This window comes from Stenotrophomonas sp. YJH_SMC_16, assembly GCF_059367875.1.
Genome location: NZ_JCAFRH010000009.1, coordinates 1 through 55427, shown reverse-complemented (window position 1 = coordinate 55427; position 55427 = coordinate 1). Strand labels below are relative to the sequence as shown.

55 protein-coding genes, 1 tRNA gene and 1 pseudogene (1 of these 57 running past the window's edge) are annotated in these 55427 nt (G+C 66.1%); 26 read left to right on the top strand and 31 right to left on the bottom strand.

Features of this window, described 5'->3' with window-relative positions; translation table 11 throughout:
* The 3 genes from thrA to AC5P6E_RS17735 form a co-directional block, all read right to left on the bottom strand.
* Nucleotides 1-1155, bottom strand: the start of a protein-coding gene (gene thrA, locus AC5P6E_RS17745) for a bifunctional aspartate kinase/homoserine dehydrogenase I (RefSeq protein ID WP_495231145.1). 1350 nt of this gene lie to the left of the window's left edge; 1155 of the gene's 2505 nt are visible here — the first part of the coding sequence; the start codon lies at nt 1153-1155; the stop codon falls past the left edge of the window.
* Between the two features lie 357 nt (nt 1156-1512).
* Nucleotides 1513-2463 carry a DMT family transporter gene (locus AC5P6E_RS17740; protein ID WP_312717389.1) on the bottom strand — a complete coding sequence of 317 codons (951 nt, stop codon included), beginning with the start codon at nt 2461-2463 and terminating at the stop codon, nt 1513-1515.
* Nucleotides 2464-2582: 119 nt separating this feature from the next.
* A complete protein-coding gene (locus AC5P6E_RS17735) occupies nt 2583-3281 on the bottom strand; it encodes a helix-turn-helix transcriptional regulator (RefSeq protein WP_312717388.1) in 699 nt (232 codons plus the stop codon).
* Nucleotides 3282-3362: 81 nt separating this feature from the next.
* On the opposite strand from AC5P6E_RS17735, the gene AC5P6E_RS17730 reads away from it, so the two are divergent.
* A complete protein-coding gene (locus AC5P6E_RS17730; RefSeq protein WP_312717387.1) occupies nt 3363-4142 on the top strand; it encodes a DUF6491 family protein in 780 nt (259 codons plus the stop codon).
* Here the strand turns inward: AC5P6E_RS17730 and AC5P6E_RS17725 are convergent.
* The 3 genes from AC5P6E_RS17725 to AC5P6E_RS17715 form a co-directional block, all read right to left on the bottom strand.
* Complete coding sequence (locus tag AC5P6E_RS17725) at nt 4139-5191, bottom strand: linear amide C-N hydrolase (RefSeq protein ID WP_019338492.1); 1053 nt, start codon at nt 5189-5191, stop codon at nt 4139-4141. The two genes, AC5P6E_RS17730 and AC5P6E_RS17725, sit on opposite strands and share 4 nt — an antisense overlap.
* A 67-nt stretch (nt 5192-5258) precedes the next feature.
* Complete coding sequence (locus AC5P6E_RS17720) at nt 5259-5672, bottom strand: DUF6691 family protein (RefSeq protein WP_019338491.1); 414 nt, start codon at nt 5670-5672, stop codon at nt 5259-5261.
* Nucleotides 5669-6106, bottom strand: a complete 438-nt coding sequence (locus tag AC5P6E_RS17715; protein WP_019338490.1) for a YeeE/YedE family protein — start codon at nt 6104-6106, stop codon at nt 5669-5671. Before AC5P6E_RS17715 ends, AC5P6E_RS17720 begins: the two co-directional genes overlap by 4 nt.
* 86 nt (nt 6107-6192) lie before the next feature.
* On the opposite strand from AC5P6E_RS17715, the gene AC5P6E_RS17710 reads away from it, so the two are divergent.
* Nucleotides 6193-6513: an ArsR/SmtB family transcription factor gene (locus AC5P6E_RS17710; RefSeq protein WP_100448478.1), complete on the top strand. Its 321-nt coding sequence runs from the start codon at nt 6193-6195 to the stop codon at nt 6511-6513.
* 3 nt (nt 6514-6516) lie between these two features.
* On the opposite strand, the gene AC5P6E_RS17705 is transcribed toward AC5P6E_RS17710, so the two are convergent.
* The 5 genes from AC5P6E_RS17705 to AC5P6E_RS17685 all read right to left on the bottom strand — a co-directional run bounded on the left by AC5P6E_RS17705 (nt 6517) and on the right by AC5P6E_RS17685 (nt 12656).
* A complete protein-coding gene (locus AC5P6E_RS17705) occupies nt 6517-6945 on the bottom strand; it encodes a BLUF domain-containing protein (RefSeq protein WP_010482608.1) in 429 nt (142 codons plus the stop codon).
* Nucleotides 6946-7028: 83 nt separating this feature from the next.
* The gene (locus AC5P6E_RS17700; RefSeq protein WP_495231142.1) at nt 7029-8162 is read right to left on the bottom strand and encodes a hybrid sensor histidine kinase/response regulator; all 1134 of its coding nucleotides are present in this window, start codon (nt 8160-8162) and stop codon (nt 7029-7031) included.
* Nucleotides 8159-8734: a chemotaxis protein CheB gene (locus tag AC5P6E_RS17695; protein ID WP_010482610.1), complete on the bottom strand. Its 576-nt coding sequence runs from the start codon at nt 8732-8734 to the stop codon at nt 8159-8161. Before AC5P6E_RS17695 ends, AC5P6E_RS17700 begins: the two co-directional genes overlap by 4 nt.
* Nucleotides 8734-9558 carry a CheR family methyltransferase gene (locus AC5P6E_RS17690; protein WP_010482611.1) on the bottom strand — a complete coding sequence of 275 codons (825 nt, stop codon included), beginning with the start codon at nt 9556-9558 and terminating at the stop codon, nt 8734-8736. Before AC5P6E_RS17690 ends, AC5P6E_RS17695 begins: the two co-directional genes overlap by 1 nt.
* Complete coding sequence (locus tag AC5P6E_RS17685) at nt 9555-12656, bottom strand: response regulator (RefSeq protein ID WP_019338488.1); 3102 nt, start codon at nt 12654-12656, stop codon at nt 9555-9557. The genes AC5P6E_RS17690 and AC5P6E_RS17685 overlap by 4 nt, the downstream gene beginning before the upstream one ends.
* Nucleotides 12657-12806: 150 nt before the next feature.
* Here AC5P6E_RS17685 and AC5P6E_RS17680 point away from each other — a divergent pair, with 150 nt between their 5' ends.
* Both AC5P6E_RS17680 and AC5P6E_RS17675 read left to right on the top strand, forming a co-directional pair.
* Complete coding sequence (locus tag AC5P6E_RS17680) at nt 12807-13970, top strand: two-component system sensor histidine kinase NtrB (RefSeq protein WP_414615410.1); 1164 nt, start codon at nt 12807-12809, stop codon at nt 13968-13970.
* On the top strand, nt 13960-14319 hold the full coding sequence (locus tag AC5P6E_RS17675; protein WP_010482617.1) for a response regulator: 360 nt from the start codon (nt 13960-13962) through the stop codon (nt 14317-14319). The genes AC5P6E_RS17680 and AC5P6E_RS17675 overlap by 11 nt, the downstream gene beginning before the upstream one ends.
* Before the next feature lie 31 nt (nt 14320-14350).
* On the opposite strand, the gene AC5P6E_RS17670 is transcribed toward AC5P6E_RS17675, so the two are convergent.
* A complete protein-coding gene (locus AC5P6E_RS17670) occupies nt 14351-14917 on the bottom strand; it encodes a TetR/AcrR family transcriptional regulator (protein ID WP_010482618.1) in 567 nt (188 codons plus the stop codon).
* Nucleotides 14918-15088: 171 nt separating this feature from the next.
* Between AC5P6E_RS17670 and AC5P6E_RS17665 the strand changes: the two genes are divergently transcribed.
* Nucleotides 15089-15919, top strand: coding sequence for a universal stress protein (locus AC5P6E_RS17665; protein ID WP_019338486.1), 831 nt, complete (start codon nt 15089-15091; stop codon nt 15917-15919).
* On the opposite strand, the gene AC5P6E_RS17660 is transcribed toward AC5P6E_RS17665, so the two are convergent.
* Nucleotides 15867-16760, bottom strand: a complete 894-nt coding sequence (locus tag AC5P6E_RS17660) for a helix-turn-helix domain-containing protein (protein WP_019338485.1) — start codon at nt 16758-16760, stop codon at nt 15867-15869. The two genes, AC5P6E_RS17665 and AC5P6E_RS17660, sit on opposite strands and share 53 nt — an antisense overlap.
* A gap of 146 nt (nt 16761-16906) precedes the next feature.
* On the opposite strand from AC5P6E_RS17660, the gene AC5P6E_RS17655 reads away from it, so the two are divergent.
* Entirely contained in the window at nt 16907-17464 is a 558-nt protein-coding gene (locus AC5P6E_RS17655) for a GNAT family N-acetyltransferase (RefSeq protein ID WP_019338484.1), read from the top strand.
* 7 nt (nt 17465-17471) lie between these two features.
* Here AC5P6E_RS17655 and AC5P6E_RS17650 read toward each other — a convergent pair whose 3' ends face one another.
* Nucleotides 17472-17936 carry a GNAT family N-acetyltransferase gene (locus AC5P6E_RS17650; protein ID WP_019338483.1) on the bottom strand — a complete coding sequence of 155 codons (465 nt, stop codon included), beginning with the start codon at nt 17934-17936 and terminating at the stop codon, nt 17472-17474.
* Between the two features lie 257 nt (nt 17937-18193).
* Here AC5P6E_RS17650 and AC5P6E_RS17645 point away from each other — a divergent pair, with 257 nt between their 5' ends.
* Nucleotides 18194-18973 (top strand): dihydrodipicolinate synthase family protein, encoded by a 780-nt coding sequence (locus AC5P6E_RS17645; protein WP_019338482.1) that lies wholly within the window; start codon nt 18194-18196, stop codon nt 18971-18973.
* Nucleotides 18974-19596: 623 nt separating this feature from the next.
* Here AC5P6E_RS17645 and AC5P6E_RS17640 read toward each other — a convergent pair.
* Nucleotides 19597-19673, bottom strand: a tRNA-Arg gene (locus tag AC5P6E_RS17640).
* 34 nt (nt 19674-19707) lie between these two features.
* Here AC5P6E_RS17640 and AC5P6E_RS17635 point away from each other — a divergent pair.
* The 6 genes from AC5P6E_RS17635 (at nt 19708) to AC5P6E_RS17610 (ending at nt 25685) form a co-directional block, all read left to right on the top strand.
* Nucleotides 19708-20430, top strand: a complete 723-nt coding sequence (locus tag AC5P6E_RS17635; RefSeq protein ID WP_019338480.1) for a phosphatase PAP2 family protein — start codon at nt 19708-19710, stop codon at nt 20428-20430.
* An 84-nt stretch (nt 20431-20514) separates the two neighbouring features.
* Nucleotides 20515-20865 carry a hypothetical protein gene (locus tag AC5P6E_RS17630; RefSeq protein WP_019338479.1) on the top strand — a complete coding sequence of 117 codons (351 nt, stop codon included), beginning with the start codon at nt 20515-20517 and terminating at the stop codon, nt 20863-20865.
* Between the two features lie 80 nt (nt 20866-20945).
* The gene (locus tag AC5P6E_RS17625) at nt 20946-22055 is read left to right on the top strand and encodes a polysaccharide biosynthesis/export family protein (protein WP_049436285.1); all 1110 of its coding nucleotides are present in this window, start codon (nt 20946-20948) and stop codon (nt 22053-22055) included.
* A gap of 61 nt (nt 22056-22116) precedes the next feature.
* Nucleotides 22117-22740, top strand: coding sequence for a YjbF family lipoprotein (locus AC5P6E_RS17620; protein ID WP_019338477.1), 624 nt, complete (start codon nt 22117-22119; stop codon nt 22738-22740).
* 3 nt (nt 22741-22743) lie between these two features.
* Nucleotides 22744-23496 (top strand): capsule biosynthesis GfcC family protein, encoded by a 753-nt coding sequence (locus AC5P6E_RS17615; protein ID WP_019338476.1) that lies wholly within the window; start codon nt 22744-22746, stop codon nt 23494-23496.
* The gene (locus AC5P6E_RS17610; RefSeq protein WP_019338475.1) at nt 23496-25685 is read left to right on the top strand and encodes a YjbH domain-containing protein; all 2190 of its coding nucleotides are present in this window, start codon (nt 23496-23498) and stop codon (nt 25683-25685) included. The genes AC5P6E_RS17615 and AC5P6E_RS17610 overlap by 1 nt, the downstream gene beginning before the upstream one ends.
* A 66-nt stretch (nt 25686-25751) precedes the next feature.
* On the opposite strand, the gene AC5P6E_RS17605 is transcribed toward AC5P6E_RS17610, so the two are convergent.
* Both AC5P6E_RS17605 and AC5P6E_RS17600 read right to left on the bottom strand, forming a co-directional pair.
* Nucleotides 25752-26186: a low molecular weight protein-tyrosine-phosphatase gene (locus tag AC5P6E_RS17605; protein WP_029550852.1), complete on the bottom strand. Its 435-nt coding sequence runs from the start codon at nt 26184-26186 to the stop codon at nt 25752-25754.
* Between the two features lie 110 nt (nt 26187-26296).
* Complete coding sequence (locus AC5P6E_RS17600) at nt 26297-27649, bottom strand: undecaprenyl-phosphate glucose phosphotransferase (RefSeq protein ID WP_192810360.1); 1353 nt, start codon at nt 27647-27649, stop codon at nt 26297-26299.
* A 526-nt stretch (nt 27650-28175) separates the two neighbouring features.
* On the opposite strand from AC5P6E_RS17600, the gene amaB reads away from it, so the two are divergent.
* From amaB to AC5P6E_RS17565, 7 genes are all read left to right on the top strand, one after another.
* Nucleotides 28176-29708 carry an L-piperidine-6-carboxylate dehydrogenase gene (amaB, locus tag AC5P6E_RS17595; protein ID WP_005413146.1) on the top strand — a complete coding sequence of 511 codons (1533 nt, stop codon included), beginning with the start codon at nt 28176-28178 and terminating at the stop codon, nt 29706-29708.
* Between the two features lie 40 nt (nt 29709-29748).
* Nucleotides 29749-30558, top strand: coding sequence for an SDR family oxidoreductase (locus tag AC5P6E_RS17590; protein WP_197576614.1), 810 nt, complete (start codon nt 29749-29751; stop codon nt 30556-30558).
* A gap of 166 nt (nt 30559-30724) precedes the next feature.
* Nucleotides 30725-31009, top strand: coding sequence for a DUF4190 domain-containing protein (locus tag AC5P6E_RS17585; protein WP_010484694.1), 285 nt, complete (start codon nt 30725-30727; stop codon nt 31007-31009).
* Nucleotides 31010-31014: 5 nt separating this feature from the next.
* The gene (locus tag AC5P6E_RS17580) at nt 31015-31785 is read left to right on the top strand and encodes a class I SAM-dependent methyltransferase (protein ID WP_159360065.1); all 771 of its coding nucleotides are present in this window, start codon (nt 31015-31017) and stop codon (nt 31783-31785) included.
* A gap of 8 nt (nt 31786-31793) precedes the next feature.
* Entirely contained in the window at nt 31794-32849 is a 1056-nt protein-coding gene (locus AC5P6E_RS17575; protein WP_019338469.1) for a quinone-dependent dihydroorotate dehydrogenase, read from the top strand.
* Nucleotides 32850-32857: 8 nt separating this feature from the next.
* Nucleotides 32858-33919: a UDP-N-acetylmuramate dehydrogenase gene (gene murB / locus AC5P6E_RS17570; RefSeq protein WP_053442898.1), complete on the top strand. Its 1062-nt coding sequence runs from the start codon at nt 32858-32860 to the stop codon at nt 33917-33919.
* A gap of 32 nt (nt 33920-33951) precedes the next feature.
* Complete coding sequence (locus AC5P6E_RS17565) at nt 33952-34839, top strand: DMT family transporter (protein ID WP_019338467.1); 888 nt, start codon at nt 33952-33954, stop codon at nt 34837-34839.
* A 142-nt stretch (nt 34840-34981) separates the two neighbouring features.
* On the opposite strand, the gene AC5P6E_RS17560 is transcribed toward AC5P6E_RS17565, so the two are convergent.
* The 3 genes from AC5P6E_RS17560 to AC5P6E_RS17550 form a co-directional block, all read right to left on the bottom strand.
* Entirely contained in the window at nt 34982-35989 is a 1008-nt protein-coding gene (locus tag AC5P6E_RS17560; RefSeq protein ID WP_019338466.1) for a phosphotransferase, read from the bottom strand.
* A gap of 99 nt (nt 35990-36088) precedes the next feature.
* Nucleotides 36089-37123, bottom strand: a complete 1035-nt coding sequence (locus AC5P6E_RS17555; protein WP_019338465.1) for a DUF418 domain-containing protein — start codon at nt 37121-37123, stop codon at nt 36089-36091.
* Entirely contained in the window at nt 37120-37710 is a 591-nt protein-coding gene (locus AC5P6E_RS17550) for a TetR/AcrR family transcriptional regulator (protein ID WP_019338464.1), read from the bottom strand. Before AC5P6E_RS17550 ends, AC5P6E_RS17555 begins: the two co-directional genes overlap by 4 nt.
* Nucleotides 37711-37853: 143 nt before the next feature.
* Between AC5P6E_RS17550 and AC5P6E_RS17545 the strand changes: the two genes are divergently transcribed.
* Complete coding sequence (locus AC5P6E_RS17545; RefSeq protein WP_029550851.1) at nt 37854-38279, top strand: DoxX family protein; 426 nt, start codon at nt 37854-37856, stop codon at nt 38277-38279.
* Here AC5P6E_RS17545 and AC5P6E_RS17540 read toward each other — a convergent pair.
* Nucleotides 38252-39055 (bottom strand): APH(3')-II family aminoglycoside O-phosphotransferase, encoded by an 804-nt coding sequence (locus AC5P6E_RS17540; RefSeq protein ID WP_019338462.1) that lies wholly within the window; start codon nt 39053-39055, stop codon nt 38252-38254. The genes AC5P6E_RS17545 and AC5P6E_RS17540 overlap by 28 nt on opposite strands.
* A gap of 75 nt (nt 39056-39130) precedes the next feature.
* On the opposite strand from AC5P6E_RS17540, the gene AC5P6E_RS17535 reads away from it, so the two are divergent.
* The 3 genes from AC5P6E_RS17535 (at nt 39131) to AC5P6E_RS17525 (ending at nt 42101) form a co-directional block, all read left to right on the top strand.
* Entirely contained in the window at nt 39131-39313 is a 183-nt protein-coding gene (locus AC5P6E_RS17535) for a hypothetical protein (RefSeq protein ID WP_019338461.1), read from the top strand.
* A gap of 28 nt (nt 39314-39341) precedes the next feature.
* Nucleotides 39342-40058: an SDR family NAD(P)-dependent oxidoreductase gene (locus AC5P6E_RS17530; RefSeq protein WP_483698977.1), complete on the top strand. Its 717-nt coding sequence runs from the start codon at nt 39342-39344 to the stop codon at nt 40056-40058.
* A gap of 96 nt (nt 40059-40154) precedes the next feature.
* Nucleotides 40155-42101: an EAL domain-containing protein gene (locus AC5P6E_RS17525; RefSeq protein WP_019338459.1), complete on the top strand. Its 1947-nt coding sequence runs from the start codon at nt 40155-40157 to the stop codon at nt 42099-42101.
* Here AC5P6E_RS17525 and AC5P6E_RS17520 read toward each other — a convergent pair.
* Nucleotides 42098-42709 (bottom strand): TetR/AcrR family transcriptional regulator, encoded by a 612-nt coding sequence (locus AC5P6E_RS17520; protein WP_010484672.1) that lies wholly within the window; start codon nt 42707-42709, stop codon nt 42098-42100. The two genes, AC5P6E_RS17525 and AC5P6E_RS17520, sit on opposite strands and share 4 nt — an antisense overlap.
* Nucleotides 42710-42813: 104 nt before the next feature.
* Here AC5P6E_RS17520 and AC5P6E_RS17515 point away from each other — a divergent pair, with 104 nt between their 5' ends.
* Both AC5P6E_RS17515 and AC5P6E_RS17510 read left to right on the top strand, forming a co-directional pair.
* Nucleotides 42814-43890 carry an MBL fold metallo-hydrolase gene (locus AC5P6E_RS17515; RefSeq protein WP_019338458.1) on the top strand — a complete coding sequence of 359 codons (1077 nt, stop codon included), beginning with the start codon at nt 42814-42816 and terminating at the stop codon, nt 43888-43890.
* Between the two features lie 165 nt (nt 43891-44055).
* A complete protein-coding gene (locus AC5P6E_RS17510; protein WP_019338457.1) occupies nt 44056-47175 on the top strand; it encodes a discoidin domain-containing protein in 3120 nt (1039 codons plus the stop codon).
* 102 nt (nt 47176-47277) lie between these two features.
* Here the strand turns inward: AC5P6E_RS17510 and AC5P6E_RS17505 are convergent, their stop codons facing one another.
* The 9 genes and pseudogenes from AC5P6E_RS17505 to AC5P6E_RS17465 all read right to left on the bottom strand — a co-directional run.
* The gene (locus tag AC5P6E_RS17505; protein ID WP_019338456.1) at nt 47278-48255 is read right to left on the bottom strand and encodes an ABC transporter substrate-binding protein; all 978 of its coding nucleotides are present in this window, start codon (nt 48253-48255) and stop codon (nt 47278-47280) included.
* A 16-nt stretch (nt 48256-48271) separates the two neighbouring features.
* Nucleotides 48272-50017, bottom strand: a complete 1746-nt coding sequence (locus tag AC5P6E_RS17500) for an amino acid ABC transporter permease/ATP-binding protein (protein WP_019338455.1) — start codon at nt 50015-50017, stop codon at nt 48272-48274.
* A complete protein-coding gene (locus AC5P6E_RS17495) occupies nt 50014-50565 on the bottom strand; it encodes a GNAT family N-acetyltransferase (RefSeq protein ID WP_019338454.1) in 552 nt (183 codons plus the stop codon). Before AC5P6E_RS17495 ends, AC5P6E_RS17500 begins: the two co-directional genes overlap by 4 nt.
* Nucleotides 50562-51782 carry a M20 aminoacylase family protein gene (locus tag AC5P6E_RS17490; protein WP_019338453.1) on the bottom strand — a complete coding sequence of 407 codons (1221 nt, stop codon included), beginning with the start codon at nt 51780-51782 and terminating at the stop codon, nt 50562-50564. Before AC5P6E_RS17490 ends, AC5P6E_RS17495 begins: the two co-directional genes overlap by 4 nt.
* A 4-nt stretch (nt 51783-51786) precedes the next feature.
* On the bottom strand, nt 51787-53130 hold the full coding sequence (locus AC5P6E_RS17485) for an LLM class flavin-dependent oxidoreductase (protein ID WP_019338452.1): 1344 nt from the start codon (nt 53128-53130) through the stop codon (nt 51787-51789).
* Between the two features lie 18 nt (nt 53131-53148).
* Nucleotides 53149-54126 (bottom strand): MsnO8 family LLM class oxidoreductase, encoded by a 978-nt coding sequence (locus tag AC5P6E_RS17480; RefSeq protein WP_019338451.1) that lies wholly within the window; start codon nt 54124-54126, stop codon nt 53149-53151.
* Nucleotides 54127-54140: 14 nt separating this feature from the next.
* Nucleotides 54141-54503 (bottom strand): DUF3088 family protein, encoded by a 363-nt coding sequence (locus AC5P6E_RS17475; protein WP_019338450.1) that lies wholly within the window; start codon nt 54501-54503, stop codon nt 54141-54143.
* A gap of 157 nt (nt 54504-54660) precedes the next feature.
* A complete protein-coding gene (gene msuE, locus AC5P6E_RS17470) occupies nt 54661-55242 on the bottom strand; it encodes an FMN reductase (RefSeq protein ID WP_019338449.1) in 582 nt (193 codons plus the stop codon).
* 74 nt (nt 55243-55316) lie between these two features.
* Nucleotides 55317-55427 (bottom strand): annotated as a pseudogene (locus AC5P6E_RS17465) (IS110 family transposase); the annotation flags it as partial.

Below are 55427 nucleotides of genomic sequence, written 5' to 3'. Positions count from 1 at the left end.
GCCGCGCGCTGCTTCGGCGGCGCGCACCACGCAGCAGATCGAATGTTCCGACGAACCCTGCGAGATCATCACCACCGACACCTGCGCCTGGCGCAGGGCCGCGAACACGCGCTCGGCGGTACCGGGCACGCCGATCAGACCCGTGCCTTCCAGGTTCAGCAGGGACAGCCCGGGGCTCAGGGTCAGGCCCTTCACCGGTCCACGCGGCGAGCGTTCGGCACTGATACGCGTACCCGGATGCGCGGGCTGGAACGTATTGCGGATGAAGATCGGCAGCCCGAGACGGATCGCCGGCGACATGGTCTGCGGGTGCACCACCTTGGCACCGAAGTAGGCCAGTTCGCAGGCTTCGTCGTAGCTCAGCGATTCCAGCTGCACGGCTTCAGGCACCAGCCGCGGGTCGGCCGACAGCACGCCATCGACGTCGGTCCAGATGTGCAGTTCATCGGCATTGAACAGCGCAGCAAAGATCGCACCGGAGTAGTCGCTGCCGTTGCGGCCGAGCGTGGTGATGCGGTCATCGCGATCACGTGCGACGAATCCGGTGGCAACCAGGCGCGACTGTGGATGCTGCAGGCGCCACTTGGCAAGGCGATCAGCACTGGCCTCCCAGTCGACATCCACGCCCAGTTCGCCATGCCCGACGACCAGTACCTCGCGCGCATCGAGCACCGCACAGTCTTCTCCCACTGCACGCAGGTGGGTACCAAGCAGCTGCGCGGAGAACACTTCGCCCAGCCCCTGCACGCGGTCCAGAACCTCGCGCGGCAGCTCGCCGATCACCGCCAGCGCGGCCAGCACTTCGGCCAGCTGCTCGAAGCGGGCGTCGATCCATTCGACCGTCTCGCCCACCTGCTCGCCCAACAGCGCCACGGCGGCGCCGCGATGGCGCGCGCGCAGCGCATGCCAGGCTTCACGCCAGCCTTCATCACCTTTGGCCGCCAGCTCCGCCAGCTCGATCAGCGCGTCGGTAACGCCCTTCATCGCCGAGACGACAGTGACCTGCAGCGATTCGGGACGGGCCAGCAGCAGGCCGGCAACATGGCGGTAACGTTCGGCATCGGCCACCGAGGTGCCACCGAACTTGTGCACGACAATGGACGGTGCAGCCAGGTCGGCCGGGGCAACGGGATGAGCGGGGGCGTGGGAAGACATGCAGACCTCGGTAGGAGGCCCCGTCGCATGCAGGTGTCGAGTTTCCCCGCCACCTGTATGGTGCGGGGCCGTGGTTTTCGGGAGTTACACGAAGACGACGGGCCGCACCAGGGCAGTGGTGACGGTGGTGGTGGTAATGGTGGTGGTGGCGACCGGCGCAGTCGAACGGCCCGCAGTAGCGGGGGCGATCAGACTGGCGTGGGCGGCATCAAGAACCATGACGCACAGAAAACACTGTGCGCCGGCCCGCTGTCAAGTGCTGCGATGCAAAAAACCATTGCCGCGATCATCGTTCAACATGCCGCCATTTGGTTGCATCTGAGACCAAGGCGGCATCAGTAGGCTTGACGAGCGCATTCAGCCGACATGTTCGGCGATCGCCCGCGGCGCGCGGTGGGCATGCGCACACAGCATCACGCCGGCCACCAGGAACACGATTGCCAGCGCCTCCAGCAGCGTCGGCCAACGCTGCTGCCAGGCGAAGGCATACAGCAGCGCGAACAAAGTCTCGAACACGATCATCTGGCCAGTCAGGGTCAGCGGCAGCAGGCGGCTGGCGCGGTTCCAGAATGCGTTGCCGAGGATCGAGGCCACCACTGCCACACCGGCGCTGATCGCCCAGAAACCACTCCACTGCGCCGCCGAATGGCTGCCGGTGTGGCCGACGAAGGCCATCGGCACCAGCAGCAGGGCCAGGCCGCCGGTCGTCACCCCGGTCAGCAGCGACCAGTCGTGGCTGGACAGATCAGGTCGGCGCGCCAGCCAGCGGCTGTTGCCGATCGAGTACAACGCCCACGAGAACAGCGCGCCGAACGCGCACAGCAGGCCGATCAGGCGCTGCCTCCAAGGTGTTGCCAGGTGCTCGGACATCAGTGCTTCCCAGCCAACCAGTCCCACGCCCAGGACGCACAGCCCCAGTGCCGGCAACAGCTGCTTCAGTGGTACAGCGCCCTGCTCGCGCACGCCAACCAGGGTGACCACCACCGGAATCAGGCCGACAATCAAGGACGCTGCCGCGCCACCGGCCCACTGCACCGCCGTCGCCAGCAGCAGGAAGTACACCAGGTTCCCGGCCAGGCTCAGCCACAGCAGGCCGATCCATTCGGCGCGGCCCAGCCGCGGTGCCAGCCGCTTCCATCGCGGCAGCAGCAGGGCTACGGCGATCAGGCCGTAGACCAGATAGCGACCGGCCGACAGTTGCAGGGCGTTGAACGACTGCAGCACGGCGGGCGCGAGGAAAACCACGCCCCACAGCGCGCCAGCGGCAACGCCATTGGCGATGCCCAAGGCCATCGGGTTGTTGCGCATTCGGGTTCTTCGGGGGAGAGAACGGGCCGCGCAGTGTAAGCGCTGGCCGGTGGGCACTCTTGACCCAGGCTACTGCCATGACCGGCTGCACGTGAGGGAAGCCGAGCGTGGGCTCGGCTCTACAGTCCGGCGCTCCTGCGCCACGCGGCCGGGGTCTGGCCACACTCGCGGCGCAGCGCGCGGGTCAGTGCGCTCTGCTCGGAATAGCCTGCGGCCAGCGCGATATCGCTGATCGGCGCCGTGCTGGTGCGCAACCGATGCTTGGCCCAGCGTAACCGGCACGCACTGAGCCAGGCTTGCGGGCTGAGCCCGAACTCCTGCTGGAACAGCGCGTGCAACCGGCTCTCGCTGACCCCGACGAACGCAGCCATGCGCGCCACCGGCCACGCCTGCCCGGGATCGGCCTGCACCGCCGCACACAGGCCCTGCATGCGCGCGCCACTGCCAGCAGGTGCAAATACCTGCAGCAACTGCGGCAGCAGCGGCGGCATCGGCTGCCCTGCCTGCACCTCGGCCAGGCGCCGACGCAATGCCAGCGGCAGATGCAGCCAGCGCTGCCGGCACAGATGCTCCTGCGTGCCGTCATCGAGCACGCCCGGAGGACAGTCAACGATCACGAACCCATTGGGACCGTCAGCCATCTGGTCATGCGCTTCGCCAGCAGCAACGAAAGCTCCCTGCAGTAGGTCCAGCCGACCGCCGCGCCCCTCCATCTCGAAGTGCAGCTCACCCTGCAGCGGCAGCACCCACTGCGCGTAGTCATGGCGGTCCAGGCCAGTGGCCTGCCCGTAGTGCCGCAGATGGAAGATGGCGCCCATCCGCGCAGTGTGCGCGTGTAACAACGGCCGTGCAAACCGCTGCTATAGTCGATCCGTCATCCAACGCAGGGAGTGCAGGACATGACCCATCAGCAGGTGTCCCTGGTGCTCGCCACCAGCCTCGGCCTGATGCTCGTAGCTTCGGCCTCCGCACAGGAGCGCACGCCACCGGCCCCGCACTGCATGGACGCTGTCGGCGTACAGGAAGTGGAGCAGGCTTCACCGCGCTCGATCGCACTGCGCGCCGCCTCCGGCCAGGCCTATCGGATCGACTTCAACGAAGATTGCCCCGGTGTCCGCGGTGCCACCTCGTTGAAGCTGGAAGCCCCCGCCGGCTGGGCCTGCGGCCGCCCCAGCGAACGCGTCGTGGTCGACGGCCGCCGATGCGCCATCATCGCGGTCACCCAGCTGCAGGATCGTGACTACGCCAGCGTCGCCCGCGACAGCGACCGCCTGCGCACGGCCACCCTGCCCGCCGTGACCATCCGCGAACGCAAGGAGGTACGCCGCAGCTTCGGCGGCTCACCGTCCTACTGCTTTGCCACGCGCAACGTGCGCGCCTGGTCCTCCGACCCGCAGGGCATGCTGGTGGAGACCAATCCGCACCGAAATGGTGGCCATCGCTACTACCGGGTCGAACTCGGCAGCCACTGCCGCCAGCTCGACCGCGCGCCGCAGCTGAGCTTCCACTCGGGCCTGCAGAATGGCTTGATCTGCGGCAATCCTGGCGATCGGATCATGGCTGCCGAGTTCGAGACAGACGATCTGCGCAGTGAGAGCATCGCCCCGCTGCCGCAGTACACCCGCGGCAGCTGCGCGATCCAGGCGGTCTACCCGGCCTCCAGCCAGGCGTCGAACTAACCGTCGACGCCGAGGAAGGTGAACGGTGCGCTGGGCACGAAGTGACCCAGTGCATCGCCAGCGAAGGTATTGCGCTGGTCCGGGCCGAGATCGAGCTTGAGCACCTTGCCGCCGAAATCGACCTTGTTCAGATCGACCCAGAAGGTGTTCGGGGTCAGCGCCGATTCGAAGAAGTACAGCCGCCGCTTGTGGTCAGCCACGGTGCGCCAGCGTGTGGATGAGATGTTCGGCTCGCCCGGCGTGGTGATGCCGTACGGCACCGAGGTGTTGCGGATCACGCTGAACACACTGGCCAGCGCCACCACCGGATCCTCGGCCTTGGGAATGGCGTTGATGTAGAACGAGGCGCGCGCGAAACGGTCCGCGGAGCGATTGGTGCCGGGCAGCATCACCGTGCCGCCGATCTGCTGCCAGTAACTGTTGAGGGCCAGCTGCTGCTCGAAGATCGGCGAGTTGGTCATCACCTGATAGCGCCGGTCATGGTGGATCACCTGGCGACCGCCGATGTACTCGACGATGGCGCTGTCGCCGCTGGCATCGGACAGTGAAAGATGCAGTGTTGCCTGCCGATCCTCGCCGGGCACCTTGTCGGTGACGATGGAGTACGGCTCACGCTTCAGCGCTGCCACTGCCTCCTCCACCGTAGCGAAGTTGTCCAGCACGTACTGTGCCCACAACGAAATCGCCAGGCCCGGTTTGTTGCCACGCTGCTGTGGATACTCCGACTCGACCAGCCACAGCAGGTTGGCCACCAGGCCCTTTTCGTTCATGCCATCGGTGGTCGACACGTCGTAGCCGGTGGCCACCACCGAACCGTAGCGCGCGGTCCAGGCCAATGACTTCGGGCCGGCCTGACCGGTGCGGGCAATGCCGCGCGGCAGTATGTAGAGGTTGGTCGCCACATCGACCTTCCAGTCCATCGAGCGCGCGGTGATCACATCGCCGTTGTCGCCCAGGTACACCGCACGCGTGCAGGCCAGCGCTGGTGCTGCTGCGGCGGCCAATGCGACCGCAAGCAGTGCCTTTTCCTTCCACTTCATCCGTGCCATGTCGTTGCGCTCCTTTCCCCGTGATCCATGGATATGACCCCATGCAGGGTGACACAGCGGTGAAGCCTCAGCGGACTGCGCGATCGTGCAGCCAGAAACCTGCAAGCATCGCCGGCACGAACCACAGCGCCTCGCGCGATCCCACCGCCAGCCCGGCGATGGCAGGGCCCGGGCAATAGCCTGCCCAGCCCCAGCCGATGCCGAACAACGCCGCGCCCAGCACCAGGCGCAGATCGACACCGCGCGCAGCGGGCAATTGGAAGCGCGTTGCGCAGGACGGACGCGCGCGCCGCAGCACCCAGCGCTGGCCAACCGCGCTGACCAGCAGTGCAGAGGCCAGCACCCAGGCCAAGGTGGGATCGACATCGCCGGTGATGTCGAGGAAACCGAGGATGCGGCGCGGATCGGTCATGCCGGCCAACGCCAGGCCTGCGCCGAAAAGCGCGCCTGCCGCACCGGCGGCCACCATCGCGCGGCTCATGCCAAGCCTCCGCCGTGACGGATCAGGAACGTGGTCAGCATCGCGCAGGCCATGAACACCAGCACCGCCAGCAGCGACCGTTTTGAGCCGCGGGCCAGGCCGCAGACCCCGTGACCACTGGTGCAGCCATTGCCCAACTGCGTACCGAAGCCGACCAGCAGGCCGGCACCGACCAGCTGCCACGCCGGCAAGGCATCACGCAGCAGGGCGCGGGGCGCTTGCCCTGGCGCGGCCTGCCACCACATCACCAACCCTGCAGCAGCCAGCAGGCCGAGCAGGAACGCCCAGCGCCAACCTCGCTCACCTGGCGCGGCACGCACACTGCCAGCAGCGATGCCACTGATGCCGGCCACCCGGCCCGTGGTTGCCAGCAGCACCACCGCCGCTGCACCGATCAACGCGCCCCCCGCCACCGCGGCCCACGGCAGGGTCATGACCTGCCTCCGCCCATTCCGTACATTCGCTTGCCTTTTGATTTAGATTTTTCTAAATTAGCTTTTTCTAAATCCACAGGTCAACCATGGCCCGCACCCCGCTCGACAGCGCCGTCATGGCTGAGCACGCCTCGCAGGCTGCGGCCCTGCTCAAGAGCCTGGCCCATCCTGCGCGGCTGCGCGTGCTGTGCCGCCTGGTCGAAGGTGAGGCGCCGGTGCCGGAACTGCAGGCACTGACCGGACTCAGCGCATCAGCGCTGTCACAGCATCTGGCGGTGCTGCGCGAACTGGACATCGTCGCGACCCGGCGCGAAGCGCAGGCGATCCACTACCGCGTGATTGAAGGGCCCGCACTGGGCGTGCTGCAGGCGCTGCATGCCGCCTACTGCGGCGGCACCTCGCGTTGACGCTCAGCCGGCGTGCAGGACTGGCTGCACGACGTTGTCGAGCAGATCCACCGGCGTCGGCGCGGACCGATCGCCCTGGAGGGCACGGGTAAAACCCGACCAGTCGCTGGATGACAGCTGGCGCAGCAGCGCCTCTTCCACCGGCAACGCGCGCATCGACCAGTACGGAAACTGGCGCTGGCCGAGGCGGCCGCGCGCCAGCTCGATGATGTCGACATGGCTGCCGGCCTGCAGGATGCGCTCATAGACCGAATCGATACCGTCCGGCGGCCCCTCGATGTACTGCAGGAATCGCCCGCCGTCATGCAGCAGCACACCGGTCACGCCCGCCATCTTGTTGAAGCGGGCTGCATCGTCGACCAGCGCCCGCAACCGTTCAGCGGAAAGATCCGGCAGCGCCTGGCTGACATAGGCGATGGCACGCAGTGGCATGGTGCTTCCTTGACAGGATGTACACCCACGGTAGCAGTTGCGGACGAGTCCGTCTCAACACCCGCGGGCGTTTCCTGAAGAATTCAGTTTGCTGCTGCAGGCAGCCCTTCGACGCGCCTCGGCAGCAGGGCTTCGAAGACCACCTGCCCGGCCTCGTTGCGCGCGGCGATACGCCCCCCATGCGCGCGCACGAACTGATCGACGATGTACAGACCCAGCCCCAGGCCCTTGCTCTGGTGGAAGCTGGCCTTGAACGGCTCGAACAACCGCGGCAGCAGCGCGTCGTCGATCCGGCCGGCGTTGCTCACACGCAACAGCACGCTGCGGGGGTCGCGCCCGTCCACCTCCACCCTCGCCTCGCTGCCGTGGGTCAGCGCATTACCGACCAGATTGGCGGCAACCTGGCCGAGACGGTCCAGATCGCCCTGCAGCCGCGTATCACCGTGCATGTCCAGATGAATCCGGCCTGCCCCATGCGCACTGCCCGCCTCAGCCACCACCGCGCGGGTCACGTCGGCCAGGTCGCAGGCACTGGCCTGCAGGCGCAGGCCACCGCTGCGGATCCGCGAGAAGTCCAGCAACTGCTCGACCATGCGTGCCATGCGCAGGGTGCTGGCCTCCAGGTACTGCAGCGTCTGCTGCGCGCCAGTGTTGTCTTCGGGAAGATCCAGCGCCAGCTTGTCGGCACACAGCAGGATGGCCGACAGCGGCGTGCGCAGGTCGTGGGTCAGTACCGCGGCCATCGTTTCGTTGAGCTTGAGCGCGCGTTCCAGCGCCTCGTTGCGCGCCTTCAGCAGCTGCCGCTGCTGGTACAGCTCGATGAAGACATTGACCTTGCTCAGGATCACCTGCGGCGCCACCGGCTTGTGCAGGAAATCGACCGCGCCGCTCTCGTAGCCCTTGAACACGCGCAGGGGATCATCCGGGGAGGCGGTCAGGAAGATGATCGGCACGTCGCGGCTGCGATGCGAACCGCGCATCAGTTCGGCCAGGGTGAAGCCATCGATCTCCGGCATGTGCACGTCAAGCAGGGCCAATGCCACCTCGTGCTCGAGCAGCAACTCCAGCGCCTGCGCACCCGAGCCGGCCAGCAGCAGGTTGACCCCTTCTCGCTGCAGCAGGGCCTGCATGGCTACCAGGTTCTGCGGCACGTCATCGACGATCAGCAGGTTGACCGGGGTCTGCGGCTGCGCAGGGTCCGGTGGCAACAGGTTCATGCAAACAACTCCTTCAGGCGGCGACACATCAGTTCAAGGGGCAGCACGGCATCGGCGCCGGCATGCTGCAGGGCGGAAGCCGGCATCATCGACGCCTCGGCCTCCTCGGGACATTGCAGCCAGGCACGGCCACCGGCGGCGCGCACCGCAGCCACGCCTTCACTGCCATCGCTGCTGGCACCGGTCAGCAGCAGGGCCAATACCTGCCCGCCGAACACTGCAGCAGCGGAGTCGAACAGTGGATCGATGGCCGGACGGGAAAACAGCACCGGCGCATCCACTGACAACGCCACCGATCCCTCGTCCTCCACCAGCAGGTGGTAATCCGGCGGCGCGAACGTCACCGTGCCCGGCTGCAACGGCTGCTTGTCTTCGGCTTCGCGCACCGGCAACGCGCAGTACGGCGCCAGCACCTCGGCGATGCGGCTGGTACGGTCACGCGGCAGGTGCAGCACGGCCAGTACCGGTACGGGCAGCGTACCCGGCAGTGCACCAAGTACCGCCTGCAAGGCGGCCACGCCACCGGCGGACGCGCCGATCACCAGCACGGCTGGACGCGCCGGCAACGCCATCAGGCCACCTTCCGGTACAGGCGATGCTCGCGCGAACAGACATCGAAGGCGTCATGGTGGCACCCGAACTGCAGCGACTCCTTGCTGCCCAGGCCAAGGAAGCCACGGTGCACCAGCGCTTCGCGGAACAGGCCGACGGCGCGGTCCTGCAGATCGCGGTTGAAATAGATCAGCACATTGCGGCACGACACCAGGTGCACTTCGGAGAACACGGTATCGGTAGCCAGGCTGTGGTCGGCGAACACCACGTTGCGACGCAGCTGGCGGTCGAACACCGCACCATCGTAGGCGGTGGCGTAGTAGTCGGACAGCGACGCCGTGCCGCCGGCGGCCAGGTAGTTGCGGCTGAACTGGGCCATCCGGTCGATGCCATAGGCGCCCGCCTCGGCGGTGGCCAGCGCCGCCGGATTGATGTCGGTGGCATAGACGATGCTGCGATCAAGCAGGCCCTCTTCGTGCAGCAGGATCGCCAGCGACCACACTTCCTCACCGGTGCTGCAACCGGCCACCCACAACTTCACCGAGGGATAGGTGCGCAGTACCGGCACCACCTGCTCACGCAGCTCACGGAAGTACGCGGGGTCACGGAACATCTCCGAGACCTGCACGGTGAAGAACTGCATGGCCTGGGCGAACAGTTCCGGCTCGTGCAGCAGCCGGTACTGCAGGTCGACCAGCCGTTCGCACTCGTAGCGCTGCATCGCCTGGCGCATGCGCCGGCGCAGCGATGACACCGCATAGCTGCGGAAATCGTAGTGGTAACGCTGGTACAGCGCCTCCAGCAGGACCTTCAGTTCCAGGTCGAACAGGGCCTGTTCGTTCATTGCCGCGAGCACCAGACCCGGCACAGCGAGACCAGCTTGTCGACGTCGATGGGCTTGGCGATGTAGTCGTTGGCACCGGCCTGCAGGCAGCGCTCACGATCATCGGGCATCGCCTTGGCAGTCAACGCGATGATCGGCAGGTCCTGCAGGTGACGCTGCGCGCGGATCTCGCGCATCGCGGCCAGGCCATCCTTCTCCGGCATCATGATGTCCATCAGCACCAGGTCGACGTCGCGCTCGGCCAGGCGATCCACCGCTTCCTGGCCGTTGCGCGCGATCTCCAGCGTCACGCCCAGCGGCTCGAGCACGCTGGACAGCGCGAAGATGTTGCGCACGTCATCCTCGGCCAGCAGCACGGTGCGTCCATCGAGCACGGTGTCACGGCGGCGTGCCTCGCGCAGCAGGCGCTGCTGGTCGGTCGGCAGGCTGGCCTCCACGCTGTGCAGGAACAGGGTCACTTCATCCAGCAGGCGCTCGGGCGAGCGCGCGCCCTTGATGATGATGCTCTTGGAGTAGCGGCGCAGGCGCTGCTCTTCCTCGCGGTTGAGCGCACGGCCGGTGTAGACGATCACTGGCGGGAAGCCGACATCATCGTTGCCGGCCATGTGCTCGAGCAGGTCGTAACCACTGCCGTCGGGCAGCGACAGGTCCATCACCATGCAGTCGAACGTGACCGTGCTCAGCTGCTCCAGCGCACCGGCCAGAGTGCCCACCGCGACAATCTGCAGCTGATCACGGCCCAGCAGCAGTTCCAGGTTGTGGCGCAGCTCACTGTCGTCCTCGACGATCAGCAGACGCCGCACGTCGCGCTGGCTGGTCTGCTCCAGCTGCTCGATGGCCGACACCAGACGCTCGCGCGTGGTCGGCTTGATCGCGAAACCAATCGCGCCCAGCTCGCGCGCCACCTGGCTGCGGTCCATCGCCGAGACCACGTGCACCGGGATATGCCGGGTATCGGGGTTGCGCTTCAGGCGCTCCAGTACGCTCAGGCCGGACACGTCCGGCAGGCCGATATCGAGCAGGATGCCGTTCGGGCGCAGTTCGCTGGCCAGGGTCAGCGCCTCTTCGGCGGTTCCGGCCACCACGCAGTCAAAGTCCAGTTCATGGGCCAGGGCCACCAGTGCTTCGGCGAACGTGGCGTCGTCCTCAACGGCCAGGATCAAGCGGCCAGCGCGTTGGCGACGACCGCGGTCATCGGCCACGCTGGGCACCGTCGTGGTCGGCGCCACCGCGGCCGCTGCAGGTACCGGCATCGCCGGCACAGCGGCCGTGGCGGACGCCGCCACGGGCGCCGCAGAGATGTCAGTGGCGTTCGATGCGGGCGCACCCTGCAACGGCAGTTCCAGGATGAAGCAGCTGCCGCGGCCCGGTTCACTGTCGACCTGGATGCTGCCGCCCATGCGCTCGGCCAGGTCGCGCGAGATCGACAGCCCCAGGCCGGTGCCACCGTAGCGGCGGCGGGTGCTGCCATCGGCCTGGCGGAACGCCTCGAAGATGACCTGCAGCTGCTCGCGGGCAATGCCGATACCGCTGTCGCAGACCTCGAACCGGATGCGGCCCTGGCCGCCCGCACGCACGTGCAGGCTGACCTTTCCATGCTCGGTGAACTTCACCGCATTGGCCAGCAGGTTCTTCAGGATCTGCTGCAGGCGCTGGCTGTCGACCACCAGCTGGCTCGGCGCCAGCGCATCGGCCTCGATCTGCAGGGCCAGGCCCTTCTGCCGCGCCATCGGCTCGAAGGTCTCGCGCAGGCGCTGCAGCACGCTGTCCGTCACCACCACTTCATCGGCCAGCTCGACGTGGCCGGCCTCGATGCGCGACAGGTCCAGGATGTCGTTGATCAACGCCAGCAGGTCGTTGTTGGACGAAAGGATCGCGCGCGCATACTTCACCTGTTCTTCGGTGAGCGTGCCGTCCTTGTTGTCGGCCAGCAGCTTGGCCAGGATCAGCGAGCTGTTCAGCGGCGTACGCAGTTCATGCGACATGTTGGCCAGGAACTCGGACTTGTAGCGCGAGGTGGCGGCCAGTTCGTTGCTGTTGCGCACCAGCTGGCTCTGCGCGACCAGCAGCGCCTGCTTCTGCGCCTCCAGCTCGTGGGTGCGCTCTTCCAGCTGGACGTTGCTCTGTTCCAGCTCGGCCTGCTGTTCTTCCAGATGGCTCTGCGACTGCAGCAGGCTGCGGCTCTGCTCTTCCAGTTCCTCATTGGCCACGCGCAGCTCTTCCTGCTGGGCCTGCAGCTCCTCGCCCTGGCGCTGGGATTCCTCCAGCAGCACCACCAACTGTGCACGCAGCAGTGATGCGCGCAGCGCCATGCCGATGGTCTCTGCACAGCGCTCCAGCAGCTCGACATCGAGTCGATCCTGTTCGCCGGCGCGGGTGCGTCCCAGTTCAACGATGCCCACGACCGCACCATCGCTGCTGATCGGCGCCAGGATGCGCTCGCGCACCGGCAAGCGCCCCAGGCTGGTCTGCAGCTCAAGCACCGAATCGTCACCCCCGTGCAGGTGGCGGATGCGTTCGTCCCGCGCCACCTGCCCGGCCACGCCCTCCTGCAATGCCAGCGACGCCGGCATGCCGGACGGCAATGCCAGGCCACCGGTCAGCTGCAGTCGCCCCCCTTCCAGGCGGTAGACGGCGGCGACATCCGCCTGCAGTTGGGCCCCCAGGCTGGTTGCCGCGGCCTCGGCGATCTGCTCCGGACCCAGGTCACCGCGCAGGCTCATCGCCACCGCGTTCTCGGCTTCCTGCAGCCACAGCGCCCGCATCGCTTCGCGCCGCGCCTGGATGGCGCGGGAGACGATCAACGCGATCATCAGGAACGCACAGCCGCCGATGCTTCGGTTGACCAGCGAGAACGCCGAGTTGGAGCTGGCCGGAGCGACGTTGTAGCCAATGATCAACAGGACGCAGGCGACGACGGCCACGATGAACGGCGCGCGCGCGCTGCGCTGGAACAGCATGACGCCAACAGCGAGGAAGTACGCCAGCCAGACGGCATAGCCCAGTGGAACCACCAGTTCCAGGGCGATGGTCGCCCCCAGCAGGACGGCGGAGGTCATCCAGATCCAGCGGTCACGCGTGGTCGCACCAGGACGCATGCAGGTCGGTTCCAGGAAATAAAGGTGGGAGATGGTACCCCGTGTCGTATTCAGCCGCACAGTACGAATGGCACGTGCCATGCCTCCACACACTCTTCACACTGCACTGCCTAGCTTCACGTCCCTCCCAGGGGTAATGCTCATTTCCACGTGGACGCTGCCGCCTCTACGACGTCCGTGCTGACGGACCCTTCACGCCAACTGCGACTGCTGATCGACAGCGTGCGCGACCATGCGCTGTACCTGCTTGATCCTGATGGCATGGTCTGCAGCTGGAACCCGGGCGCGGAGCGCATCAAGGGCTATTCAGCCGATGAAGTGGTAGGCACGCACTTTGGCCGTTTCTATCTGGCTGCCGATCGCGAGGCGGGGGAACCGCAGCGCCTGCTCCGCCATGCAGCTCAACATGGCCACGTTGCCAGTGAAGGGTGGCGGGTACGTCGCGATGGCTCCTCGTTCCGTGCCAGCGTGGTCATCGAGCCGGTCGTCGAGGCAGGCGAGCTGCTCGGCTTCGTCAAGATCACCCGCGACATCACCGAGCAGTGGCAGGCACAACGACTGCTGCGCGACGCCCAGCGTGCGCTGCGCAACACCCAGCAGTTCGAAACCGTCGGCCGCCTCAGCCGCGGCCTTTCGCACGAATTCAACAACCTGCTGACCACCATCGGCAACGCGCTGGACCTGCTCTCACTGCGTGTAAGCGGTGACGATGCGCGTGCCGCCGAGCTGCTGGATGCTGCACAGGCAGCCACCGACCGCGGCGCGCTGTTGACCCGCCAGTTGCTGGCGTTCAGCACCGGCCAGACCCTGATCCGCGAGCCACTGGACATCAATGCCCTGGTACTGCAATGGCTGCCGGACCTGCAGCGCGCCTGTCCGCCTGCGGTGCTGCTGGAGTTACGGCTCACACCCGGCCTGCCCCTGGTGAACACCGATGCGATGCAGTTGCAGGCTGCGCTGGCCAACCTGGTGGCCAATGCCGCCGATGCCACCCTCGAAGGCGGCCGCATCCTGATCGGCACCGCATTGGAGCATCGGCTCGACCCGGATGCGGACTCCACGCTGCAACGGGGCTATGTCACGCTCAGCGTCTGCGATGATGGCCACGGAATGGCGGCCGACATCGCCGAACGGGCCACCGAGCCCTTCTTCACCACCAAGGACATCGGCAAGGGCAGCGGCCTGGGCCTGAGCCAGGTGTTCGGATTCACTACCCAGAGCGGCGGCTTCGTCGACGTGTCCACCACGCCCGGTGTCGGCACCACGGTCAGCCTGCTGCTCCCCGCAATGGAGGACCCTGCCGATGACCGATGACCCGATCCGCGTATTGATGGTGGAAGACCAGACCGATCTGCGTGAGATGATCGGGCTGGCGCTGCGCGACCTTGGCATCGATGTGGCCACGACCGCTGACGCGCATGAGGCTGCCGCCCTGCTGAAGGGCGAAGCACGTTTCGACGTAGTGTTCAGCGACGTCAGCATGCCCAACGGCATGTCCGGCATCGAGCTGAGCGAGCATGTGGCGCGCGAACAACCGCAGGCGCGGATGATCCTGTCGTCCGGCTATGCCCGTTCGCAGCTGCCGCCGCTGCCGGAACAGGTGGAGTTCCTGCCCAAGCCGTATCGGCTGCGCCAGCTGGTGCAGTTGTTGAAGCAAGCGTAAGCCACGGCACCCCGGCAGCAAGCCCCTGCGGTCATCCCTTCATCGCCCCCCGCTGGAACGACGCCAGCAGCGTGGAGGCCGCCGCGGCCGGCGCCAGCCGACCACGTGCGAGTGACCAGGTGATGCCGTAGAAACAGGTCCAATAGAAGTCCGCGAGCCACACTGCGGTGAAACCGACGTTGAACTCTCCGGCCGCCTGACCACGCAGGAAAAAGGCCTCGAAGCGCTCGCCGATCGGCGCCCAGCGCTCCGGCAGCAGATGCAGGTCGCCCTGGCGCTGCTGCTCTTCCATCATCCGTGCGAACAGCAGTGTCACCAGTTCCCAGTCCGCCAGCAGCGTGGCGGTGACCCGCTCCAGCACGTGGCGTGCATCACCGCCCTCGTCGAACCAGACCGCCGCCGCTTCCAGACGCTCGAAGCCTGCGGCGAACAGTGCTTCGTCTATCGCTTCACGTGTCGGTGCAAATCGATATAGCGTGGCCCGGCTGATGCCTGCCCCCTGCGCCAGTTCGCTGAGCGTGCAGCGGGGATGGCTGACCAGGGTGGCTGCCAGGGCGTGGTGCAGGTCGCGGCGGGTGCGTGCTGCGGCAGGTCGCATGAAAACGCCGAGGTATGGGTTCGCCCTCACGCTAGCATGAATCATCAATTAATAAACTGAATCACGGATGATTCATCCGAATCACCAATGCGCTAAAACGGGTGTGCGTCCGGTGCACCCGGGTCGGTGCGCGACAGGGAACGCGTCACAGGCATCGAAGGAGACAACGCCATGCTGCATCCACTACGCGATATCGCTGTACTGTTCGACGCCAGCGACACCGGGAACCGCGTTCTCAACATCGCCGCCCATCTGGCGCAGGCGCAGCAGGCGCATCTGGTCGCAGTCTCCACCGCCCAGCATCCCACCGACATCGCCAACGGCTTCGCGCGCGGCGCCGGCATCGCCGCCGCGCTCGACCATGAGGCGCGCGCGGATGCCGCCTGCACCGCACAGCTGATGCAGAACCTGCGTGCCGTGTCCGAGCCGCTGCAGATCAGCACCGAACTGCGCATCGTCTCGGACTATCTGGGCGGCGCCGACCTGGCCCTGCAGTCGCTGTACTGCGACCTGATCATCGCCGGCTATCCGCGCACGCCCGGCGCCCCTTCTGGCTGGCACCCGCTGGGCACGCTGCGCCAGACCGGCGTGCCGATGCTGTTGGTGCCGCCGCATTGGCAAGGCGATCAGGTAGGCCATCGCATTGTGGTGGCCTGGAATGCCAGCAAGCAGGCACGTCGCGCGGTGGCCGATGCGCTGCCCCTGCTCGCACGTGCACAAGCGGTGCACCTGCTGATGGTCGACACGCCCAAGGCCGAGGCCACACCCGGCACAGAGATGGCCCAGCATCTATCGCGGCATGGCGTTGAAGTGGAGATCCAGACGATCAGCTCGAGCCAGGGCGGCGTTGCCGCAGCCATCCGCCAGCACGTACTCGATGCCGACGCAGACCTGCTGGTGCTGGGCCCTTACAGCCGCAGCCGGGTGGTCGAGCGCGTGCTCGGCGGAGTCACCGAGGATCTGCTCGCCGAAGTACCGGCGCCGCTGTTCGTATCACATTAGTGCCACCCTGCCCCGCCCGGCGGTAGCCAGTCAGCGATTGACCGGTATGCCGCCGGAAGTAGCGACACAGGTAGGACGCATCCTCGAAACACAGGCGCTCGGCGATGCGACCGATCGGCAATTCGCTGTAGGTGAGCAGTGCCTTGATCTCCAGCACCACCTGACGGTCGATCAACGCCTTCGGCGTCTCGTCGAAGCACTCGCGGGTCAGCTGCGAAAGATAGAACGGGGTGATGCACAGCGCCTCGGCGTAGGACTGCACGTCACGTTGGCGCGTGCTGCGCTGCCCGACCAGCTCCCAGAAGCTCCAGGCCAGGCGCTCGCGTCGGCTGACCTGCGCGGGCGCCCGCTTCTGCTTCGGCAGCAACGTGGCCATCTTCAGGAAGAAACTCTGCAGCAGATTGCGCAGCATCACGTGGCGATGCCGTCCACCGTTGTGCTGCGCGTCCATCATCAGCTGCAACCATCCCTGCAGCAACGGCACATCCAACGGTGACGGCCGGCAGTGCGGCTGTTCGTGCAGGAACTGGAACAGCGCATTGGGCAACACATAGGCCACCTCCGATGCCAGCGCTTTGGGCATCAGGCAGACCATCGCCAGGAAGCCGCGCGAGCGATGCCGCAGCAGCGCCAGCGTGTCCTCTGCCAGCACCAGCACATCATGACGCTGCACCGCTACTTCGCGGAAATTCAGTGCAAAGCGCGCGCACCCCGAGACGCATACCAGTACCACCAGATAGGCGTGACCGAACGACAACGGGACGCCCTGTCCTTCGGCCAGCGTACTGACCTCCAGCCGCATGGATTCGTCCTGGTCCAGAAGCTGGGGTACGCGGTCCATGGGCCGATCCGGCTGTATTCCGGGCCCCAGCATACCCGGGCTCGACCATCAGTTGTGAAAAGTACCGAAACCATCAAGGTCCCGTTCTGGGCCGGTCGCGCCTGGCGACCTAGCCTGTGCACTCTCTTTGTCTCCTTGGAATCGACATGCAGCTGCACACCGAACGCTTGATCCTTCGCCCCTGGCGAGACACCGACGCCGCCGATCTGTACGAGTACGCCCGCGACCCGCGCGTGGGTCCGATCGCCGGTTGGCCGGTGCACACCAGTGTCGAGGAAAGTACCGAAATCATCCGCACCGTCTTCAACCAACCGGAGGTCTACGCTCTGCAGAACCGCGAAGACGGCCGCGCCATCGGCTGTGTCGGCATCCTGATCGGCGCTGACAGCAACTTCGAGATCAGCGACCGCGAAGGCGAGATCGCCTACTGGATCGGCGTACCGTACTGGGGCCGCGGGCTGGTCCCCGAAGCGGTGCGCGAAGTGATGCGGCATGCATTCCTGCAGCTGGAGCTGGAAGCGCTGTGGTGCGGTTACTTCGCTGATAACCTGCAATCGCTCACCGCGCAGAGCAAATGCGGTTTCCAGCATCACCATACCGAAGTGAACACGTTCAACAGCTTCCTTGGCGACTACCGTACCGAGCACATCAGCCGCATCACCCGGGAGCAATGGTGTGCCCTGCAGGCCGCCACACCTGCTTGAACAGGATTCAGCCCGACGTGCGCTGCATGAACAGAAGTTCCTGCGTTGAGGACGCTTCAACCTGCTGGAAACCGAGATCGCGGTACAGGGCCACGGCGGCCGTGTTGTCACGATAGACACGCAGAGTGAGGCGTTGGATACCGCTTTCGCGCATCGCCTGTGCACTCAAGGACTGAACGAGCAGCCGGCCAAGGCCGCGCCCGCGTGCCAGTGGGGAAATAATGATGCGACCCAGGTGCGACGTGTCGGTTGCGGTCATCCAGTACTGACCGAATCCAACACAAACACCCTGCTCGTCCAGCAGCGCCCAGCCCGGGCGCACCTCGAGCTCAAGCACCTGCGCGAACCGCTCCGGCGGTAGTGGAAACGGCACACCCGGGCCTGCCCAGCGCTGGGTGGCCCCGGCGGATTCGGGCCAGCTGGCGACGGTGGCGTAGTTCGAAGGCTGGACGGGGCGAAGGTTCGGTTCCATGACATTCATGGTGCGCCATTTGCACCGGATAGACACGCTGCATGGCCGCACTTGAGTTTTGTCATAGGACAATAAACAATTCCAGACGTCCAGTCGTCACGCCCCAGGCGCGGTGGCACCCAACCCATCCCAGTTCTGGGAGATCCCATGTTCAATGGCCTCAGCGCGTTTCCCCTGACCCCGCTCTCTGAAGCGGCATCGACTTTCGGGCATTTGCGCACCTGATCGAGCGCCTGGCTGATTCCGGTGTTGATTCAATGGGCGTCCTGGGCTCTACGGGCAGCTACGCCTATCTTGAAAAGCCCGAGCGCAAGCGGGTGCTGCGCGAAGCACTCGCGCATGCCGGGGGCGTACCGGTGATCGCCGGCATCGGTGCACTGCGTACCCGCGATGTGCTGGCACTGGCGCTGGATGCGGAGGATGCGGGTGCTGCTGGCCTGCTGCTGGCCCCCGTGTCCTACCAGCCCCTGAAGGATCATGAGGTGCAAGCGCTGTTCGAAACCGTATGCGCAGCGGTGCGCACACCGATCTGCGTCTACGACAATCCGGGCACCACGCATTTCCGCTTCACCGATGCGCTGCATGGCCGGATCGCCGCACTGCCCAACATCGCCTCGATCAAGATCCCGCGCCTTGCTGATGATCCGGTTGAGGTGGCCGCGCGCGTTGCTCCACTCCGTCCGTGCGTTCCTGCGCATGTGACGCTGGGCGTCAGTGGTGACGCCTCGGCGGTGCTTGGACTGCTGGCGGGGTGCGATGGCTGGTATTCGGTGACAGCAGGGTTGTTCCCTGAGGTTGCGCTGCAGATCGTGCGGGCCGTGGGAAACAGCGATGCCGAGGGTGCCATTGCCCTCTCGGCACGACTGGCGCCGCTGTGGTCGTTGTATGACCGGTTTGGCGGGATTCGCGTCATGGCCTGCGCGGCGACCCTGCTGGGGCTGTGCGGCGAGAACTGCATGCCGTTGCCGCTGCAGGGGCTGCGTGGTGGCGAGCGCGAGGAGGTGGCGACGGTGCTGGGCGGGCTGGGGTTGCTATAGAACTCCAGCCAGCGACTGCAATGCAGCAGTGCCGAATGGTGACCCCGGCCCGATTCGAACGGGCGACCTTATCCTGGTAGGCGGCCATGATCTGGGCGGTTTAACACATGGCGGCTATCTGACCACGGTGCCGTTCTGGGGACGTGATGGAGGCCTACCGCGTCAGCCGCACGGTGAACGCGCCCCGGAACAACCGCGAAGATCTGTTGCTGCAGATCACCTGGGATTCGCGACACCAAGATGCGAATTGTTCTCTGTAAGGCCCGCGAAAGCCCGGGACCATACCTTTGCCCCTTCGCAGTACAACACAAGCAGCAGAACGCTGTTCGCGCATCAGTCTTTGCATGGGGGCAACGTGGCGAGCTTGAGTTGGTTCGACGGAATGGTCCTCGGCTTTTTGCTTGGCGTCGCTGCAAGCGCAATTGCCGCATTCCTCGCCCTCCGCGACAGAAGCCGGGATGAATGACCACAGTAGTGCAAGCTGCGGGCCGCCTGAAATGAGCGGAGGTCCACACCATCAGCGCAGCGAACTTCCGCGCAGCGCCTGCATTCCGCACCTGTGGGAGCAACTGGCGCTTCAAGACAATCTGCAAGCTGGCCAAATGCCGCAAGCCATTGACTTATGGTGACCCCGGCCCGATTCGAACGGGCGACCTTCCCCTTAGGAGGGGGACGCTCTATCCAGCTGAGCTACGGGGCCACTGGCAGCGGCACAGGATACCGCGTCCAGCTGAATGGACCAAGCGCTGGGCGTTCTGCAGGACGTCCAGCACCAGTATTCTGCGCACATCCACCCCCTGCACTTATACCGTCGCCGCATGATGACCTTCTGGGAGAGCCTGTCTGCGCTCGGCGACAGCCGCGCCTTGTTTCCGCTTGCCACTGTACTCGCCTTGTTCCTGCCAACCTCTCACCGCCGCCTACTATGGCGCTGGGCAACGGCAATCATTGTAGTCGCCGCGACCACTCTGGCCAGCAAGATCGCCTTCATGGGCTGGGGTTTCGGGTTGGAGCATCTGGATTTCACCGGCATCTCCGGGCATGCCGCCATGTCCAGCGTGCTCTATCCCGTGACCTTATGGCTGCTGGCCAGCGGCCGCAGCCGACACTTGCGGGCCTGGGCCGTCGCTGGCGCGGGGCTTGCAGTCGCGATCGGATACTCTCGACTGCCTTTGCGGGCCCATTCCCCCTCCGAGATCATCATAGGACTCAGCCTCGGCCTGGCTGCGTCGGCTTGGGTGCTGCGTCACGGACAGACGCTGGGCAACATCCTGGCGGTGCATGGCCGCGCCGCGTTGCTGACCATTGCCGCCGCCATGACCACGCCGATATTGCTCGCAGATTTACACACTCATGACCTCGTGAAGGCCGCTGCGAAGACACTGTCCGGCCGCACGCAGGCATTCGAGCGCCAGAATCTACGCGGCAATTCGTCGCCAGACAGAAGCCATCATTAGGCACGAAGTTTTCACAAATCTTGACAGCAAGGGTTCATCCGCAGAATATGTGAAAGGAATTTCCCCTGACGGAGCAGGCCTCCCATGTTCAAGAAGACGATCGCAGTTGTGGCACTGGCGGCCCTGTCCGCCTCCCCGATGATGAGTTTCGCGCAGGAAGCGCAGGCTACGGCCGGCACGGAGGCTACTGCGGCTGAAGTTGCCGGCGCAGAAGCTGCTGGCGTCTCGACCGCTGCAGTCGTGGGCACCACCGTAATCGGCGTGGCCGCCGCTGCCGTTGCCTACAGCATCGGCGGCGACAGCACGAGCGGCAGCAATGACGGCGGCAGCGGCACTGATCCGGGCGGCCCGGGTCCGGGCGGCCCTGGTACGGGTGGCACCGGCGGTACGGGCGGCACCGGTGGTACGGGCGGCACCGGCGGCACCGGCGGCTGATCAGCGCACCGCGTACCACTCAGGCCCTCGCCGGGCGCGGCCCGGCGGGGGTTTTTTATGCCTGCCAGACTCTCATTCCCATGAATAACATCACCCCTCGCCTTCTTGCCGCTGCGTTGACCGCACTGGCACTGTCCAGCTGTGCGCTTGCGCCGGGACAGCACCTGCGCCGCAGCGACGTCGCCGTTGACCGCAAGAGCGGCGATGGTCAGCTGGAAATCGTCACCATCACGCCGAAGCTGATCGCGCAGGAAAACGCCGCGCGTACGCAGAATTCACTGCCGGCTGCATTGTTCGATTACCAGCCGGCACCGTACACGGTCGGCGCCGGCGACATTCTCTATGTCACCGTATGGGATCACCCGGAACTGACCGTGCCGGCCGGTCCCCAGCAGCAAGGTGCTCTGGCAGGGCGCCTTGTGCAGAGTGACGGCACGATGTTCTACCCATACATCGGCAAGGTCACAGCTTCAGGCAAGACGCCGATGCAGCTCCGCGAGGAGATCAGCACCCGCCTGGCCAAGTACGTGGAATCGCCCCAAGTGGACGTATCCGTCCTCACCTATGGCAGCCAGCGGGTCTGGGTGACAGGCGCTGCCCAGCGATCCTCACCGATTGCTCTGGGCACCTCGCCGCTGACGCTGGCGGATGCGATCAGCCAGTCCGGACTGGACAACCAGCAGGCCGACTTGTCCGGCATCCAGCTCAGCCGGGAAGGCACCACTTACACGATCAATCTGGAAACCCTGGCCCGCGAGTTTGGCGGCCGCCAATTGCTCCTCAAGGATGGCGACTCCATCTTCGTCCCTTATCTGGATCGCAAAGAGATCTTCGTGGTGGGCGAAGTCAATCAGCCTGGCGCCTACAGCTTCCGTACGGGCGATGTCTCGCTGAACCAGGCACTGGGCCGTGCTCGCGGCCTGCTTCAACAGACCGCAAACGGCAACGCCGTGTATGTCATCCGCGGCAGCACGGACCTGCAGCAGGAGCCGTCGATGGTCTATCAGCTGGAGGCGCGCTCGCCGACCGCATTTGCTGCCGGCAGCCAGTTCCATCTGCAGCCGGGCGACGTGGTATTTGTCGGCGCAGCCGGCGTCAGCCGTTGGAACCGATTCGTAAATCAGCTGCTGCCCTTCACCAATATCCTGTACAACGCGGCGCGTACCGGAACCGAAATCAAGGACAACTGACATGGCTCGCATGGATGCGGCTTGCCACTGCCCAGCACATCGGGCCCATGGCGCGGTGTTGATGGTCATCGTCGCCGCCCTGCTGCTCACCGGGTGCACCACCGGCAGCCGTTCCACAGTGGACACCTTCCGGCTGATCACCCATCGCCCGGCGCAGGCGACCGCAGAAGGCGTGGCCAACAACCGCTTCCCACAGATGCAGGTAGAAACTCCTGACCTCACCGCAGTGGCGGTGTTGGGCTACATCGATGGAGGCCGCCAGCAGTGGTTCGCAGGCTCACATGCGGTGTTCGAAATGGACGCTCACGGCCTGCTGCTGGGTGGCAGCGGCCTGGGGCAGCAATGGCATGCGCGTATCGATGGCCCTTCGCCGTTCGAGGACCTGCGTACAGTGACCGCGCCCGTTACGGTGCAACGCCGCTATGACTGGGTTCCCGCCTACCAGGTCGACGTCGCCGTGACCGGCACACTGAGCAGGGGTGCACTGGAGCAGGTAGACATACTGGGTTCGCGTCGAACCCTGCAGCGGTTCGACGAGCGGCTACAGGGCGGCGGAATGAGTGGCCGCAATGTCTACTGGGCAGATCCGGTCACGGGCTTCATCTGGAAAAGCCGACAACATCTGGCACCCGGCCGCGTCGCAGAACTGACCCAGCTCAAACCCTATCGCACGGCCAAGGATTGAGCCATGACGTTCAGATTTCCCAACCCGGCAATCCTTGCCGCGCTGTTTGCTGCCACTGGCGTCCAGGCCGCGCAGATACATATTGAAGGTGCCGTCGAAGCAGCCGGGGAGTACGAGCTGAGCGCTGGCGCCCGTCTGGCCGACGGGCTACTGCTAGCCCGCCCAAACACCGACGCCTACCTACTGGGGACAAGCCTCGAACGCCCACATGCCCTGCAGGCCCAAGTGCGGCTGCGCGCGGGGCTGCAGTATGGCGTCGGGCAGCTGGCAGAGTCTGCCGACGCACAGGTAGTGACGCTAGCGCAGGCATTGCAGACCTGGCTGGAGACACATCCGGCCACCGGCCGGACGCCCATCGCCGGACCCGCACGACTGATCCAGGTCCAGCCCGCGAACAACCCGATACTAGCCACAGGCGATAGGCTGCGGTTCCCACTGCAGCCACGCACGATCACCGTCATGGGCGCAGTGGAGCAGGAATGCGAGCTGCCGCACGTCCCGCAGCGCGATGCGCGCGACTATATGGGTGACTGTCATCCCAGTCCTCTTGCTGACCGCAACGATATTTACGTGATCCAACCCGACGGGCGAATCCAGCAGCTGGGTATCGGCCTGTGGAACCGCGCAGATCCCCAGGCCGTCGCGCCTGGAGGTACGGTCTTCGTGCCCGTACGTGCGTCCCTCATCAAGCATATCGACCCGCTGTTCAACAGCGATTTCGCCACGTTCATCGCCACCCAGCCCATCAACCCGTGATGACCCAGTCCTGCCTGCGCGCGCACCCGGTGCGCCCCGCCCGTTTCGCACTGAGCGCGCTCGCCTTGTCGCTGTCCTGCGCACTGCATGCACAGGAGGCGCCGCCACCCACTGCCAACGAATGGGGCGGGATCGGCCTGTTGCAGACACCTACCGCGCGCATGGCAAGCGACGGAGACCTGAGCTTTACGGCGTCATACAACGCTCCGTACGCCCGCTATAACCTGACCATGCAGCCATTTCCATGGCTGGAGGCATCATTCCGCTACATTAATGTCAATAACTTACTGTACGGGCCCAGCGTTGCAGGCGATCAGCATTACAAGGACAAGTCGATCGACTTCAAACTGCGCCTGTGGCAGGAATCACGCCTGCTGCCGGAGCTGGCCTTTGGCGTGCGCGATCTGGGTGGCACTGGATTCTTTTCCAGCGAATACCTGGTTGCCAACAAGAATTTCGGTCCGATCGATGCGTCGATCGGACTTGCCACCGGCTACATTGGCAACCGCGGCGACTTCTCCAATCCACTCGGCGCTATCGATGATCGCTTCAAGAACCGCCGCTCCATTGCCAACAGTGACATCACCCAGTCCGGCAAGTTCGGCCTGAGCAACATGTTCAAGGGGCCAGTTGGCGTTTTTGGCGGCATCACCTACCAGACGCCGATGGATGAGCTGCTGCTCAAAGTCGAATACGACGGCAACGACTACCGCCGCGAACCCCGCAACAACAACCTGCGCCAGCGCACGCCCGTCAACGTGGGCCTGGTCTATGTGCCAAACCGCAATGTAGAGCTGACTGCAGCCTGGGAGCGCGGCGACGCGGCGATGTTCTCGCTCACCCTGCGTGGCAACCCGGGCAATGCGCCTGCTGCACCGAAGCCGTTCGACCCGCCACCGCAGCGACTGCTGCCCGAGACGGCCGCCGTCGATCAGCGCGCATCAGCTGCCAACAGCGACGCTTCTGGTGCCGCACCTGGCACCAGCACCGATTGGGCAGCGATCAGCACCGAGCTGCAGCGCAATGCCGGCTTCCGTGTCGAACGCATTTCGCGCCGCGGCGACGAACTGTATGTCGACGGTTACCAGACCCGCTACCTGCATGCCGCCAAGGGCCTGGGACGCGCCACGCGCATTCTTACCAACGCGACCGGCGATAACTACAACTGGTTCACCCTGCGTACCACCCGCGTGGGCATGCCGATTGCCGATCTGTCGATCAACCGCGAAGCGTTCGCGGGATACCTGGATGGCACCGTCAGCGAAGACATACTGCGGCGGAGCACGGAACTGCAGGCGCCTGACGCGCGCGCGCGCGAAACGCTTTACACACCCAAGCGCAACCCGTTCGGCGGCGGCTTCAACATCGGCTACCGGCAGAACCTTGGCGGCCCCGATGGCTTCATTCTGTACCAGGTCGCAGCCAACTATACGGGCAGCCTGTTCCTGCGCGACAACATCTGGCTGACCGGCACCATCAGTGCCGATGTCACCAACAACTACCACAAGTTCAAGTACAACGCCCCAAGCCGCCTGCCGCGTGTACGTACCGACATCCGCCAGTACCTGACCACCTCCGACATCATGCTGCCCAACCTGCAGGCCAACATCGCCGGGCGGCTGGCACCGGACTTGTATGGCATCGCCTACGCAGGCTACCTGGAGTGGATGTATGCTGGCGTAGGCGGCGAACTGCTGTATCGCCCAAGCGGCGAGCGCTGGGCGGTTGGCGCAAATCTCAACCGGGTGCAACAGCGCGACTATGACCAGCACTGGGGCCTTCGTGACTACCGCGTCACCACCGGCCACGCCACGTTCTATTACGCCCTCGACGCCCGTGAACGCATCATCGGCTCGCTATCGGTCGGCCAGTATCTGGCCGGCGACAAGGGCGCCACTCTGGACCTGGCCCGCGTATTCGACAACGGCGTGACAATGGGCGCGTATGCGACCAAGACCAATGTCTCGGCGCGCGACTTCGGTGAAGGCAGCTTCGACAAGGGTATCTACTTCAGCATTCCGCTCGATGGATTCCTGCCACGCTCCACGCGTGGCCGTGCGGCCTTCAATTGGAACCCACTGATCCGCGATGGTGGCGCCATGCTCGGCCGCAAGTACGGCCTGTACGGCATGACCGGTGATCGCGACGAGCGCTTCTTCTACGACAATCTGCGTAACGTCGGGGAATGACAAAAGCCGGGAGCCTGACGGCTCCCGGCCATTCGTCTGCAGCGCAACTTCAAAGAGCTTGTGCAATCAGAGGTAACGCACCCAGCTCTTCACCCCCTCATCCATCAGCGTGTAGACGTGCTCGAATGCAGCACGTTGCTGGCGATAGGGATCGGGAATCTCGCGATCGGACTGCCACTTGCCCAGCAGGAAGGTCTTGCCCGACGCCTCCGGCGCGATTTCGATGATGCGATGGACATGCTTGCGCTCCATCACCAGCACCAGATCCGAAGCTGCCAGGATGCCGCGGTCGATCTGCCGCGCACGATGACTGCTGCCATCCAGGCCATGCTCGGTCAACAGCGCCTGCGCGGTGGCATCCACACCATGATTGACCAGGGCCCCCAGCCCGGCCGAGGACACCGTGATGCCCCTGCCGCTCACAGCCTCACGCAGCATCACTTCCGCCGACGGACTACGGCAGATGTTGCCGACACACACAACCAGAATATTCTTGAACACGGACAACGGTTTCCATCAATTCTTCAATACATGGCACGCAACACCTGGCCGCCCCTACAGACCAGGCACTTCCATCCGAGCGTGCCGCCACATGCCGGCAGCAGCCTCGCCTAGTATGCCGATTTCTGGCCCAGCACTTTGAAGGCCGTCATCAAAATGATCCGTACGTCCAGCGTCGGACTCCAGCGCCGGATGTAATCAATGTCGTACTGGACCCGCTTCTTCATCGAGCGCAACTCCGGTGTCTCACCACGCAATCCGTGGACCTGCGCCCAGCCGGTAATCCCCGGCTTCACATAGTGGCGATGCATGTAGCGCTCGATCACACGCTCGTAGTGATTGTTATGCTGAATCGCGTGCGGTCGCGGCCCAACCACCGACATGTTACCGCCCAGCACATTGAAGAACTGTGGCAGCTCATCCAGGCTGCTGCGACGCAGGAACGCACCGAACCGGGTCACTCGCGGATCACCGCGCGTCGCCTGGGTGATCTGCCCGGCGCCCTCTGCATGTACGCGCATGGAGCGGAACTTGAGCATCCAGAATTCCTTTCCGCCCAGTCCATGGCGCTTCTGGCGGAACAGCACCGGCCCCGGAGAACTCAGCTTCACACCAATGGCCAACACGGCAAACAAGGGCGCCAGCAGGATTACTGCCACGCCTGCAACCATGATGTCCTCGACGCGCTTGAACAAGCGGAATCGATGATCAACCAAGCCTTGGCGTACACCGATCATCGGCACATCACCCACCTGGTGGACACCAGGGTTCAGCGCCCCAAGGCCCGTGGTATCAGGAATCAGACGCACAGGCACCGGAAAACGCTCGATCTGCTTGAGCATGTCCTTGATGGCGCCAGCATGCCCCATCGGCAGAGACACCCATACCTGATCGAATTCGCCGCGGTGCTGATCCATGTACTGCGGGACGTCTTCCAGTCGCCCCAGCCTGCACGGCGCGTCCCCACCACGGCGGGTGGCGATATCGCCCGCACTGGCAAAGTAGCCGATGACGTCCTTGCCAAGCTCTGGCTTCCCGCGCAGCAGGCGATGCAGCCTCAACGCGGGAGCCCTTAGCCCGACCAGCAGGATCCGCTCGTGGTCCATCCCGCGCGAGCGCAGGCGATGCAACTGCACCCTCAGCAGCACTCGCAGCGCCGCCATCGATCCCAGACCAAAGGCGTACCAGCCAATCAGCCATGTCGAGGGCACCACATCGGCAAGCCCGACCAGCACGACATAGAGCGAGAACAGCGCAAAGGTGGCAGACCAGGCCAGCAACAACAGCCAGAGGTCAGCGAGCAACCCCCGCATGCGCCAGTTCCGATACAGCGGCGCCACGGAGAAACACACGATGGCGCTGAGAATCACTGCGCCAAACACGATTCGCTGGGAGGAGTCCGGCGCAGCTGCTCCATACAACACGATATGGGAAAGCACTGCCATGCCTGGCAGTAGCAACATGTCGCCCAGGCGTAGCCCCAACTCCAAGGCAGCCCGGGCTTCGACGCGGCGGCGACCAGCCCGGGCCCGCTCTGCGGAAAGGTCTTCTACTGATCCCTGTAGCAACGCACTTCTCCATTCTCGGCTCGACGGGACGCGGAATTGTCTGCGTCCGCGTGCGCGGACTCCCCAGCCAGCACGGAATCGTCGAGGTTGTGTCAATCAAATGTGGAGGAATTGTGGATGAAGTCTGGGCCAAAAGATAGGAATCCCGACTGGGCACAGGCTCGGACGAATGCCATGAAACCACCCTATCCAATTGAAAATATTGACAATTTCCAGTGTGTCAATTTGCATCAACATGCGTCATTTAGCGTCAAAAAATGAACGTCATTGCGCACTTCATGTCGGTTCACTGGCGCTCCACCCACCCCGCACCGCACCAAAGCCCAACCACCACCCTCTGCTACCATCGGCGGTTCTGTTCATCGCGTCCCCCACCTGCCCGCGATGGCGCCAAACAACGTAACGAAACACAGGAGTCTGCATGTCTTCCGAGCTGCTCAAGTCCCTTGGCCTGGACGCGATCAACGCTGGCACGTACCTGGGCAACGGGGAGTGGTCGAGCGCGACCAGCGGTGAGCTGATCACCCCGGTCAACCCGACCACCGGCGAGCCGATCGCGCAGGTCCGCGCGACCACCGAGGCCGAGTACGAGACCGTCGTCGCCCGCGCGCAGGAAGCCTTCAAGGTCTGGCGCACCACGCCTGCCCCGCGCCGCGGTGAGGCCGTGCGCCTGTGCGGCGAAGCGCTGCGCAAGCACAAGGATGCGCTGGGTTCGCTGGTCGCCCTGGAAATGGGCAAGAGCAAGCCGGAAGGCGATGGCGAAGTGCAGGAGATGATCGACATCGCCGATTTCGCCGTGGGCCAGAGCCGCATGCTGTACGGCTACACCATGCATTCCGAGCGCCCCGGCCACCGCATGTACGAGCAGTACCACCCGCTGGGCCTGGTCGGCATCATCTCGGCCTTCAACTTCCCGGTGGCGGTCTGGAGCTGGAACTCGTTCCTGGCGGCCATCTGTGGCGACGTGTGCATCTGGAAGCCGTCCAACAAAACGCCGCTGACCGCCATCGCCTCGCTGAAGATCTGCAACGACGCCCTGCGCGAAGCCGGTTTCCCGGACATCTTCTTCCTGATCAACGATGCCGGCACCGCGCTGTCGGAGAAGATGGTCGATGACCGTCGCGTGCCGCTGATCAGCTTCACCGGCTCGACCCAGGTCGGCCGCACCGTCAACGAAAAGGTCGCGCGCCGCCTGGGCCGCTGCCTGCTGGAGCTGGGCGGCAACAACGCCATCATCCTGGACGAAACCGCCGACCTGAAGCTGGCCGTGCCGGGCATCGTGTTCGGCGCCGTCGGTACCGCCGGCCAGCGCTGCACCACGACCCGCCGCCTGATCGTGCACCGCTCGATCTACGCCGACGTGCTGGCCACCCTGGTCAAGGCCTACAAGCAGGTGGAAGGCAAGATCGGCGACCCGACCGATGCCGCCAACCTGATGGGCCCGCTGAACAGCGACGGCGCCGTGCAGCAGTTCCTCGATGCCATCGCCCAGGCCAAGGCGGCCGGCGGCACCATCGAGACCGGTGGCACCCGCATCGACCGCGCCGGCAACTTCGTGCTGCCGGCGATCGTCTCCGGCCTGAAGAACAGCGACGCCGTGGTCCAGCACGAGACCTTCGCGCCGATCCTGTACGTGATGCCGTACGACACCCTCGACGAAGCCATCGACATGCAGAACGGCGTGCCGCAGGGCCTGTCGTCCTCGATCTTCACCCAGAACCTGAAGACCGCCGAGAAGTTCCTGTCGGCCGCCGGCAGCGACTGCGGCATCGCCAACATCAACATCGGCACGTCCGGTGCGGAGATCGGCGGCGCCTTCGGTGGCGAGAAGGACACCGGCGGTGGCCGCGAATCCGGTTCGGATGCGTGGAAGGTCTACATGCGCCGCCAGACCAATACCATCAACTATTCGGATTCGCTGCCGCTGGCACAGGGCATCAAGTTCGACCTGTAACGCTTTCTGTAGTGCCGGGCCATGCTCGGCAGGATGTGCAATGAACACCGCAGGAAATGCAGCCGAGCATGGCTCGGCGCTACAGGGTGGCAAGCCGGTGATTGATTTCACCGGCCGCCGCGTGCTCATCGCCGGTGGCAGCAAGGGCATTGGCCGTGAGATGGCGCTGGCATTTGCCGGCGCCGGTGCGCGGGTCTCGGTCTGCGCCCGCGGCCAGGCCGGCCTGGATGCCCTGCGTGCCGATGCAAAGGTACAGAGCGTCGAGTTGCACACGTTTCCTGCCGATCTGGGCGAGGCCAACCAGATCCAGGCCTGGCTGCAGGCTGCCGCCGATACACTCGGCGGCATCGATGTGCTGGTCAACAACGCCACCGGCTATGGCATGGCCGATGACGAGGACGGCTGGGCCGCCAGCCTGCAGATCGACCTGATGGCGGCGGTACGGGCCTCGCGCCTGGCACTGCCGTGGCTGCGCGCATCCAGCGATGCCTGCATCCTCAACCTGTCCTCGATCGCCGCCCAGCAGCCGCGTCCCGGTGGCGCGCCCTACGCTGCCGCCAAGGCCGCGCTGTCGCACTACACCACCTCGCAGGCACTGGCGCTGGCCAAGGACCGGATCCGGGTCAATGCCATCGCCCCGGGCTCGATCGAGTTCGATGACGGCCTGTGGGATCGCCGCCGCACCGAAGATCCCGCGCTGTACCACGGCACCCTGGCGAAGATCCCGTTCGGCCGCTTCGGCCACCCGCGCGAGATTGCCGATGCCGCCCTGTTCCTGTGCTCGCCGCTGGCGCGCTGGATCACCGGCCATGTGCTCAACGTGGATGGCGGCCAGGTGTTGATGGGCTGATACCGGCACACCGGTCGCTGCCAACCTTGGTTGGCATGGCTTTCGTCGACCAAGGTCGACGCCTACCATGGCTGACATTCCGGTCGACGCCTGCCATCGCATCCGCCGGGCATGGGATTGCCCGGGCAGAGGCACTATCATGTGCACACTGCCAAGGAGGACCCCGATGAGCGTGGCACCCCGACAGACAAGCGCCCTGGCCGTGGTCAGCCTGGTCATGGGCATCGCCAGCTGGACCGTCCTGCCCTTCGTGGCCAGCATCGTGGCCATCATCACCGGCCACATGGCCCGCGCCGAGATCCGCCGCCGCCCGCATGAACTGGAAGGCGATGGCCTCGCCGTCACCGGTCTGGTGCTGGGCTGGGTGATGGTCGGCGCCGTGATCGCCGCCATCCTGGTCTTCATCCTGTTCTTCGGCGGCCTGGCCTGGCTCGCCGCGATGTCGAACTGATCATCATGACCACTTCCGACAGCTCTGAACGCTTCAGCAGCCGCGTCGCCGACTACGTCCGCTACCGGCCCGATTACCCGCCCGCCCTGTTGGAGTGGCTGCATGGCCCGATGGGCGTCAGCCACGAGGCCGTGGTCGCCGACATCGGCGCCGGCACCGGTATTTCCAGTCGCCTGTTCCTGGCCAGCGGCCATCCAGTAGTCGCGGTTGAACCCAACGCCGCCATGCGGGGCGCGGCCGAGGAATGGCTGGCACCGCAGTACCCGCAGTTCCGTGCGGTGGACGGCCGCGCCGAGGCCACCACACTGGACGATGCCAGCATCGATCTGGTCAGCGTCGCGCAGGCCTTCCACTGGTTCGACACCGTAGCGGTGCGCGCCGAGTGGCAGCGCATCCTGCGCCCGGGTGGCCTGGCACTGATCTACTGGAACTCGCGCCTGCTCGACGCCAGCCCGTTCCTGATCGGCTACGAGCAGCTGCTGCTGGACTACGGCACCGACTACACCGCCGTTGCCGAGCGCTACCAGGACGACGCCACCATGCAGGCGTGGTTCGGCCCCGGCCTGCGCGGCATGGTGGAGCTGCCGAACGTGCAATATCTGGATTTCGACGCCCTGCGCGGGCGCCTGCTGTCCTCCTCCTACGCACCCCAAGCCGGTCATCCGCGCCATGCGCCGATGATCGCCGCCCTGCAGGACCTGTTCGCCGCCCACGCGGTCGACGGCCAGGTTGCTTTTGAATATCGAACCCGAGCCTTCCTCGGCACGCTGGACTGAACCGACGCATGTATTCGCTTGCCCGCCCCTTCCTGTTCTCGCTCGACGCCGAGCGCGCCCACGGCCTTGGCCTGTCCGCACTGGACCTGGCCTATCGCACCGGCACCACGCCGCTGCTGGCCGCACGCATCGCGCCGATGCCGAGCACCGTGTTCGGGCTGACCTTCCCCAATCCGGTCGGCCTGGCCGCCGGCCTGGACAAGAATGGCGAGCACATCGATGCATTGTTCGCGCTGGGTTTCGGCTTCGTCGAGATCGGCACCATCACCCCGCGTCCGCAGGCCGGCAATCCGCAGCCGCGCCTGTTCCGCCTGCCGGCGCACAACGCAATCATCAACCGCATGGGCTTCAACAATGCGGGCGTGGACGCGCTGGTGCGCAACGTCGAACGCGCGCGCAACCGTCGCGGCCTGCTCGGCATCAACATCGGCAAGAACAAGGACACCCCCAACGAACAGGCGGTGGACGATTACATCGCCTGCCTGGACAAGGTCTATCCGCTGGCCGACTACATCACGGTCAACATCTCCTCGCCCAACACCGCCGGCCTGCGTGAGCTGCAGGAAGAAACCGCGCTGCGCCAACTGGTCAGCCAGCTGCGTGACCGCCAGGAAGCCCTGGCTGCGCAGCATGGTCGCCGCGTGCCGATGCTGGTGAAGGTGGCGCCGGACCTGAGCGAGCGCGACATCGATGCCGCCGCCCGCGTGCTCGGCGAGCTGCAGGTGGACGGCGTGATCGCCACCAACACCACCATCGACCACAGCAAGGTGGCAGGCGACCCGCTGGCCAACGAGGCCGGCGGCCTGTCCGGTGCGCCGGTGCTGGAGCAGTCCACGCTGGTGCTGCGCCGCCTGCGTTCGCGCCTGCCCGAATCGGTACCGCTGATCGGTGTCGGCGGCATCCTGTCCGGTGCCGATGCGGTGGCCAAGATGGCCGCCGGTGCGGCGCTGGTGCAGTGCTACAGCGGCCTGATCTTCCGTGGCCCGGCGCTGGTCTCCGAATGCGTGGAGGCGATCCGTCGCCGTCGCGAAGCACCGAGCCGCGGCGCGGTGGCCCCACTGTGAGCGCGCCCATGGATACCGTCGACGGCAACGCACCGCTGCGCTGGACGCTCACCCGCAATGCGCCGCTGCAGGCGCTGAACACCTTCCATGTGCAGGCCAGCGCAGCGCAGCTGCTGGAGCTGCACGATGCCGCACTGCTGCCGGACGTGCTCGCGCTGCCCGAGGTGGCCAACGGCCCGCTGTTGGTGCTGGGCAGCGGCAGCAACGTACTGATCGCCGAGGACCTGCCTGGCACGGTACTGGTGTTCGGCAACCGTGACATCAGTTTCCTTGAACACCGCGCCGACCATGCGGTGATCCGCGCCGGTGCCGGCGTGCCCTGGCACGGGCTGGTGATGTGGTCCCTGCAGGAGGGCCTGTCCGGCCTGGAGAACCTGGCGCTGATTCCCGGCACCGCCGGTGCCGCGCCGATCCAGAACATCGGTGCCTACGGCGCGCAGGTCGGCGAATTCATCCAGGCCGTCGAGGCCTGGGACTGCCAGGAGCGGGCCTGGGTGCGGCTGGACAACGAACAGTGTGGCTTCGCCTACCGCGACAGCGTATTCAAGCAGCAGCCTGATCGCTACCTGATCACCGCCATCGAGCTCAAGCTGCCGCTGCTGCACGATCTGCGCATGGACTACGCCGGCATCCGCGAGGAACTGCAGGCGCAGGGCGTGGAATTGCCGAGCGCGGTGGACGTGGCCAATGCGGTGATCGCGATCCGCCGCCGCAAGCTGCCCGACCCGGATGTACTGGGCAACGCCGGCAGCTTCTTCAAGAACCCGGTGCTGCCGCTGGAACAGGTCGACGTGCTGCTGCAGCACTTCCCCGAACTGCCGGTGTTCCCGTCCGACCAGGACGGCAAGCGCAAGGTCTCGGCGGCATGGATGATCGAGTCCTGCGGCTGGAAGGGCTTCCGCGAAGGTGATGCCGGCGTGGCGACGAGCCACGCACTGGTGCTGGTCAACCACGGCAACGCCACCGGTGCTGAACTGCTGGCGCTGGCGCGACGTATTTCCGCTTCGGTGCTGGAGAAGTTCGGCGTACCGATCGAACCGGAGCCCCGCCTGCTCGGCGCACAGTGGTGAACAGCCCCGCCCTCTCCCCCAGCGCGACCCCGATGCGGGCGGCGCTGCTGATGCTCGGCAGCACCATGGCATTTGGCCTGATGGCGGTGGCCATCCGCTATGCCACGCGCTACGTGCCGACCCAGGAAGTGGCGTTCTTCCGCAATGCCTTCGGCCTGCTCGCGTTGCTGCCGATGCTGCTGCGCCCCGGCCACGCGCCGCTGAAGACCCAGCAGCTGCCACGCTATTTCGTGCGCAGTGCGATCGGCCTGGGCTCGATGCTGTGCGCGTTCTGGGCACTGGGCCACCTGCCGTTGGCGCAGGCGGTTTCGCTGTCGTACTCCACGCCGTTGTTCGTCACCATCGCTGCCGTGCTGTGGCTGGGCGAGACCGTGCGCGTACGGCGCTGGGCTGCAGTGGTGGTCGGCTTCATCGGCGTGCTGGTGATCGTGCGCCCCGGTACCGCCGGCTTCACTGCGGGCAGCCTGGTGGCAGTGGCTGCCGCCGTGCTCAGCTCGCTGGTGGCGATCCAGATCAAGCAGCTGACCCGTATCGACAGCGCCGATACCGTGGTGCTCTATACCTACGTGTTCTGGGTGCCGCTGTCGCTGCTGCCTGCCCTGTTCGTCTGGGTCTGGCCCACCGGCGTGGCGTGGCTGTGGCTGTTGGCCACCGGCGTGCTCGGCACGGTCGGCCAGCTGCTGTGGACGCGGGCGCTGCGCCTGGGCGAAGTCTCGGCGCTGACCCCGATCAGCTTCCTGCAGCTGCCGCTGGTGACGCTGTGCGGCTGGCTGCTGTTCAACGAAACGGTGGACCGCTGGACGATCATCGGCGCCGGCATCATCCTTGCCGCGAACGCCTATATCGCCCACCGCGAAGCCGTACTGTCGCGGCGTGCCGCAAGTGCAGCGGCCTCGGCAGCGGCCAAGCCCGCCGAATGAAAACCGCCTCGATGGACAAGCCCTTGGTAGAGTCGACTGTTAGTCGACTATCGCGCGCAGCGCGGGCTTTGCCTATTCCAATCGAAGAGCAGTCGACTAACAGTCGACTCTACCCGGGGCGATCCTGGCAACGGCCCAGTACCTATTCCAGCGCGCGATACACCCGCTCCGCCGCATCGAACACATTGCCCGGTGCGAACTGCTCGCCCAGGTAGTGCAGCGACTGCCTGCGCAGTTGCGGCGAACGCTCCTCACCGTCGCTGCCCAGCAGCACCTGCTGGAACTCGATCAGGTCCTGCAGAACGCGCCAATGCCGGTACCAGGCGATCCAGCGCGGGTCGCCGCGGTCGCTGCCGTAGCCGTCCTCGAAGCCCAGCGGATTCTCGCGCCCCCAGCGCCCGCCAACAGCCGCACCGATGAACATCAGGTCGCGCTCGCGCGGTGCCAGCGACAGGCCATCCCAGTCAATCAGGTGCAGGCCCCCGTCATTGCCCATCAGCAGGTTGCCGGCATGCAGATCGGTGTGGCACAGATGCAGCTCTACCGGCACGTCCTGCAATGCCGCGAGCAGCTCCCGTGCCTGCGCATGCAGCGCCGCGATGCGCGCATGCTGCCGGTCCCATACCGAAACGAAGGCGCGGCCCAGCCCGTCCTTCGCGGCCGCCAGGCCCTCGCCAGCCAGCCATTGCCCAACGGTTTCCAGCGCCGCGGTTTCCAACCGTACGATCGGCAGCGCCTGCTGCAGGTCCGCTGGCAGCTGCGCGCCGTGCAGGCGCCGTAGCACCTCCCCCAGCCGTTTCCACTGCGTGCGGCTCAACGCCGCCTCGAACCCGGACTGGCCTTCCACATAAGGGAACAGGGTGAACTGCAATCCCCAACGCTGCACCGACGCACCACCGGTCAATGCCGGCCACGGCGCGACGATCTCATCGATACCCAGCGTGCCGCGCATCCAATGCAGGCTGTCCCACACTGCGGGGTCAACCTGGTAGGTGCGGCATTTCAACCACCACTGCCCGTGCCGCGCATCGACGCGATACACGCTGGCATTGGCGTCGGCACCCACCGGGCGTGGCACCACGGCGGTAGGGGTGATGCCATAGGATTGTTGCAGGACTTCGCCGAGATGCTGCGCCGAAGCGAATGACATGGATGCAAGCGGAAAGTGTTACCTGCCGCCACTATCGCAGATGCACTCGCCACGACACAGACATGTCCGTCACAACATCGCCTCGGCACGAGCAGAGAACTAGCCTGCGATGCGCCGCATCACCGCCTCCAGCGGGCCGCGTGCGAACTGCCACGACCATAGCCAGGCCGCGCCCGTAGCCAGCATCAGGAACAGCAGTGCCCAGAGCAGCACCGACGCGAGCGATGCACGGCCATCGAGCAGGCCCAGGCTTTCCAGCGTACCCATGCCCAGCAGGATGTGGCCGACGTACAGGGTCAGGGTCATGCGCCCGGCCGCGGTGAACGGTTCCAGCCAGTCACCCGGTCGCGCACGCGTCAGCCACAGGCAGGCGGCAATGACACTGCACGCTGCGCCCGCACCGGTGAGTACGTAGGCGGGCCCCGGCGGCATCGGCTGCGTTCCCAGCCACGCCTGCCAGGGCGTTCCCTGTGCAAGCTGCTGCACGCCATGTCCAGCCGCGATCAGCAGCAGGCCCAGCACCAGCAGCGCACGCTGGACCCGCGGTTGCGACAGTTGCAGGCGTGCCAGCAACATCCCCAGCAGGAAGAAGCACAGCCACGGCAGCAGAGGATGGAAGCCATTGAACAGCAGGTTGCGGGCCGCGCCCGGCCATTGCCACAGACCGGCGTACTCCAGCGTCTGCCAGTTCCACCCCTGGCTGTAGTCCCAGTGCAGCAACGCCCAGAACGAACCGGCCGCCAGAGCGATGATGCTGGCCAGCAACACCCGCGGCGAGGCCCGCAGCCACAGCACCGCCAACGCGAAATACACCGCGTAGTAGTGCAGGATATCGGCTGGGAACAGGGTCAGGTTGAGCAGGCCCAGCGCCAGCAGGAACACCGCGCGGCGCCAGGTCTGCACACTGGCCGGCCACCACCCTTGCCGCTGCGTGGCCAGCACCAGGCCAAGGCCGGCCAGCGTGACGAAGGTCGCCGAGGCCTTGCCTTCCAGCAGATGGAAGAACCCTGCCAGCCAACCCTCACCCTCTGCGGGCACGGCCATCGCCAGGCGGAAGTTGACCAGCACCATGCCGGCCAAGGCCAGGTAGCGCGCCAGATCAAGGCCGTGCAATCGCCGGTCAACGGCGCTCATGCGCGTGCCCCGAGCAGCAGCGCGAGCAGGCCAAGATCCAGCGATGCCTCCTCGGTGCCATCGGCTTCGCCCAGCCCCCGACGCAGCGCATCGCTTTCGATGGCATCCAGCAGCACCTGCGCCTGCAGTGCCGCTGCCAGCACGGGGCGCCGCCGCTCGCGTTGCGCCACCTGCTGAAGGGCTTCGGCCAGCGTCGCCTGCAATTGCCTGCGATTGGCCGCAAATGCCTCGGCCACGGCCGGATTGCGTGCGCTCTCGGCCAGCACTTCGACGGCAAGCGTCGCCCATTCCGGCTGGCGGCACAGTGCATGGAAGTCCTGAAGGAAAACCAGTACCTGTGCACGCTCGCCATCGGACGCGGTCAGTCGCTGCAGCAACGGTGCCAGTTCTTCGCTCTCGGCCACCGCCACTGCAAGGATGATCGCTTCCTTGCCCGGGAAGTGGTTGTAGAGATTGCCCAGGCTGACACCGGCCGCCTGCGCGATGTCACGCATGCTGGTCTGGTGGAATCCCCTTGCGACGAAGCACTGCAGTGCCGCCTGCAGGATCAGGATCATGCGCTGCTCATTGCGGTCGATTCTGCTCATGCCACAAATAGTGAACGAACGTTCGTCCATTTTGAAGAGGGTAACCCGGCCACCACCGGGCTTCGTTCAGGCAGCCTTGACCTCAACCGCTGTTGAGGCCCGATGCTGCCCGCCCCGCCCAACGCTCAACCCGGAGTTGCTGCATGCCACGGATGATCTCCACCCTGCTCGACAGCCGCGTGCTGTGGTTCCTCGCCCGACTGCTGCTGGCCGTGGTGTTCCTGTCCTCGGGTCTGGCCAAGCTGCTGGCGTGGGACAACAGCGTGGCCGAAATGCAGGCGGCCGGGCTGCAACCGCCCGCGCTGTTCAACATCGCCAGCGCCGTGGTGCTGCTGGGTGGCTCACTGTGCCTGCTGCTCGATCGCCTGCTATGGCTGGGCAGCGGCGCGCTGGCGGTGTTCATGCTGCTGACCATCGTCATCGTGCATACCTTCTGGACCAAGCACGGCGCGGAACAGCAGCTGGCGATGTTCTTCGCGCTGGAACACCTGAGCGTGGTCGGCGGCCTGATCTGCGCGGGCATCGCCAGCCATGCGCGGGCTCAGAAGAACTCGTCGAGCAACCGGTAGAACGCCAGCCGACGCTCGTCGACCAACGCGCCGTAGCGCTGGAACAACGGCGCCACCCAACGCGTGTCGCCGAAGTTGTGAACCAGGCTGCGCGCGGCCAGCGCCAGGTCCTGGTAGCGGTCGGCCACACCCAGCCGCCCACAGTCGATGAAACCACTGAAACGCCCCTCGACCGCCATCAGGTTCGGCAGGCACGCATCGCCATGGCTGACCACCAGATCTTCATGCTCGGGCCGGGTGCTGCACAGTTCGGCGAACACCTGCTGTGCGCTCTGCCCCAGGCGCTCGTCGTCGAAGTCATCGGCGTCGACCAGGCCCGCCTCCACCCTTGCCTGCGCGGCCTGCAGGCGCGAGGCCAATCGCTGGTCGAACGGACAGGCTGCCACCGGCAACACATGCAGCCTGCGCAGCGCGTCAGCCAGCAGTTCCACCAACTGCTGCGGCGCAAGTTCCGGCGACGAGGCCAGGTCGCGGCCGGGCAGCGCGCTCATCAGCAACCAGCGCCGGCCCGCTTCTTCGGCGGTGGCAATCACCGTTGGCGCCGGCAGTCCCTGTGCCTGCAGCCAGCGCAGGCGCGTGATCTCATCGCCCAGCTCACTGAAGGCGTCGATCACTTCCGACTTCAGGAAGGCGTCGGTCTGCCCGGGACGATGCACCCGCGCGACATCCGCGCGCGACACGCCGATCGACTGCCGCTCGATGCGCGCATCGGCCAACGCTTCCTGCCACGCCCGCGGCAGCGGCAGGCCATCAGTGAAGGGATCGGGTGCTCCCATGTCGGGATGCTCCTGTTGCTGGGGACCCTACGGATTCTCGCCGATCCCGAAGCACACCGCCCAGCAGAGCGCGCAATGGGAGGCCTGACCAAACTGACCCGGCTGTCAGTGGTCAGTACATCCCAGCACCTGCAGCAGCTGCGACGGCTACTACCACAGTACCGTTGCCAGCTCGACAACATCGCCTCGATCATTACCGCTGAACGCAGCAACCTGCGTGCGTTCGCCGACTGGGACACCATTCTGGCTGCCGACTGAGGCCGCCGCAGTACAACAAGGAAGCAACATGAAATTGATGGTCATCGGCGCCAGCAGGGGCCTCGGTCGGGCGTTCGTGGAAGGCCTGAGCAGTGCGGGCGACACCGTCATCGGCGTTTCGCGCAAGCGTCCACGCGATCTTGAATGCCCCGAGGGTGTCACTCTGCAGTGGATCGAGGCCGATCTGTCCCAACCCACCTTGGCTGCCAATCACATCGCAGCGCAGGCACCGGCCGATCTGGATGTGCTGATCCACAACCTGGGCATCTGGGAAGAGACCGCCTTCAGCGACGAGTACGCCTTCCTCGAAGAGAGCGATGCCGCGCTCACCCAACTGGTCGACGTCAACATCACCGCCACCTTGGTGCTGCTGCAGCGCCTGCTGCCGCGAGTGCTCGGCGCACCACGCCCGCAGCTGGTGCTGACCGGATCAACCTCGGCACTGCCGCGCAGTGGCCGCCCGGAAGTGGCGTTCGGCGCATCCAAGTTCGCACTCAACGGCATCGCCGATGCACTGCGCGAGGGCTTCCGCGATCGCCGCCTGGCGGTGACCAGCCTGCAGCTGGGCTACCTCAACACCGACGATGCACTGTCGGTGCCGGTTGCAGAGGCCGCAGCGCGCGGCGACGGCGAATTAGTGCCCGTGCATGACGTCGTTGCGATGGTGCGCGCGTTGCTGCAGTTGTCACCGTCCGGCTTCGTGCGCGAACTGGTGCTGCCGGCCATCGCCGACCCGCGCTACTGACTGCAGAGGCCTCGGCCCGGGGCCCTTGGTGGCCGCTCGGGCGCCTGTGGTTTACCCTGCTCCTCACTGGCCGTCGGTCACAGGCGGGAACCTGCTATGGATGCGCTTTCACGGGTCTCGGCCCAGGTCCTGGACAGCGCCCTGCCCAGCCTGCCGCTGTACCTGCTGCAGGCCACGGCGGTGATCGGCATGATCGGCGTGCTGCTGATCGCCACCCGTCGCGCTGGCCATGCCATTGAAGGCCGCCGCCTGTACGTGGGCGTGGCGCTGGGCCTGATCTACCTGTTCAACACCTGGTTCGTGGCCCGCTATACCCAGGGCGTGGTCAAGCTGCACCTCGGCTTCGACATCCTGCTGGTCAGCGGACTGCTCGGCGGCTGGCGCGGCGGCCTGGCCTGCCTGGGTGCCAGCCTGCTGGCCCGATACCAGTTCGCCGGTACCCAGTATTTTCTGCCAGCCGGCCTCGAGGCCACGCTGCAGACGCTGGCCGGCGTCTGGCTGCGCAGGCGCCTGCACCCGCGCATGCTCAATGAACTCTCGCTGCGCATGATCCTGCAGGCCTGGGGCGTGCGTATCGTCGTCACTGCGTTGGGCCTGGCACTGGGCGTCGCAATCATCGGCGTCCATCAGCTGCCCGTGGAGGAGTTGGCAATCCAGCGCCTGCTGGCACTGCCGCTGTCACTGCTGATGCTGGGCGCCGTGTTCGCACTGGTCTACAACGATGCGCAGATCGATGCACAGCGCCAGCGCGAACACGCCTGGCTGCGCATCGATCCGATCAGTGGCCTGCCCAACATGCGTGCGCTCGGCGAACGCCTGCAGCATTACTGGCGCGACAACGACGGCATCGGCAAGGCCTGCCTGATCGTGGCCGAGATGGGCAACCTGCGCGACCTGCGCCTGCGCTACGGTCCGCTGCAGGACAACGGCCTGTGGCAGCGCGACAGCACCGAAGAGGTGCATCGGCTGCTGCCCTCGCTGCCGGCCGGCCAGCTGGAGATCTACCAGTTCGGCGATGCCGCGCTGGCGATCCTGGTGCGCGACCTGACCTTGTCCGAACTGCGCACGCAGCCGCAGATCACCGAGCTGGCCAGCAACCTGGCCGATCGGGTCGGCCGCGATTGGCCCGGCTTCCGGCCGCTGTTCCGCTGCGCGGTGGTCGAACTGAAGCCACCGGCCGCGGCAGACGATGGCCACCTGCCCTTCCGGGCAATCACCGTGGCGCTGAGTGCGATCGAATCCGGCGTCGTGTTCTTCGACGACCCGATCCAGCGCGACAGCGAGATCGACGCCCTGATTGAAGTCGCCCTTGATCGCTGGCTGCAGCAGGGCGACGCCCCGCTGTGCTACCAGCCCAAGCATCGCCTGCAGGATCGCCAGCTGGTCGGCGCCGAAGCACTGCTGCGCATGCGCGACGGCGAGGGTCGGCTGATCGCGCCCATGCGGGTGATCTCGCTGCTGCGCCGGCAGGGGCGGCTGGCTGAACTGGAATGGGCCACGCTGCAGTCGGCCATCCACTTCCTGCAGCAGTGCCGACGCGATGGCACGCAGCTGAAAATCGCCGTGAATGTTTCGGCCGAGTCACTGCGCCTGCCCGGCTTCGGCCTGCGCCTGCAGGAACTGCTGCAGCTGCACGATGTGCCCGGCGTGATGCTGCGCCTGGAGATCGTCGAATGGACCGAGATCGTCGAGCGCGACGTGGTCGATGCCAACATCGCACAGCTGCTGGCGGCGGAGGTCACGTTGTCACTGGATGATTTCGGCGCTGGCTATTCAACCCTGATCCTGCTCTCGCAGCTGGCCATCGCCGAGGTCAAGATCGAGCAGGCGCTGATCGCCACACTGTCCGACGCCAAGTCGCAGTCGATCGTGCGCTTCATCGTCGAAGTCGCGCACCGCTGCGGTGCAATCGTGGTGGCCGAAGGTACCGAGACCCTGGCGCAGGAACAGCAACTGCGCGCACTGGGTGTGGATGTCGGCCAGGGCTATCTGTACTCGGCGGCGCTGCCGGCCGACGAGTTCCGCCGCTTCGCGACCAGCTAGACCGCGTAGAAACCCAGGAACATCGCCACCGCTGATTCGGCAACGCGTGCACGCTCCTGTGCGCTCAACGGTGCCTGCCCCATCGTCACCTGTGGCCAGAACGCGAAGCTCTTCACCAGCCCGTGCAGCTGGTGGCCGGCGAACTCCGGATCGACCTCGCGCAGTCGGCCATCGGCGATGGCCGCGCGGATCCAGGCACTCTCGCCGCTTTCCTTTTCGCCCATGCGGCAGACGATGGCCTGCGCGCGCTCAGGTGAGTGGATGATCTCGGCCATCGCCACCCGCGCCAGGTCAATGAAGTTGGCATCGCTGAGCAGTTCCAGCTTCTGGCCCAGCAACTGCAGCAGCTGCGCCTGCAGCGGCTGGTCGGCGCGGTACGGTAACGCGTCGCTGGCCACGCTGCGTTCCCAGAGCTCCTCCAGGATCATCGAAAACAACGCTTCCTTGCTGGGAAAGTGGTTGTAGACGGTGCGCTTGGAGACCCCGGCCGCCTCGGCGATGCGGTCCATGCTGGTGGCCTCGTAGCCCGAGGCACGGAACTCCTCCACCGCCGCGCGCACGATGGCATCGCGTTTACGGTCGGTCAGGCGTTGCGGGGCACGGGGCATGGCAGAAACCGGATAACTGAACGGATGCGCACATTTTACACCGGACAGTGTACTTTTGAAAAACACGAAACTACACTGTGCAGTGTACCCAGCGGACGTCACCCATGAAGCGCCTGCTCCTTGTCCTTTTGCTTGGAATCCTCGCCGTGACCGCCTACACCTTCTGCAAATCCTGGTCCCTCCCCGACTTCCCCGATTCGCCGCAGTACCGCGACGGCAAGTTCCACAATGCCCTGCCCCGTCCGGCGATGGGCCTGCGCGACGGTGCGGAGATCTGGTGGACGTTCCTCTTCAACAAACCCAAGGGCACCGTGCCTGCGCACCCGATTCCGGTGCTGCCGCTGGACCGCGCCACCCTCGACGCCGCGCCGGACCGCAGCCTGTTCCGGCTTGGGCACTCCACGATCCTGCTGAAGCTGCGCGGCCAGTACTGGCTGACCGACCCGGTCTTCTCCGAGCGCGCCTCGCCGGTGCAGTGGATGGGCCCGGCCCGCTTCCACGCACCGCCGATCAGCATCGAAGAGCTGCCGCCGATCGCTGGCGTGATCCTCTCGCACAACCACTACGACCACCTGGACCATGCCGCCGTGATGCAGCTGGCAGGCAAGACCGCGCGCTTCATCGCCCCGCTCGGCGTCGGCGACCAGCTGATTGCCTGGGGTGTGGACGCCAGCAAGGTCGAACAGCTGGACTGGTGGCAATCGACCGAGGCCAGCGGCCTGCGCCTGACCGCCACCCCGGGCCAGCACTTCTCCGGCCGCGGCCTGGGCGACAGCGACCGCAGCCTGTGGGCGTCGTGGGTGATCCAGGACGACGACTTCCGCATCTTCTTCAGCGGCGACACCGGCTACTTCGACGGCTTCAAGGCCATCGGCGAGAAGTACGGCCCGTTCGACCTGACCATGATCGAGACCGGCGCCTATGATCCGCGCTGGGCGTTCGTGCACATGCAGCCGGAACAGACGCTGCAGGCGCACCTGGACCTGCGCGGCAAGTGGCTGCTGCCGATCCACAACGGCACCTTCGACCTGGCCCTGCACGAGTGGCAGCAGCCGTTCGAGCGCATCACCGCATTGGCGGCCGCGAAGAACGTGCCGGTGGCTACGCCGATGATGGGCGAAGCGCTGGACATGCAGGCGCCGCAGGCGGGTACGCGCTGGTGGGAGACGGTGGAGCTGTAGCGTGCGGTGCGCTTGACCTGCCGGAAACCATGTAGAGCCGAGCCATGCTCGGCTGCGTCAACCACAGAAGCGGCCTGCGACGCTGCAGTGCGTCATGTAACCGATTACATCCCTTGCTAGCGTAGCGCTCGCCCGACACCGGCCGAACCTGCGAGGCTGTACGTAATGACATTGCGCGCCGAACGCTCCAAGGTCTCCCGCTCAGCCATTCCGTGGCTTACTGCCGCCACCCTGATACTGGCCGCCCTCGCCGCCGCCGCACAGGCACAGCCCCTTCCCCCGCGCAGCCAATGGCAGGCCAGCAGTTCCTCGCAGCAGGTGCCGGCGATGGCGATCAGCCACCTGATCGACGGCGACCCGAAGACCGTCACCGGCGGCGCCTTCAGCCCCGGCCACTGGTTCCAGATCGATCTGGGCACGCCAACCCTGCTGGCTGGCGCACGACTCACCTGGGATGTCTCCAACCCGGAAGGCTATTCACTGCAGACCTCAATGGATGGTACGCAGTGGCAGACCGCGTACACGATGGCCGATTCACTGGGCGATGTGGAAACGCTGTACTTCGCGCCGCGGCAGGCGCGCTATCTACGACTGGCCAGTCCGCAGCGCACCTCCGACTGGGGTGTGTCGATCTTCGAGATGGAGCCGCTGGACAGCACGCTCAGCGCACGCATCGCCGATGTCGATGCAACAAAGGCAGCCGCGCTCTGGCAAGGCGGCGGCACCATTGCGGTTCCGACCGGAAAAGGTGGATCCCATGCGCTCGAGATCACGCTGCCGCAGGCTCAATCCACGGCTGGCCTGGTGGTCGACTGGGCCGATGGCGCGCGCGGCGCTGCACGACTGCAGGCGCAGGATGCACAGGGCCGCTGGCAGGACCTCGCACACGATGCACAGGCGGCCAATCATCGGCAAAGCTGGCTGGCTGCTGACACGGCACAACCCCTGCGTGCGTTCCGGCTGAGCGTGGACGGCCCCGCACCGCAGGTCGCGCGACTGCGCCTGCTCGGGCCAAAGGCGGTAATGACGCCGATGAAGCGATACCAGATCACCGCCAGCGGCGCTCAGCGCGCATTGTTCCCGGCATCGCTGCAGATGCAGCAGACCTTCTGGACCGCCGTCGGTGTGCACGCAGGACGACAGAAATCAATCTTCGACGAGTACGGCAATCTGGAAGCTTTCAAGGGCGCGCCGCTGGTGCAGCCGATCTGGCGTGGCGCTGACGGGCGTGCCGCGGGCGCGGCAGGACAGCCGATACAGCACGCGTTGCGGGATGGCTGGAAGCCGATGCCCTCCGCTTCGTGGTCACCGCAGCCCGGCCTGGAGCTGCGCAGCGAGGTATTCGCCATCGAGCGCGACGGCCAGCCGGTAACGTTCTTGCGGCATCGCCTGCACAACACGGGCAGCGCCAGGATCGAAGGCACGCTCAGCCTGGTCGTGCGCCCGATGCAGATGAATCCGCCGTGGCAGAACGGCGGGCTGTCACCGATCCGCGATGTGACCATCGATGGGCAGGCGGTGCGCATCAATGGACGCACGCTGCTGCAGTCGCTCACGCCAGTGGCTGCGTCCGGCGCGGCGCCGTTCGGCAAGGATGGCGCAACGGAAATCACCGCGACCCTCGCTGCCGGCCAGCTGCCCTCCACGCAACAGGCGCGCGACGACGAGGGTCTTGCCTCGGCTGCGTTGAACTACCGCGTATCACTGGCACCGGGGGCCAGCGATGCCATCGTGGTCGCGTTCCCGCTGGGTACTACCGCCGCCGATACCAAGGGCGCACTGCCCGAAGCGCCTGCGCTCGATCTAGCCACGCTGCCCCGCGATGCCAATGCGGCGTTCGATTCCCTGGCCACGCAGGCCTCCGCGGACTGGCAGGCACGGCTGGGCCAGGTCGGCCTGCGCCTGCCCGATCCCTCACTGGTCGACATGCTGCGTGCGCAGGCCGCCTACATGCTGATCAACCAGACCGGCCCGGCCATGCAGCCCGGCCCGCGCAACTACAACCGCTCCTTCATCCGCGACGGCATGGCCACCTCGGCGGTGCTGCTGCGCATGGGTGAAGCCAAGGTCGCGCGCGACTACCTGGGCTGGTACAGCGAACACGGCGTGCATGCCAACGGCCTGGTCTCGCCGATCCTCAACGACGATGGCAGCGTCAACACCGGTTTCGGTTCGGATATCGAGTACGACAGCCAGGGCCAGTACGTGGCGCTGGTGGCCGATGTCGCGCGCCTCGATGGCGGACCCGAATCGGTACGTGCCTATCTGCCGAAAGTGAAGGCAGCGCTGCGCTTCCTGCAGGAACTACGCGAACGCACGCTGGTGCCCGGCTACAAGGCCGACCAGCCAGCGCCGGAGCGCTTCGCGGGCATTCTTGCGCCGTCGATCAGCCATGAGGGTTATCCGTCTCCCACCCACAGCTACTGGGACGACTATTGGGGCCTGAAGGGCTGGCACGACGGCGCGTGGCTGGCCGAATCGCTGGGCGACCACGAGACCGCAGCGTGGGCACGCGAACAGTACAAACTGCTTTACGACGCGCTGCATGCCTCGATCCGGGCGACGATGGCGTGGAAGGGCATCGACTTCATTCCCTCCTCGGCCGACCTGGGCGATGGCGATCCCACCGGCGTTTCGATCGCACTGGACCCGACCGGCGCACAGAGCGTGTTGCCCGCCGAGGCGCTGCGGACCACCTTCGCGCGCTATCTGGACGATGTGCGCAAGCGCAGCCAGCCTGGTGCGTTGTACGCGTACACACCGTACGAGATCCGCAATGTGCTGAGCTATGTGCACCTGGGCCAGCCGCAGGTGGCCGATGAGCTGCTGCAGGGACTGCTGCATGATCGGCGCCCGCATGAGTGGCAGGTGCTGGCTGAGGTCGTGCACTCACGCCTGCGTTTTCCGCGTTACCTGGGCGACATGCCGCATACCTGGATTGGTGCCGAGTACGGCCGCACGCTGTTCGGCATGCTGATGCGCGAAGACGATGATGCCCTCTCACTGCTGCCGGGTACGCCGCCCTCGTGGGTGGCAGGCGATGGATTGGCGGTGGAGCGGTTGCCGACAGCGTATGGCACGTTGCAGATGCAGGCGCGGCAACGCGACGGGGTGCTGACGGTGGCGCTTGGTGAGGGGCTGCGCAGCGGGACGGCGGTGAAGGTCTGGTGGCCGGAGCGCACCATGCCGAAGACGGTGCGTGTGGATGGACGTAGCGTTTCCGACTTCGATGCCGAGGGTGTGCGGTTGTCGAAACCGTTCCGGACACTGGAGGCGCGTTGGTAGAGCAGCCGAGCATCGCTCGGCTCTACAAAGACGGAGGTAGCGCCGGGCCACGCCCGGCGTCATTGCAGCGTCGGCAACCCCGGCGGATTGGCACGCCCGGCGTCATTGCAGCGTCGGCAACCCCGGCGGATTGGTCTGCGACTGCGGCACCGCCTCCTCGGCCACATTCCATCGCTTCAGCGCCTGCGCATAGGTGCCGCTGCCGATCTGGGTATTCAGCGCCTGCGTCACCGCGTCGGCCAGGCCGCTGCCCTTGCGCGTGGTCACCGAAATCGCCGCAGCGTTCGGCCATCCCCCTGGGAACAGGCCAACACGCCGCACCTTGCCATCGCGTGCCGAATAAGCGCCGGTGGCATTGGGCTCGAACGAGACATCGGCGCGGCCGGTGATCACCGCCAAGCGGCCGACCACCGCGTCGTCGAAGTACTGGTACTCCACCGGCTTCAGGCCGGCAGCGATGTTCTGCTGGTCCCACTGGCGCAGGATCTGGTCCTGGTTCGTGCTGGCACCCACCACCACCTTCAGCCCGGCGACGTCGGCGGGCTTTTCGATCTTCTGTATCGGCCCATCGGCGCGCGTGTAGATGCCCAGCAGGTCGTAGCGATAACTGGAGAAATCGAACTTCTTCTTGCGCTCCTCGGTGACCGTCACATTGGAGAGCACCGCATCGTACTTGCCCGATTCCAGCCCCAGCGGCCAGTCAGGCCAGGCCACCGGTACGATCACCAGCTTCAGGCCCAGCCCATCGGCGATCAGCCGCGCGATGTCCGGCTCGATGCCGACCACGTCCTTGCTGTCGGCACCATAGTCGGCCAGCGGCAGCTGCCCCGGATGAGTGGCAACGGTGAATGTGCCGGGGGTGACGAAGCGATAGTCGGCCGGGATCAACGCCTGAGCCTTCGGGTCAAACGTACCCTTCAGCACGGCCGTGTTCGCACCGGCCAGGCTGGTCGCGGCCACGGCGCCGGCATCCGGTGCCTGGCGTACGCGCGAATAGACGATGCCGGCGATGCCGATGACCAGCACGCCCACGATCAACAGGGTGCTGCGCGAGGGACGACGCGGTGCTGCAGGGCTCATGGTGTTCCTTCCAGGGCTATAGGGTCTTGGCCAGGAAATCGGCCGTGCGTTGCTGGCGCGGGCGCTCGAACAACGCCTCGGGCGTGCCCTGCTCGATCACCCGCCCCTGGTCCATCATCACCACGTGGTCGGCCACGCGGCGGGCGAAACTCAGCTCATGGGTGACGATCACCAGTGTGGTGCCGGAACGGGCCAGTTCCTCGATCACGCTGAGTACCTCCGCCACCAGTTCCGGGTCCAGTGCCGAGGTCGGTTCATCGAACAGCAGCACCTTCGGTTGCAGCGCCAGTGCGCGGGCGATCGCGATGCGCTGCTGCTGGCCACCGGACAGCTGGCGGGGGAAGGCATCGGCCTTGTCGGCCAGGCCGACCCGCTCCAGCAGTGTGCGCGCCTGCTGCTCGGCCTGCGCGCGCGATACACCACGTACCGCGATCGGTGCCTCGATGATGTTCTCCAGCGCGGTCAGATGCGGGAACAGGTTGAAGCCCTGGAACACCATGCCCACCTCGGAACGACGGCGGCGGATCTCGCGCTCGGGAAGTTCGTACAACGTGTCACACTCGCGGCGGTAACCGATCAGCTGGCCGCCGACAGTCACGTAACCACTGTCCGCGCGTTCCAGGTGGTTGATCAACCGCAGCAGCGTGGATTTCCCGGCACCGGACGGGCCGATCAGCACCGTCACGCTGCCGGCGCGCAGGTCTAGGTTCACGTCTTCCAGCACCGGCTGATCGCCGAACACCTTGCCCACGCCATGCAGCGATACCGCCGCACCCTCGCCCGCTTCCACCTGGGTGGCGATGCGCGGGCGGTTGGCCACGCGCGGCGCAGCATCACTGGATGTCCGTACCGGTGACGACACCCGCGACACCGAGCGCTCGCGCTGCAGCTGGCCGCGCGCGAAGCGCTGTTCCACGCGCCGCTGCAGCAGCGACAACACGGTCAGGATCACCAGGTACCAGACCGTGGCCACCATCAGCAGCGGCACCACTTCCAGATTGCGGCGGTAGATCACCTGCACGGTGTAGAACAGCTCCGGCAGCGCCAGCACGTAGACCACCGAAGTGCTCTTGGCCAGGCCAATCACATCGTTGAAGGCGGCCGGCAGGATCGAGCGCATCGCCTGCGGCAGGATGATGCGGCGCACCTGGCGGCTACGCGGCAGGCCAAGCGCAGCGGCCGCTTCGTACTGTCCGTGGTCCACCGACAGAATCCCGCCGCGGATCACCTCGGCCGAGAACGCCGCCTGGTTCAGGGTCAGGCCCAGCACCGCCGCAGTGAACACACCGATCAGCTGTGTGGTCGGGTACGAGAACAGGCTGATGCCGGTGAACGGCACGCCCAGTTCGATGGTGCTGTACAGATAGCCCAGGTTGTTCAACAGCAGCAACAGCACCAGCAACGGGATCGAACGGAACAACCACACATAGCCCCACGACACCGCCGACAGCAGCGGCGAACCGGAGACGCGTGCCAGCGCGAGCAGCGTACCCAGCGCGAAACCGAGGCCGGTGCCAAGCGCGGTCAGCAGCAGCGTGCGACCCAGGCCTTCCAACACCGGGCGTGCGAAGAACCACTCGGCGAAGGTGCCCCAACCCCAGCGCGGATTGCCCAGCACGGACTGCAGCCCGATCAGGATCAGCGCCAGTGCCAGCACCGTGCCGAAGACCTGCAGCGGATGCCGGGCCGGCACGATCTTCAGTGCCTGTCCGGGCGCCGGACGAGCGGCGATGCCCTCCAGCGCGGTCGACGGTGTGCTCATGCGTGGGCTCCGTGCAGCAGTGCCTGTGCAGGGGTAACGACAGGCGTCGTCGCCCGCAGGTGCTTCTCGAACGGCAGATGCGCAACCGTTTCCGGGTCGGCCTCCAGATCGAACAGCGCGGTGTAGCCGTGGCTCAGGTACAGGCCAACAGCTTCAGGCTGGCGGAAGCCGGTCGTCAGGAACACCCTCCGGTACCCTTGCCGCGCCGCCTGCTCTTCCAGCTCCTGCAACACGCGCCGCGCAATGCCCTGGCGACGCAGCCCGGGCAGTGTCCAGATGCGCTTGAACTCGGCGGTATCCGGATCGCGGTGCGGCATGAAGGCACCACCTGAAATCGCCACACCGTCGCGCAGCAGCAGCACGAAGGCGCCCACCGGGGCCGCAAAGGCCTGCGCCGGGTAGCGCTGCAGCTCCTCGCGAGCGCTGCCACCGATGCGTCGGCGCACGTCGGCATAGCGGCTGTCGTACTCCTGTTCCAGGCCGTCGAACAGCGGCCGCGCCAGCGGATCATCCACCGAGGTATAGAGGAAGCGTTCGTTGCTGCTCATGCCACGTCCTTCACCAGATAGTCTTCGGCCAGTCGCGCCCACAGGCTGGCGGCGGGGGCAATGGCGGCGTCGTTGAACACGTAGCGCGGGCTGTGCAGCGGCGCGCTCTCGCCGTTCCCGACGAACACGAAGCTGCCCGGTCGTGCCTGCAGCAGGAAGGCGAAATCCTCGCTGGCCGTGCGCGGCGCGAATTCGGGCACCACCTGTGCGGCGCCGAAGCCCTGCACGGCCACCTCGCGGATGTAGGCGGTCTGCTGCGGATGGTTGATCACACTGGGGAAGCCGCGCGGGAACTCGATCTCGGCGCGCGCACCGAACGCGGCGGCGGTCTGTTCGGCAATCTCGGTGACCCGGCGCCGCAGGGTGTCGCGCACTTCCGGCAGGTAGGCGCGCACGGTCAGCTTCAGCTCGACCACATCCGGAATCACGTTGGCGGCCTGCCCGCCGTGGATCGAGCCCACGGTGACCACGCCCATCTGCCGCGGATCGACATTGCGTGACACCACGCTCTGCAGCGCGGTGATGATGTGCGCCGCCACCAGGATCGGATCGACGCTGCCCTGTGGCTCGGCGCCATGGCCACCCTTGCCGATCACCTTCAGCCGTGCCCAGTCCACCGAGGCCATCGCCGGGCCATCGACGAAACCGAAGTGGCCCACCGGCACGCCCGGCCAGTTGTGTAGCCCATAGATCGCATCCACGGGGAAGCGCTCGAACAGGCCGTCAGCAATCATCTTCGATGCACCCGAACCAGTTTCTTCCGCAGGCTGGAACACCAGCTGCAGGGTGCCGTCGATATCACCGTGATGGGCCAGGTAGTGCGCGGCGGACAGCAGGATGGCGGTATGTCCATCGTGGCCGCAGGCATGCATCAGGCCCTCGGTCTGGCTGGCGTAGGCCAGGCCGGAGTCCTCATGGATCGGCAGTGCATCGATGTCTGCACGCAGGCCGAGATGACGACTGCCCTGCCCACGCTGCAGCGTGCCGACCACGCCGGTGCCACCGAGGCCGGTGGTCACCTCATAGCCCCATTGCTGCAGCAGCTCGGCCACGCGGGCGCTGGTGCGGTGCTCCTCGAAGGCCAGCTCCGGGTGCTGGTGCAGGTCATGGCGGATCGCGATGGCGGCCTCGGCACGTGCTGCAATTTCCGGCAGCACGCCGATGGACGCGGGATTCCGCCGGGCGTGGCCCGGTGCTGCCGCAGTTTCTCCGCTCATCGCCCTACCCCACCTTCCGCGCCGGTTCGGCGTCGGTCGAATAGCGGCTGGCCTTGTACGGCAGACCCAGATGCTCGCGCAGGGTCTGTCCTTCCAGCTCGCGCTGGTGGTAGCCGCGCGCCTGCAGGATCGGCAGCACCTGGGTCACGAAATCGTCCAGGCCCTCGCGCTGCGCGGCGAAGCCGAGAATGAAGCCATCGCTGGCACCGGCATCGAACCAGCGGATCAACTCATCGGTCACGTGCTCCGGTGTGCCGATGAAGTTCGGCCGTGGGCTCACTGCTTCCAGTGCCACCTGGCGCAGGCTCAGGCCCTTCTCACGCGCATCCTGCTTGATGCGGTCGGTGGTGGAACGGAACGAGTTGCTGCCGATGTCACCCAGCTCCGGGAACGGTGCATCCGGATCGTACTGGCTGAAATCGTGGTGATCGAAGAAGCGCCCCAGGTACGCCAGTGCATCCTCCAGCGTGGCCAGTGCGGCAATCGCCTGATACTTGGCTTCGGCCTCCTCGGCGGTGCGGCCGACGATGGGGCCGATGCCCGGGAAGATCTTCACATCGTTGCCGCTGCGGCCGTGCGCGATCGCCGAGTTCTTCACCTTCTGGGTGAACGCGCGGGTTTCTTCCAGCGACGGCGAATGGGTGAACACCGCGTCGGCGTACTTGCCGGCCAGTGCGATGCCATCATCAGACGAACCCGCCTGGAAGATCACCGGTTGGCCCTGCGGCGAACGCTGGATGTTGAGCGGCCCTTCCACCTGGAAGAAGCGCCCCTTGTGGTCGAGTCGGCGGAATTTTTCTGGCGCGAAGAAGGTGCCGCTGTTCCGCTCACGCACGAAGGCGTCGTCATCCCACGAATCCCACAGCCCCTGCACGACGTCCAGATACTCATCGGCGATCTGGTAGCGCAGCGCGTGCTCCGGATGTGGCCGGCCGTAGTTGCGGCCCGAACCCTCCAGTGGCGAGGTCACCACGTTCCAGCCGGCGCGGCCGCCACTGAGCAGGTCCAGCGAGGCAAACTGGCGGGCCACGGTGAACGGGTCACTGTAGGAGGTCGACAGCGTGCCGGCCAGGCCGATCTTGTTCGTTGCCGTGGCCAGCGCCGACAGCAGCGAGATCGGCTCGAAGCGGTTGAGGAAGTGCGGGATCGACTTCTCGTTGATGTACAGGCCATCGGCCACGAAACCGAAGGCAATGCCGTTGTCCTCGGCGGTGCGCGCAATGTCGATGTAGAACTGCAGGTTGACGCTGGCATCGGCCGGATTGGACGGATGCTTCCAGGCATGCATGTGGCTGCCGGGGCCCTGCAGCATGATGCCGAACGGAATGTGGCGCGGGGTGGTGCTCATGGGAATCGCTCCTGCAGGTCAGGCCACCGCCGCGCGCGGCGCGGGCGACAGCAGTTCAAGGGATGTCAGGCGTGCGTCGAGGTCGGCCACCGGCGCATCGAGAATGAACTCACCCACGCCGAAGCGCCGGTGCAGCGCGTCCAGTTCGTCACGCACATGCTGCGCATCGCCGGACAGCACGCTGGGGCGCGTTTCCTCGATGCGGAAGTCGGCCACGCCCACCTGGCGTGCGTACTCGGCAGCCGCCTCGGGGCTGGGCAGGTTCACCGCCTGCCCGGGACCAAGGTGCAGCTTGTAGACGCGCAGCGCACCGATATGCCGCGCAGCCGCTTCGGCCGTAGGTGCGGCGAAGGCCACCGTGGCCAGCAGCGGGGGCTGCGAGGAGACGCTGCGGTAGGCTTCGAACGCGGCCTCGATGTGCTTCGGGTCGCCATCGAAGTGCGCGGCGTAGACGAAGCGCCAGCCCAGCTCGGCCGCCTGCTTCGCACTCTGCGGGCTGGCACCGAGCAGGAAGCGCTCCGGCGCCTGCTGCGGGATCGGGCGCGCTTGCGCCTCGATTTCGGTACTGGAAAGGTAGCCCTCCAGGTCGCGCAGTTGCTGGTCGAAGTCGGCAAACGCCGGTCGCCCCGCTGCCAATGCAGCTGTAGAGGCCGGCAGGCCACCGGGCGCCTTGCCCACGCCCAGATCGACACGCCCCGGCGCCAGCGCCGACAGCAGGTTGAAGTTCTCCGCTACCTTGTACGGCGCATAGTGGCGCAGCATCACCCCGCCGCTGCCGATGCGGATGCGCCGGGTCTGCGCCAGTACCCAGGCCGCGAGCACTTCCGGTGCGGGGCTGGCCAAGGTCGGCGCGGCATGGTGTTCGGCGAACCAGTAGCGGTGGTAGCCCAGCTGCTCGGCACGCTGCGCCAGCTGCAGGCTGTTGCGCAGCGCCTGCTCCGGCGACGCGCCCTCGGCCACCGGGCTCTTGTCCAGTACGCTGATCTGATAGCTCATCGTCGCGTCCTCGCTCAGGGATGGGCCACGGGGATGCCGAGCAACCCGTTCAGTGCGGCCAGTATCGGCTCGGCGCCGGAGATGTACTGGCGGTCCTGGTGCGCGCCACTCGCAAGATCACTGTGCACGCCCTGCGGCAGCACCAGCTTCGGCAGCGACTGGTCCTGCTCGCCGATCTCGGCGATCACCTCGCGGCGCGGCCGCGCGAAGCCGATGCGGCGCACGTCCAGCTGCGCGTCCAAGCCGTCGATGCTCGACAGCGCCCCTTCCAGCAGCAGGCTGTGCCGGCAGAAGAAGCGCTGGCCGGGAATCTGTCCGTCCTCGAACTCACGGTCGAGCAGGAACAGGATGGGCTTGTCGGTTGCGTCCAGACTCACGGGGTCGTCCTCATCGGGGGGCGGCAATGCGATGCCGCTTCGATATCGATGCTAGAGATGACGGCCGTCGGCACGGCGATGCCAGACGACAATCGGCGGTCAGATCCGGCCACGCAGATGCGCCTTGGCCATAAGCAAAGCGCCGCCGGTTATGCCGTCAGGCGATGCGTCGCAGCGGCGCCGCTACCGCCAGCGCCTGCGTAGCCAGATGGCCGGCCGCACGCTCGGTCGCCAGCGCGATCCGCGCCTGCAAAGCGGCACTGTTGATGTGCTCGCCATCGAAGTCGGCAGGCGTGGCATATACCCCGATCGGCAGCGTGTGCGCCTGCAGGAAACTGAACAACGGCCGCAGCTGGTGGTCGATCACCAGCGCATGGCGCTCGCTGCCGCCGGTCGCTGCCAGCAATACCGGCGTATCCACCAGCGCTTCCAGCCCGATGAAGTCGACCAGGTGCTTGAACAGCCCCGGATACGCCCCCCGATACACCGGCGCGGCCACCACCAGCAGCTCGGCCGACTCGATCGTCTGCAGCGCCTGCTCCACGGCGGGCTCCGCTTCATCGCGCGACAACGACTGCCCCAGCGAACGCGCGATCGGTGCCAGCTCCACCAGATCCACACTGGCGTGCACCCGCTGCTGCAACGACTCCAGCAGGTGCCGCACCAGCAGCAACGTGCGCGACGTCGCCGAACTGGTCGGCGACCCCACCAATGCAACCACCTTCAATGCAGAAGACATGACCCTCTCCCATGTAGAGCCGAGCCATGCTCGGCTGCTTTCGCCTTTGTAGAGTCGAGATCCTATGTTCGTGGTCAAGCCTGCTGGAAGCAGGCTTGACCGACCTTCAGCATGGCCGGATCGAAGTCTCGGCCGCTTTTGAACACGCCCCAGGCGATCCTGGCCAGCTTCCTTGCCAGAATGTT

Bases quoted from the DNA above. Each gene is read 5' to 3' on its own strand.
- AC5P6E_RS17645 (WP_019338482.1), top strand. From the start codon at position 18,194: ATGGGCGTCCTGGGCTCTACGGGCAGCTACGCCTATCTTGAAAAGCCC.
- AC5P6E_RS17615 (WP_019338476.1), top strand. From the start codon at position 22,744: ATGACGTTCAGATTTCCCAACCCGGCAATCCTTGCCGCGCTGTTTGCT.
- AC5P6E_RS17700 (WP_495231142.1), bottom strand. From the start codon at position 8,162: ATGAACCTGTTGCCACCGGACCCTGCGCAGCCGCAGACCCCGGTCAAC.
- AC5P6E_RS17635 (WP_019338480.1), top strand. From the start codon at position 19,708: ATGGACCAAGCGCTGGGCGTTCTGCAGGACGTCCAGCACCAGTATTCT.
- msuE (WP_019338449.1), bottom strand. From the start codon at position 55,242: ATGTCTTCTGCATTGAAGGTGGTTGCATTGGTGGGGTCGCCGACCAGT.
- AC5P6E_RS17715 (WP_019338490.1), bottom strand. From the start codon at position 6,106: ATGACCCTGCCGTGGGCCGCGGTGGCGGGGGGCGCGTTGATCGGTGCA.
- AC5P6E_RS17530 (WP_483698977.1), top strand. From the start codon at position 39,342: ATGAAATTGATGGTCATCGGCGCCAGCAGGGGCCTCGGTCGGGCGTTC.
- AC5P6E_RS17525 (WP_019338459.1), top strand. From the start codon at position 40,155: ATGGATGCGCTTTCACGGGTCTCGGCCCAGGTCCTGGACAGCGCCCTG.
- AC5P6E_RS17555 (WP_019338465.1), bottom strand. From the start codon at position 37,123: ATGAGCGCCGTTGACCGGCGATTGCACGGCCTTGATCTGGCGCGCTAC.
- AC5P6E_RS17660 (WP_019338485.1), bottom strand. From the start codon at position 16,760: ATGGACCGCGTACCCCAGCTTCTGGACCAGGACGAATCCATGCGGCTG.
- murB (WP_053442898.1), top strand. From the start codon at position 32,858: ATGGATACCGTCGACGGCAACGCACCGCTGCGCTGGACGCTCACCCGC.
- AC5P6E_RS17620 (WP_019338477.1), top strand. From the start codon at position 22,117: ATGGTCATCGTCGCCGCCCTGCTGCTCACCGGGTGCACCACCGGCAGC.
- AC5P6E_RS17490 (WP_019338453.1), bottom strand. From the start codon at position 51,782: ATGAGCGGAGAAACTGCGGCAGCACCGGGCCACGCCCGGCGGAATCCC.
- AC5P6E_RS17590 (WP_197576614.1), top strand. From the start codon at position 29,749: ATGAACACCGCAGGAAATGCAGCCGAGCATGGCTCGGCGCTACAGGGT.
- AC5P6E_RS17505 (WP_019338456.1), bottom strand. From the start codon at position 48,255: ATGAGCCCTGCAGCACCGCGTCGTCCCTCGCGCAGCACCCTGTTGATC.
- AC5P6E_RS17705 (WP_010482608.1), bottom strand. From the start codon at position 6,945: ATGCCACTGCGTGCCATCGCCTATGTCAGCCAGGCGCTGCCGGATCTT.
- AC5P6E_RS17670 (WP_010482618.1), bottom strand. From the start codon at position 14,917: ATGCGACCTGCCGCAGCACGCACCCGCCGCGACCTGCACCACGCCCTG.
- AC5P6E_RS17485 (WP_019338452.1), bottom strand. From the start codon at position 53,130: ATGAGCACCACCCCGCGCCACATTCCGTTCGGCATCATGCTGCAGGGC.
- AC5P6E_RS17655 (WP_019338484.1), top strand. From the start codon at position 16,907: ATGCAGCTGCACACCGAACGCTTGATCCTTCGCCCCTGGCGAGACACC.
- AC5P6E_RS17600 (WP_192810360.1), bottom strand. From the start codon at position 27,649: ATGTTGCTACTGCCAGGCATGGCAGTGCTTTCCCATATCGTGTTGTAT.
- AC5P6E_RS17520 (WP_010484672.1), bottom strand. From the start codon at position 42,709: ATGCCCCGTGCCCCGCAACGCCTGACCGACCGTAAACGCGATGCCATC.
- AC5P6E_RS17515 (WP_019338458.1), top strand. From the start codon at position 42,814: ATGAAGCGCCTGCTCCTTGTCCTTTTGCTTGGAATCCTCGCCGTGACC.
- AC5P6E_RS17740 (WP_312717389.1), bottom strand. From the start codon at position 2,463: ATGCGCAACAACCCGATGGCCTTGGGCATCGCCAATGGCGTTGCCGCT.
- AC5P6E_RS17550 (WP_019338464.1), bottom strand. From the start codon at position 37,710: ATGAGCAGAATCGACCGCAATGAGCAGCGCATGATCCTGATCCTGCAG.
- AC5P6E_RS17630 (WP_019338479.1), top strand. From the start codon at position 20,515: ATGTTCAAGAAGACGATCGCAGTTGTGGCACTGGCGGCCCTGTCCGCC.
- AC5P6E_RS17695 (WP_010482610.1), bottom strand. From the start codon at position 8,734: ATGGCGTTGCCGGCGCGTCCAGCCGTGCTGGTGATCGGCGCGTCCGCC.
- AC5P6E_RS17480 (WP_019338451.1), bottom strand. From the start codon at position 54,126: ATGAGCTATCAGATCAGCGTACTGGACAAGAGCCCGGTGGCCGAGGGC.
- AC5P6E_RS17710 (WP_100448478.1), top strand. From the start codon at position 6,193: ATGGCCCGCACCCCGCTCGACAGCGCCGTCATGGCTGAGCACGCCTCG.
- AC5P6E_RS17560 (WP_019338466.1), bottom strand. From the start codon at position 35,989: ATGTCATTCGCTTCGGCGCAGCATCTCGGCGAAGTCCTGCAACAATCC.
- AC5P6E_RS17500 (WP_019338455.1), bottom strand. From the start codon at position 50,017: ATGAGCACACCGTCGACCGCGCTGGAGGGCATCGCCGCTCGTCCGGCG.
- AC5P6E_RS17545 (WP_029550851.1), top strand. From the start codon at position 37,854: ATGCCACGGATGATCTCCACCCTGCTCGACAGCCGCGTGCTGTGGTTC.
- AC5P6E_RS17665 (WP_019338486.1), top strand. From the start codon at position 15,089: ATGCTGCATCCACTACGCGATATCGCTGTACTGTTCGACGCCAGCGAC.
- AC5P6E_RS17725 (WP_019338492.1), bottom strand. From the start codon at position 5,191: ATGGCACGGATGAAGTGGAAGGAAAAGGCACTGCTTGCGGTCGCATTG.
- AC5P6E_RS17495 (WP_019338454.1), bottom strand. From the start codon at position 50,565: ATGAGCAGCAACGAACGCTTCCTCTATACCTCGGTGGATGATCCGCTG.
- AC5P6E_RS17720 (WP_019338491.1), bottom strand. From the start codon at position 5,672: ATGAGCCGCGCGATGGTGGCCGCCGGTGCGGCAGGCGCGCTTTTCGGC.
- AC5P6E_RS17690 (WP_010482611.1), bottom strand. From the start codon at position 9,558: ATGAACGAACAGGCCCTGTTCGACCTGGAACTGAAGGTCCTGCTGGAG.
- AC5P6E_RS17685 (WP_019338488.1), bottom strand. From the start codon at position 12,656: ATGCGTCCTGGTGCGACCACGCGTGACCGCTGGATCTGGATGACCTCC.
- AC5P6E_RS17610 (WP_019338475.1), top strand. From the start codon at position 23,496: ATGACCCAGTCCTGCCTGCGCGCGCACCCGGTGCGCCCCGCCCGTTTC.
- AC5P6E_RS17580 (WP_159360065.1), top strand. From the start codon at position 31,015: ATGACCACTTCCGACAGCTCTGAACGCTTCAGCAGCCGCGTCGCCGAC.
- AC5P6E_RS17535 (WP_019338461.1), top strand. From the start codon at position 39,131: ATGGGAGGCCTGACCAAACTGACCCGGCTGTCAGTGGTCAGTACATCC.
- AC5P6E_RS17625 (WP_049436285.1), top strand. From the start codon at position 20,946: ATGAATAACATCACCCCTCGCCTTCTTGCCGCTGCGTTGACCGCACTG.
- AC5P6E_RS17585 (WP_010484694.1), top strand. From the start codon at position 30,725: ATGAGCGTGGCACCCCGACAGACAAGCGCCCTGGCCGTGGTCAGCCTG.
- AC5P6E_RS17540 (WP_019338462.1), bottom strand. From the start codon at position 39,055: ATGGGAGCACCCGATCCCTTCACTGATGGCCTGCCGCTGCCGCGGGCG.
- AC5P6E_RS17735 (WP_312717388.1), bottom strand. From the start codon at position 3,281: ATGGGCGCCATCTTCCATCTGCGGCACTACGGGCAGGCCACTGGCCTG.
- AC5P6E_RS17675 (WP_010482617.1), top strand. From the start codon at position 13,960: ATGACCGATGACCCGATCCGCGTATTGATGGTGGAAGACCAGACCGAT.
- AC5P6E_RS17650 (WP_019338483.1), bottom strand. From the start codon at position 17,936: ATGGAACCGAACCTTCGCCCCGTCCAGCCTTCGAACTACGCCACCGTC.
- AC5P6E_RS17730 (WP_312717387.1), top strand. From the start codon at position 3,363: ATGACCCATCAGCAGGTGTCCCTGGTGCTCGCCACCAGCCTCGGCCTG.
- AC5P6E_RS17575 (WP_019338469.1), top strand. From the start codon at position 31,794: ATGTATTCGCTTGCCCGCCCCTTCCTGTTCTCGCTCGACGCCGAGCGC.
- AC5P6E_RS17510 (WP_019338457.1), top strand. From the start codon at position 44,056: ATGACATTGCGCGCCGAACGCTCCAAGGTCTCCCGCTCAGCCATTCCG.
- amaB (WP_005413146.1), top strand. From the start codon at position 28,176: ATGTCTTCCGAGCTGCTCAAGTCCCTTGGCCTGGACGCGATCAACGCT.
- AC5P6E_RS17565 (WP_019338467.1), top strand. From the start codon at position 33,952: ATGCGGGCGGCGCTGCTGATGCTCGGCAGCACCATGGCATTTGGCCTG.